Here is a 52,067-nt window from a genome sequence, read left to right on the forward strand (position 1 = left end):
GCCTTCGGGTCGGTACGGGTCATCGTCGACCCGACCAGCGCCAGCCTGCTCCAGGGCGCCACCTTGGACTTCAAGGATGGCCTACAGGAAGCCGGGTTCAGCATCAACAACCCCAACGCCAGCCGGACCTGCGGCTGCGGCAACTCCTTCAGCTGACCGGCTTCGGAGCCGTCGCCTCGCACGGCTCCGCCCAACACCCAGACCAGCCCGTCCCACGCAAGTGGGTGTGACCTGAGCGTCCACTTCACCCTGGACGGCCGTCCCGTCGAGGCTCCGCGCGACGACGTGTCGCTGCTCAGCGCTCTGCGGGAGGATCTCGGTGTTCGCGAGCCGGTCAAGGATGGTTGCAGCCCGCAGGGCCAGTGCGGTTGCTGCACCGTGCTCGTCGACGGGTCCCCCCGGGTTGCCTGCGTAACGCCGGTGCGGCGCGTGGCCGGCCGGTCGGTCGTGACCGCCGCCGGCCTGGAGCCCGAGGTCCAGCGCCGGCTGGTGGACGCGTTCGTCCGGCACGGCGCCAGCCAGTGCGGCTTCTGCACGCCCGGGATTCTCTGCCGGCTCGCCGCACTCGGGTCTTCACCGGACCGGGAGAAAGTCGAGACGGCCCTTCTCGCCCACCTCTGCCGGTGCACGGGGTGGCGGACGATCGTCGATGCCGCGTGCGACCAAGGGTCACTGGGTGCGGGTGGCGCCGGCGGGGCCGACCGGGTCGCCGCGTTGGCGTTTGGGCGTAAAAACGAGCAGTCCAGCGCGCTTTCTCACACCCAAACGCAAAACTCACGCCCAAACGCCGCGGAGGCTGACCCGGTGGCGACCCCTACTGCCCCCTTGCCCTCCTCGCCCCGCTCGACCCCTTCTGCCCCCTCGCCCCGCTCGACCCCTTCTCCCTCCTCGCCCCGCTCGACCCCTTCGCCCTCCTCGCCCCGCTCGACCCCTTCGCCCTCCTCCCCCCCTCCCTCCCCTTCGCCCGCCGAGCTGCGGGCCGCGCTCGAGGGAGGCGTACCCCAACACGCCGGCCGCCACGTGATCGTGGGCGCCGGCGGTTTCGCCGACGACAACGCGCCGCCCGGTTGCCTCGTCGCGGTCCCCGACATCGCGGGCGGGTGGGCTGTGGGCGAGACACTCGAGGAGGCCCGGGCCGCGTCGGGGAGGATCCAGGGGCGCCGGAGCGGCCTAGCGCTCACCTACCCTATCGACGTCCCACCAGGAGCAGGAGAGTGGGACATCACCTTGCAGACCACGTGGGTCGAACCGGCCTACCTCGAACTCGACTCCTCCTGGTGCGAGCCAGGAGGCGCACCGGCGAGCTCGGTAGCCAACGGCGGGGCTTTCGGAGGAAAGCTCGACTCGATCGCCCCGGCCGCGGCGCGGAAGCTGGCCGACATCCACGGCCGACCGGTTCGGGTGATCCTGTCCCGAGAGGACTCCGTGCGGCTCGGTCCCAAGCGCCCGCCGATCGCGGCCGGGTTGTTAGCCGATGGGAGCGGAGTGATGAGGATCGCGGCCACAACCCAGGCCGGCCTGCACGAAGCGCCGGCCGCGGCCACCGACTTCGCCCACATCTCCAGCGCCATCAGCACTTTCGCGCCCCACCTCAAACTCGAGGAAACCTCACTCCACGGCCCTCGAGTCTCGACCAAACTAAGGGCGTCCGGATGGGCCGAGGCGGCGATCCTGATCGCCGCCGCCGACGCACTCCGAGAGGGTCGGGTGCCGGCCGGCGCTCCCGCAGAGGCCTCCGCCGCGGTACTCGCCCCGAACGGCGCCGGCGCCAGCGCCGAAGTCTCGGTCGACGCCGGCGGGTGGCCCTCGGCCGTCACAGTCGCCGTCTCATGCGGCCCGCCCCTAGACGAGGTGACCCTGCGTTCGTTCGCGACGGGGGCGGCGCACATGGCACTCGGATGGGTCTGTTCCGAGGGCATTGCAGTGGGCGAGGACGGCGTGCCCACCGATCTGACGATCCGGTCTTTCGGCATCCTCAGAGCCCGGGACACGCCCTCCATCCGAGTCGAGATCGTCGCCCCAGAATCCACGGCGCCGCCCGCCGAACCGGTCAACGGGTCGGACGCGGTATTCGCAGCCGTCGCTGCGGCGACCTGGATCGCGCAGGGCCTACCGTCGCGCTGGCCCACACGCAGAGGGAGGACCAATTGACCCCGCCACCTTCCGACTCGCCCACCCCATTCTCCGACCCGGCTGCCACGCCACCTTCCGACCCGCCCATCCCATCGTCCGACCCGGCCAGCCCCAAGCCGCTCGGTCCTTACACTCCGATCGTTCAGGCGGGCGACTGGCTGATCTGCAGCGGTCAGATCGGCCAGAAGGACGGCGTCCTCGCCGACGGAATAACAGCGCAGGTCGCACAGGCAATCGAAAACATCTCCGCCCTCCTCGCCGGCGCCGGCTCCTCGCTCGAAAGAGTCGTCAAGACAACAGTGTTCCTTGCCGACATCGGTGATTACCCGGCAATGAATGATGCGTATGTCCGTGCCTTCCCCAGCCACCGCCCCGCCCGATCGGCCTTCGCGGTTGCCGCGCTTCCCATGGGTGCCTCAGTGGAGATCGAGGCGTGGGCGTATCAAAAATGAGCCCGGCAGGACAGGAGTAGCAAGGCGGTCGAACGAAAAGGTGCGGTATTAGAGACATGAGTGGCGCCGCGTCGGCCGACCCGGCGGTCCGCCAATCGGCGGGGGAGGCCGCCTTAACGGCCGGGGTGCAGATCCGCCTCTTCCGGGATCTGGGGGAGATGGCGGAGGCGGAGACGCTGTTCGAGCGGGTGTGGGGACCCGGCGGCGTCACCGTTCCCCTGCTTCGAAGCCTCGCCCTCACCGACAACTACGTCGCCGGCGCCTGGGCCCACGACCAGCTCATCGGAGCGTCGGTGGCGGTCATGTCGGCGGGGCTCGGGCGGCGGACCTGCCACCTGCACATCATGGGAGTCCTCAGCCCTGCGCAGGGCTCCGGTGTCGGCTTCGCTCTCATGTCGCATCAGCGCGTGTGGGCATCCGAACGTGCGATCGACGAGATCACCTGGATGTTCGACCCATTGGTTCGGCGCAACGGATGGTTCGCGACCGTCAAGGTGGGCGCCAAGGCCGTCGCCTACCACCCGGACTTCTTCGGTTATCTCAACGACCCTGTCAACCGTTGGGACTACACCGACCGGTGCCTCGCCCGCTGGGACGTGAACTCGGGTCCGTCGCCCACCAGCGAGCCGCCGGAACTGGAACCGGACAATGAAACGCTGTTGATACTGGCCGAGGACGAGTCCGGGCGGCCGGAACTGGCCGAGTCGTCCTGGCTCCAAAACCCACCGGAGACGTTGCTGTGCCAGGTCCCGCCCGATACCCACGGTCTTCGGCAGACGAACCCGAAACTCGCGCGTGAGTGGCTTTCCGCGCTCCGCGGCACCCTCGGGCGCGCGATCGATGCCGGCTACGAGGCGACGTCGATGACCCGAAGCGGCCGGTACGTCTTGACCCGCACCCGGGACTGAGAGCTCACGAACCCCAGCGGCTCTGACCGAAGCGGTACCCGACTGACCGGACCGTCGAGATCAGGTTCGCCTGCTCATCGCCGAGCTTGGCCCGCAGCCGACGGATGTGCACGTCCACGGTCCGTGCCCCGCCGTAGTACTCGTAGCCCCACACCCGCGACAGGAGCGTCTCGCGGGTGAACACCTTGCCGGGGTGGGTGGCGAGGAACTTCAGCAGCTCGTACTCCATGTAGGTCAGGTCGAGCGGTTTGCCGGATAGCGCCGCCTGATAGGTCTCGAGGTTCAATACCAGTGGGCCGTACTCCACCAGCTCCGGCCGTGTGCCTCTCCCAGTCCGCCAGAAAAGATGCCCCAACCGGGTGTCGAGCTCCTGTCCCTGCCAAGGCGCGACGCAGAAATCGTCGAAGAGGTCCTCGCGCAGGTTCAGCTCCTGAAGCTGCGACACCGACGCAATGAGCAGCAACGGCGCCAACGGAATGTCCCGCTTGCGCAGACTGCGGCACATGGCGAACGCTCCCTCGGGGTCGGCGTCGGCGCAGACGATCGCCCCCGACCACCCGTCATCCGGTTCGTTGCGCTCCGCCACCTGAGGAGAGGCGACCGACTTCCACGTATAACCGCCGAGATCGAGAGCCTGCGCGAGTAGCGGCGGAGCAGGATCGGGAAAAATGAGTAGCGGCTCCACGTTCCGGCCTCTTCCCCTTACAGCGAGGTGAGATACCGGCGAAGTTCGAACGCCGTGACCTCGGCCTTGTAATCAGCCCACTCGGCCCTCTTGTTGCGGACGAACCACTCGAACACGTGCTCTCCGAGGACCTCCGCCATGAGCTCCGACCGTTCGAGCGCGTCGACCGCTTCGGACAACGATCCCGGGAGCGCCTCTATATCCTCCGCCATCCGTTGCGCCGGCGACAGCTCGTAGAGGTTGGCCGCGGCCTCTGGTGGTAGTTCGTAGCTCTTCTCGATCCCAAGGAGACCGGCAGACAGCACGGCGGCAAACGCCAAGTAGGGGTTGGCCGCCGAGTCGGGTGCCCTGTACTCGATGCGAGTCGAGTCCCGTTTGCCCTTCTTGGTGGGGGGCACGCGCACCAGCGCAGAGCGGTTGTTCCGGGCCCAGGAGATGTACACGGGCGCCTCGTAGCCGACGATCAGCCGCTTGTAAGAGTTGACCCACTGGTTGGTCACCGCGGTCAGCTCCCTGGCGTGGGTGAGCACGCCGGCGATGAACCTTCGCGCGACCGAAGACAGGTTGTACTCGTCTGAGTCGTCGTAGAAGGCGTTGGAGTCCCCGTCGAAGAGAGACATGTGGGTGTGCATGCCAGAACCCTGCACCCCATGGAGAGGTTTGGGCATGAACGTCGCCATCACCCCGTGCCGGGCGGCGATCTCCTTGACGACCATCCGGACGGTCATCACCGTGTCTGCCATCGTCAACGCGTCGGTGTAGCGCAGGTCGATCTCGTGCTGGCTGGGAGCGTCCTCGTGCTGGCTGTATTCGACCGGTATCCCCATGTCCTCCAGCGTGAGAACCGTCTCGCGGCGCAGCTCCGCGGCGAGGTTGTTCGTCGTGAGGTCGAAATAGGAGCCTCTGTCGAGAGGCACCGGTACCGACCCGTCGCTGATCGAGCCAGCCGGAGGGGCGAAGTAGAAGTACTCCAGCTCCGGGGCGACGAAGAACGAAAACCCCAGGCTCCTTGCGCGCTCGAGAGACCTCCTCAGCACGTGACGCGGGTCGCCTTCGAACGGGGTCCCGTCCAGGTTGACGACGTCGCACACCACGCGAGCCACCGGGGCGCCGTCAGTGAGGTACGGCAGCAGCTGGAAGGTCTTCGCGTCCGGCATCGCCAGGACGTCGCTTTCCTGCACCCGGCTGAACCCGTCGATCGTCGAGCCGTCGAAGGTCATCCCCTCCTCGAGGGCATTCTCGAGCTCGGCAGGCGTGATCTGGAATGACTTCGGCGTCCCGAGCACGTCGGTAAACCACATCTGGATGAAGCGGACTCCCCGCTCTTCCACGGTGCGCAACACGTAGTCCTGCTGGCGTTCCACGACCACAAGGTTAGGTGGCGCCAGGGACCGTATTCGCTAGGGCTGCCCGTGGCTTCTCCGGTTGTCACACAGCGTTCACATTTCCGAAAACGTGCCTTGACCAGCCCGTGCAATGATGTCGCCCCCGAAGGCCCGGACTCCGGGCGACGAATCAGTCACAGCCATAGGAGCACCTACGTGAGCATCAAGGCCGAGTACATCTGGATCGACGGCACGGAGCCGACGGCGCTGCTGCGCTCGAAGACCAAGGTCCTGAGCGAGGGCGGCCCCGTCGACACTCTGCCGATCTGGGGGTTCGACGGTTCGAGTACCAACCAGGCCCCGGGCAAGGCTTCCGACTGCGTCCTGAAGCCGGTGTTCTCATGTCCCGACCCGATCCGGGGTGGCGACCACATCCTCGTGCTGGCCGAGGTTCTGCTTACCGACCTCACGCCCCACCCGACCAACACGCGAGCCTCGCTCGTTGATCTGGTCGCCAAGTACGCCGAGCAGGAACCGCTGTTCGGGATCGAGCAGGAGTACACCCTTTTCAAGGGGAGCAGGCCCCTCGGCTTCCCGGACCACGGTGGATACCCGGCGCCGCAGGGTCCCTATTACTGCGGTGTCGGAGCGGACGACATCTATGGCCGTCCACTGGTCGAGGCGCACCTCGACACGTGCCTCAAGGCCGGCCTGAGCATCTCCGGCATCAACGCCGAGGTCATGCCGGGACAGTGGGAGTTCCAGGTCGGCCCGCTCGGACCGATCGAGGTGTCGGACCAACTGTGGATCGCGAGATGGATCCTCCACCGTCTGGGTGAGGACTTCGACATATCGGTCACCCTGGATCCCAAGCCGGTTCGCGGCGACTGGAACGGAGCCGGATGCCACACCAACTTCTCGACCAACAAGATGCGCGACTCTTACCAGGCGGTCATCACCGCGGCCGAGGCTCTCGGCAGCAATCCCGACGAGCACATCGCCGGTTATGGGCACGGCATCGAGGACCGCCTTACGGGCCATCACGAAACCGCGCACTACACCGAGTTCACCTACGGGGTGTCAGACCGCGGCGCGTCGGTCCGGATCCCGTGGCAGGTGGAGAAGGACGGCAAGGGCTACATCGAGGACCGCCGCCCGAACGCCAACATGGACCCGTACCTGGTCACCAAGTTGATCGTCGGCACCTGCTGCGCCGCCTTGGCGTAGGGCGCGGACGCGATCGTCGTGATCGAATTATTTGGCACCTGAGCGTCGAGATCGGCCGTTTTGTGGAATGAACTGTACGAATTTCCTTCGGGCACCCTGCCACAAAAGCATCCGACTCGACCTTGACATTCCACAAAAGGCGCTGCTGAGTTCCGTGCAGGCCTGGGAGCCGATCTGACCTCAGGCCGGCGAGGGCCGCCACGCCGGAGTCGCGGGCCAGACGCTCCTTCTGCAAGACTGCGGTCCGGCGGTGGCGAGGGCCACCGCCCGTTCTCCTCAACGGGGGTTGTTATCGGATGGGTTTCGCCAAGCGCACGCCGGAAGAGGTCCTGAGCCTGGTTCAGTCCGAGGGCATCGAGATCGTCGACTATCGCTTCTCCGACCTGCCGGGTCTCATGCAGCACTACTCCTTGCCGGCGCACGAACTGACGCTGGACAGCTTCGAAGAGGGGTCTGGGTTCGACGGCTCGTCGATCCGTGGATTCCAGGAGATCCAGGAGTCCGACATGCTCCTGGTCCCGGATCCGAATACCGCGGTCATCGACCCCTTCCGCACTCACAGGACGCTGAACCTGAATTGTTTCGTCCGTGACCCCGTCACCGGGGAGTCCTACTCACGCGACCCCCGCTACGTGGCCAGGAAGGCCGAGGACTACCTCGTCTCTACCGGCATCGCCGATACCGCTTACTTCGGACCCGAGGCCGAGTTCTTCATCTTCAACGACATCCGATTCGATCAGAACTCCCACGAGGGCTATTACCACATCGATTCCGTCGAGGGCATCTGGAACTCCGGTAAGGACGAAGGACCGAACCTGGGCTTCAAGCCGCGATACAAGGAGGGTTACTTCCCGGTCCCCCCGATGGATCACTTCCAGGACCTTCGCTCCGAGATGATCCTGACCATGGAGAAGCTCGGCATCGAGATCGAGATCCAGCATCACGAGGTCGGCACCGCCGGCCAGGCCGAAATCGACATGCGGTTCGACACGCTTTCGGCGATGGCGGACAAGCTGATGCTCTACAAGTACGTGGTCAAGAGCGTCGCTCGCTCCCACGGCCTGTCCGCGACCTTCATGCCGAAGCCGATCTTCGCCGACAACGGCTCGGGCATGCACGTGCACTCGTCGCTGTGGAAGGGCGGGGAGCCGCTGTTCTACTCGGAGCTCGGGTACGCCGGACTTTCCGATCTGGGCCGTTGGTACATCGGCGGGTTGTTGGCCCACGCGCCGGCGATCCTTGCGTTCGCCGCCCCGACCACCAACAGCTACAAGCGGTTGGTTCCCGGATACGAGGCGCCGGTCAACCTGGTTTACAGCCAGCGGAACCGTTCGGCGGCCTGCCGCATACCTCTCTACTCGAAGAGCCCGAAGGCCAAGAGGGTCGAGTTCCGGTGCCCCGACCCCTCGTGCAATCCGTACCTCGCTTTCTCGGCGATCCTCATGGCCGGGGTGGACGGGGTTCTGAACAAGATCGAGCCGCCCGATCCGGTGGACAAGGACCTTTACGACCTTCCCCCCGAGGAGCTCGCCCAGGTCCCGACCGTTCCGGGATCGCTCGAGGACTCGCTACGCGCGTTAGAGACCGACAACGACTTCCTCCGCGCCGGCGGCGTCTTCACCGACGACCTGATCGAGACCTGGATCTCGTACAAGCGTGAGCACGAAATCGATCCCGTCCGGCTCCGCCCGCATCCTTGGGAGTTCATGCTCTACTACGACATCTAGGCAAAAAGCCTTGTAGTTGTTGGGCCCTAGGCGCTTCTCGGATGGGCGTCAGGATGGAGACTTCTGGCTAGGGTCGTCCAGGTAGATGGGCGTCCTGCCTTCGCGTCGCGCGCGGATCATCTCCTCGAAGTTTCCGGTGAGGTTGCGGACGTAGAGCTGGGAGATCCCTTCATGGCGCATGTGAGATTCAAGGCTTGCTGAGTCGAGGCCAGCCCAAAGCACCCGCTTCGTTAGCTCGACGCCCACCCGGCTCCAACCGGAGATCCGGGCTGCCATCTCGTAGCACACCTTTAGTAGCTGGTCGCCAGGGACCACCTGTGAAACGAGCCCGATCCGCTCGGCCTCGATGGCGTCCACGTCCCGTCCCGTGAGCATGATCTCGAATGCGCGCGAGGATCCGATTGCCCGAGGGAGCAGGTAGCTCAAACCGAGTTCCGACGACGACAGCCCGTTGTTGATCCCGGCCGCTCGGAAATAAGCACCGTGCGAGGCGACACGGATATCGAACGCGAGCGACAGGCAGAACCCACCACCGATGGCGGCTCCGTTGATGGCGCCGATCACGGGCTGGTGCATCTTGCGAATCGTGAGGATCACGTCGTCGAGCAACTCCATTGCCCGCAACGAGATCGATGGAACGGTCAACCCATCGATGTTCGGGATCCGACCAGAATCGACGAGATCCGCCCCTGAGCAGAAACCTCGACCGGCACCCGTTACGACCACGACCCTCGTGGAATTGTCAAGGTTGATGTCCTCGAGCGCCTCGCGAAACGGGATCATCACGTCGAAGGCCATCGCGTTCATGCGCTCGGGCCTGTTGAGGGTCACCAACGTCACGTCGGGACGCGGTCGTTCGATCAGGAGGAAGTCGGCCATGAGCAGGCCAAGTTAGCGCCAGAAGGCAACTGGTTACGCCGAGCGGAACCCTTCAGCGACGATCACGTAGAAGCGTCCACCGAACAGGATCTCTCCTCCTACTTCGTCAGCGAGGACCTGAGGATCGAAATGTCGGCGGAAGATGTGCCATTGGCTTCCATCCGGCAAAGTGCGGTGCTGCCAGTGTTCCGCGGGGACTCCCTCGGGCCGTCCGGCATCGAGAATGACGAGCTCTGAAGAGAGTCGTTTTGCCTCGTTCAGCAATGTGGCTCTGCTGTCCGGTTCCAAGAGGCCGTATATGTGGGTGGCGAACACCCGAGAGATCGATCGGTCGTGCACCGGCAGATGCATAGCATCGGCGCGAACGGCAGGGACCGTCGGGCATCTACGACGGATTGTCAGAAGCGCCGATTGGCTTTGGTCGAGTGCGACGCCCCATCCGGGTAATAGGTCGGTGAAGGTGCCGGGTCCCGCGCCGACCTCCAGGAACGAGACAGGTGGGAGTGAGGCGAGGACGCGTTCGACGTCGTGGGCCTCCGAAGCGATCTCTTGCTCCGACACCTCCACCCCGAGTCCCTGCCAGTAGCTGACCGCGTTCGCGAGTCCGGGAACCCCCTGGGCAACTCGACATTCGTAATAGTCCCATAGGTCCCGCTGAGTCATCGCGCTGGCTCAGTGGCTGGTGTGCGTCTGCTCAGGATGCCGGTGCGCGTGGTGATCATGGTGATCATGGCCGTGATCACCGTGGTGATGTTCGTGCTCGTCGTCGGGGCCGCCGCCCATCATGCGCAACATAGGGATCCCACCGGTGCGAACGAATCGAAAGACGAGGGCTGCGGCGAGCAATAGGAACACGATGTTCAGCACCGTGGTGTAGTTCCAGTGGATAGAAGCCTCGATGACCTTGGCGTGACGCGCAGTCGGCACAAGCCCCGCTGCGTCGAACAGGAACTCGATCGCGTAACCGGCCAAGGCCATCGTCGCGTAGAAGACGGCAAGTATGAACAGCATCATCCGGGTGCCGTAGTACTTCCGGTAGATGGCCAGGATCGGGATGATCAGCAGGTCCGCGAAGATGAAGGCAACCACACCACCGAAGCTGATCCCACCGTTCCATAAGACGGCAGCGAGTGGGACGTTCCCGATCGAGCACACGAAACTCAGCAGGCTCACGATCGGGCCGATCAGGGGCCCCCAGGCTTTCGCCACCGCTGAGTTCGACGTGAAGAAGAGGTGACGCCAGAAATCGTTTGGTACCCATGCGGCGACGGCTCCGGCGATGAGAAGCCCGATGACGATGTCTCGCAAGACGGCTGCCCATTCCATAACGAAGATGTGCGACACCGAAGTGGCACCGTTGGCTGAAAGCAGCCGCTTCCCGAAACTTGCGTCCCCCCGTATGGACATGTCCATGGCGGCGTGACCCTCCATAGACCCCGCCAGCGCCCGATCGGCCTGCGTGTGTGCTTCGTCGAGCAGGCGTTGGCGGAGGAACAAGCGAAACGCCAAGGCCACCAGGACGATCATGATGGGTCCGCCTACGAACTCGGCGAGGGTGAACTGCCAGCCGATCAGAAGTGCGAGGATGATGCCGAGTTCGATGACCAGATTGGTCGAGGCGATCTCGAACGCCATCGCCGACGTGAAACTCGCCCCCTTGCGGAACAGGGCTCGAGCGAGCGCGACGGCCGCGTAGGAGCACGAGGACGATGCAGCCCCAAAGGCCGTCGCAGTTGCGATGCTCTTCGGCTGGTCGCTGCCGAGCAACCGTACGACCGTGCCTCGCCGGATGACCGCTTGCACGACCGCGGACAGTCCGAAACCGAGGATGAGAGCCCAGAGGACCTCCCACGTCATCGAACCGGCTATCCCGAGCGCGTGGCCGATCGCGTGGATGGCGCTCATGGTTCGTCAGGAGGTTCGTCAGGAGCCGACGGCGCCGCAATGTTGAGCAAGTCACGCAGGCAATGCTCCAACAACCGATGCGGGAAGCCAGGCGCCAGCGAGTAGAAGACGAGTCGTCCCTCTTTGCGGAACGTCACGAGGCCGGCGGTGCGGAGCATCCGGAGGGCGTAGGAGGCTGCGTCCTCGCTTATGTCCAGCGCGAGCGCTATATCCCCGACGCAGAGTCGCTCGACGCCGGAGAGCGCGAAGAGGATCCGTGAGCGAACCGGATCGGCCAGCAGTCCGAGCAGGCCAGCTAGCCGGCCCGCGTCGTCGGGGGATATCAACGCGTCCCGGGTAACTTCTACAGCCTGGGCGTCGACGGGATGGTCGTGGTCTAGCGAGCTCACGTCGCCAGCATATCCGCATATTCTCACGGATGTGCGGAGAATATGCCACAGGCTCCTGCTAGACCCGCCGGCGGCGCCACCGGCGGAATTTCATGTCTACTGGGTAGACTTAAGGAACTATAGTTCCCTTTCTCTACCCAGGTCGCAAGATACAGCGTCAACCTGATGGTCAATCGGGGTGCCGAAACCCCTCTGGCCTCCCTCCGAAACGCGATCGGCGCGGAGGCGGGCACGCTAGGCGGGCCGAGAACTCCCCTAGAGCTGGTGGCAGTCGGCCGGCCCGTTGGGGGCGTACCCGACCTGGATGTGCAGCCCGCCGGGCCCGTTGACGACGACGCATGCTGGCGGCGCGGTCGTTGCCGCGTGAGGCTTCGCGCTCGCACCGGGCATCAGCAGGTACAACCCGCCGCCAACCGTCGCGGCTGTCACCGCTACCAGAACTCGACGCTTCATCGTCTTCCTCCCCTAGGGCCCCAGCGCGAACGCCCCAGAGGAGGATATATAGGCCGCATTGGGACTGTCGAGCGCCAACGGTCGCTAACGGCCCAAACCCGACGAATCCCTACCGAGCGCAGAGCCAGGACAACGGTCGCGAGTTCTCCTTATGAGAACGGCGACCAGCTGGAGGTGCGCAGGAGACGGCTGGTCCACTGGTCTCGGACCTCGAGCGCGTCGTGCATCCAAGTGCCGGGAGCCTTGAACTTGGCCGGGACTGCGGTGGTGAACAGGGCCAGCAGAGCCTGGTTGTCGACCACGCGCTGCCAGAGCACGATCTCGCGACGCCGGCCGGTACCGAACGACGGCTGAAACGCCCCGACCATCTCGAGGAGCGGGTTGGGCCGTCGAAGGCTCGGCGCGTACTGGTTGCCGGCCTTGGTGATGTAGTCGTGAACCATTCCCTCGTGGGGATATGCGGTGTCCTCCATGTAAAGGACGAGGTCATGGGAGACGGGCTCGACCGGAACCGATGTCAAGTCGATCTCCTGCAGGCCGGACCACGGAAGCGGCCTGAGGAGTTTGGACGTCGAGTCATGTCGAAGCCGGTCAACCTTGCCTGCCCAGTCCCTCAAGTCGCCGTCGTGGATTCGGTCGGCCAGCCGGCGCCATGCTTCGGCGTCGCGGAGGGCCGTGATGGTGATCACGTTGTACGCCGCGCCAGTGCCATGCACGTGGTCGAGGTACCAGAGAAGGCGGGCGTCATCGGTCGAGGCGAGCTTTTCGATGTAGCCCCCGGATCCTCGGTATGCCTCTTCGAAATCATCCTCGTGACGGCCGATGACGCTGTGAGTTTCGTGCAGCAGCAGGGTGCCCATGCGGGCAGAGTCTGATGGAAGCAATCTCCTTGCGACAAGTGACAGGGCTTAGACTCCCGGCGTGCCGAGGGGGGCTCTGTCAGAAGAATCAGAAGAAGTAGTCAGTCCACAATCTGACGCGCCGCCGAAAGTCCGATCGGACGAAGCCGACGAGTCAACATCGGCAGCGGTCGTGGCAGACAAGGCGCGCCCCGGTCGGACCGTGGCCCTGGTGATTTTCCTGACAGGCCTCGTGGTAGTGGGGCTCCTCACTTGGGCCTCGTGGCGCTCATTTCAAGACAACGAATCCCGGCTCCTTGCTTCCCACGCCAAGGAAGCCGCGCAAGTAATCAACGCCGCGGTGCCAAGCGTCCAGACGCCTCTGGCCGCGGCAGCGGAGCTGGCGGATGCGACGGGGGGCAACCGGAACGACTTCACCGAGTTCATCCAGTCGTTCGTCGGCAAGCAAGCGCCCTTCGTGTCAGCATCGCTTTGGCGCCTCGACGAACCGACAGCCGGGCCGCTGGCCGTCGTCGGTGCCAGCCCGATGCTGGCGGACAAGCCCGGTCGAGCGGAGGATTTCTTCAGTCGCGTCAGCCGCACCTCGACTCTCGGCGTGACCGACTTGCTGGAGGGACCGTCGCGACGGCTCGGGTATGAGTACCACTTCGCCAACCGAGGACCGTTCGCCGCTTACGCGGAGGCGGCGCTTCCGGCCGACCGCCGAGCGACGATAGCCCGCAACGCAGCCTTCTCGGAGTTGCACTACGCGATCTACCTGGGCAACGGCACTGAGGCCGCCAACCTGTTGACAACCGATTCGACACAGCCGCTCACCAAGTCCACGCACTCGAAGGTCGTGGTGCCGTTCGGCGACAGTGCGCTGACCCTCGTCTTTTCTCCGCGCGGTACTTTGGGTGGCGCCCTCGCGGCGGACCTGCCGTGGATCATCGCCGGCGCGGGAGTCGTGTTTGCTGCCGGAGCGGCTCTAGCCGCGGAGACCCTGCAGCGCCGTCGGCGTCGCGCTGAGGACCTCGCCGGCGCGCTCGACGTGGCCGCCGCCGAAGCGAGAGCGCTCTACGCGGAACAGCGCTCGATCGCGCTCACGCTGGAGCAAGCCCTTCTTCCTGAGTCGCTGCCTCAACTCGAAGGTCTCGAGGCGGGGTGTCGCTACGAGCCGGGAACCATGGGCGTCGAGATTGGCGGCGACTGGTACGACCTTGTTCCCCTCGGCGACGGCAGCGTCTTCTTCGCTATTGGTGACGTGTCCGGGCGGGGCGTCCGGGCCGCGGCTGTGATGGCGCGGCTTCGCTTCGCGATGTTGGCATACGCCGACCAGGGCGACCCGCCCGACGAGGTTCTTCGGAAGCTTTCCTCGCTGCTACACATCGAGGACAGCGGGCACTTCGCGACGGCCCTATGCGGCCTGATCCGAGCGGATCGCCACGAAGTGGTCGTTGCCAACGCTGGGCACCTTCCGTTCCTGGTTCTCGACGGGAGTTCCTCGAGGTTCATCGTCGAGGACGTCGGGCCGCCCATAGGTGTCACAGAGCACCCCGTTTACCGGGTTGCCACGATCCACGTTCCGCCGAGGGCGACTCTGCTCGGGTTCACCGACGGCCTGATCGAGCGCAAGGGCGAGTCCATCGACGTCGGCCTCGGTCGCCTCGGCGTAGTTGCCCGGAGCAACCAGCATCTGTCACTCGACGCGATGATCACGTCGGTTGTCGAGGAGCTCACCCGTGAGGGCACGGATGACGACGCAGCGATCCTTGGTGTGCGATGGACGACCTAAACGCGCCTCTGAGCGTCTCCACCACGGATACACCAGCGGGCCCGGTGATAACGGTCGGCGGCGAGTTGGACGCTTCGAACATTGACCGGTTGCGCTCGGAGGTCGATTCCCAGCTCGCCAGTCGCCCGGAGACGCTGAAGTTCGATCTCTCGGGAATCACCTTCATGGACACCAGTGCGATCGCGTTGCTGATCTCGACCACGAAGACCGGCGTTCCCGTACGTATCCTGGCCCCTTCGGTTCCGGTAAGGACTGTCATCGAGATGACCGGACTCGCCGATGTCCTGGTCATGGAGCCATGAGATCGGTTCGGCGCTACCGCCCGCGGGCGCAGGCCATTCCGGCCGCCCGGCATCACGTAGCTGACGTTCTGGACGGTTTCGATCCCGACGACGTATACGCAATTCAACTGATGGTTTCGGAGCTCGCCACGAACTGCGTGCGCCACGGCGGTACGCCTTTCGACCTCGTGATCGACGTCCGGCCGCAGGAGGTACGCGTGGAGGTCACCGACGTTGGACCCGGCACGCCGAGGGTGCGCTCTCCCGGCCCGACCGACCCAACCGGGAGAGGCCTGAAGATCGTCGATAGCCTTTCTCATCAGTGGGGCGTGGAAACCGGCCCAGCGCATCCCGGCAAGCGAGTTTGGTTCACCTACCGGATTTGATCCTCGCCCACGAGCCTTCGATCGACGGCTTCGGCTTCGATGTCCAGGCGGCGCAGCAGGCCCGGGACGATCTTTCGCTCCGCGGCCGGCCCGATGAGAGGAACGGCGACATTGAGCTCACCCGAGAGGGTGCGAACAGTCAAGCCGCCCTGACTCGAGAGGCGGAACTCAGCTACCCCGTGCAAACGCTTCGGGTCCGCCTGAGCTTTGAAGTTGAGCGATCCCGATCCAGCCGACTGATCTACAGAAATCTGCTGGATCCAAGCGAGTCGGTTGCTGCCGAGCAGGCGACGCGCCATCGGGTCGAGACTGCCGACGAACTCGTATCGCAGCGTCATCTCCGCTCGAGGCCCGTTCACCTGGTGGTCGAGGAGAACCGGCTGCCCCAAATCCGGTAGACGCAGGTTGATGTAGAACTCCGGATCGGAGAGTAAAGCGGCGACGGCATCCCGGGTTCCGTGAAACCGGTGCTCGGCCTCGAATCGCATACATCTAGTCTGGCCGGATTATGAACGCCGAGCCTTCCCGCACGCTGCCCAGCGTTTCGATCGGTCAGGGCAACCCGCTGGTGCTGCTGCACGGATTCGGAATGAAGCCCGAGACCTACCTGCCCCTCGCGCGAATCCTGTCGGATCGGGCACGCGTCATCATCCCGGCGATATTTGAACTCGAAGGTCCCTGGACCTCCCGTCGCGCCTTGACCCAGCTTCGAATGACGCTGGACTACCTGGAAGTTGACAAGTTCAGCCTTCTCGGCCACTCCTTCGGCGGTGGGCTAGAGCTCGAGCTTGCCTGCGACATGAAGGACCGGGTCATGGAATGCGTGTTCGCCGACACCCTTGGAGTCAAGGAGCGATTTGGCTTGGCGCAAGAGGCGCTGCGCCACCCGGCACGCATCCTGGCCATGGCGACCCCGCCGGCTGCTTCCGCCTTCATTCGGTCGATCGTCGGCCATCCCGCGCAGATGCTTGCGTCCGCGATGTGGGGATTCGCCAGCGACCGGGAGCCGTACATTCATATGTTGGCGGCCGAAAAAGTTCCCTGCCATGTGATGTGGGCCAGCAGGGACAGCCTGCTGACTCGTCAGGATGGACAGGAGTTCGCACGTCAGCTGAACGCAACCTTCACCGTCGCGTGCGGGCAGGTTGTGGACCACGACTGGATGTTCGACGATCCCGAACTGTTCGCCACCCACCTGTATCAACTGAATCTCAAGGTGTTCAGCTGATCCTTCGTGATCACGGCGGACCTGCCCAGTCCGAGTGAGGGTCCGAGGCGGGGAAGGACTCGACCTCAGCTTCATCAATTTGGTCTTCCTTGCGTGCGTTGCGAAGCCTGTCGGCCATTGCGATCGCCTCGGCTGTCAGCTCGTCCAGGCTGGACAAGACGAGGTCGGCTCTCGAGAGCGCCTGCCCGTCGGGTGGGTAATGCGGGTTCGGGACGGCGACCACGCATGTGGTCGCTGTAGACGCGGACCGGATGCCGTTCGCCGAGTCCTCCACGGCGGAGCATTTCGAGGGCGGGACCCCCAGCCGCCGTGCCGCCTCGACGTAGACGTCAGGGGCTGGCTTCCCCCTCGGCACCTCCTCGGAGGACACCGTTGCCGCGAAACGATCGACCAGACCCGACAGCTCGAGCACCGTGTCGATGACCTCCCGGTTGGAGGACGAGGCGAGACCGAGCGGCCACGTCTGCGAGATTCTCTGAACTGCCTCGACCGCACCGGGAATCAACGGAAGCCCACCTCGATAGGACGCCAGGAGCTTCTGGAGCACTCCCGCAACGATCTCGTCTGTCGAGAGGTCGACGCGGGCTCGATCCCTGAGGTAGGCGGCCCACTCTTTCGAGCTCATCCCCTGCATTGCTTGGGTCGCCCCTTCGGGCCAGATCCCTTGGTGCTCCTCAACCGTCTCGCGGCGTGCCTGATCCCAGAGTTGCTCGGAGTCCATGATGACCCCGTCGAGATCGAAGATCACCGCGTCGATCACTGCTGGATTATCGCGAACCTTGGGCGGGCCGCCCTACGCATAACCGGCCCTTCCAAAATAGGATCTGCGTCGGTGGACCAGTCTCCGATCGAACGGATCCTTTCGGCGGTCGACCGCCTCGACGTGGACGGGGCGGTTGCGACGCTTACGGATGACTGCCGCATGATGTTGGTGGACGGACAACGTGTTGCCGGCCGCGACCACGTAAGGACCGTACTGGCAGACTTCTTTGGCGGGCTCAGATCGACTTCGCACAAGGTGATCTCCGAGTGGCATGAGGGTGACACCTGGATCGCGGAGATGGAAGCCAGCTACGAGCTGAGGAACTGGCTCCTGGTGGAGAGAGTTCCGAGGGCCATGTTTCTCCGTCACACCAGCGACGGGGTCAGCGACATCCGCTTCTATGGAGCTCATGAGCGGTCGATAATCGATCGGGGCGGCGACCCCGACGCGATGCGCATAGGCGGACGCTGGATCCCGCCTCTCTAGGCCGGATTACACGCATCGAGAGGCCCTCGGATGTACAGGCTCACTGGCTGATGGCCACACCAGCCTCGCCTGGTATCGGCATCTCGACCGCCGTGGGCGAGCCGAGCCCGGAAGCCTCCATCATCTCTGCGAGCGCGGACGGGACCTCACCGGCCAGAACCCAGACGTCTGGAACCAGGTCGGGGTCGACGTGGATTCCGAAGTCAACGCGGTCGAGGTAGCTGAACACGGTCACGTTGAGTCCCATGCCTTCGAGGATCACCGAGCTTGGGAAGACCGCTACGACCTTGCCGCCGCACATGTAGAGCGGAATGTTCGGTCCTGGCACATTCGAAACCACGGTGTTGACGCGGAGTGGAATGCGCGACATCAGCGACGTGCGGTATATGGTGCGGATCGCCGTTCCGAGTATCAGAGGCGACGCGACCTCGCCGATCGACTGGATCTCCCGGGCGCCTATGGCGTTGCGCATGGCCTTCGCGCTTTGAGTTGACCTTCTGATCGCCTTCAGGCGTTCGATCGGATCGGCGACGTCTGTAGCGAGCGACACGAACATGTTGCTGATCTGGTTGTCGAGAGACGTGTCCCCCTGGGGCCGGGTCGAGACAGGCACGGCCGTGACGAGCGGGCTGTCGGGGAGCTTGTCGTGCTTTTCGAGGTAACGCCGCAACGCGCCGGCGGCTATAGCCAGAACGACGTCGTTCACCTTGGCTTCGTGCTGGACCTTCAGGGCATGGACGTCGGACATCGATACCGACGCGAAGGCAAGCTCGCGACGTGGGCCTATCGGCGCGTTGAACGGCGTGACAGGTGCGCGAAGGATGGCGCGATTCTCCTGATCGGACCGGATGCTGTTGATAGCTGCGACTCCCTTGCCCAGAAGTCCGGTGAAGTAGCGCGTCAAGTGCAACGGCCTGCTCGGCTGGGCCATCAACGTCCGGCCGATCAGCTCCGCATCCCCGGGTTCGGGACCGGCTTTGCTTTCCTCGGGCGACGGCAGCGGAGCCAGGGGTGCGGTCGCGTCCGGTTCGATGTCCAGCAGCACGGTCGCGAGGCTCGCTCCGGCGACCCCGTCCAGCAGGCAGTGGTGATATTTGAGGAAAACGGCGATCTTTCCGCCGGCGATTCCCTCGATGAACCACATCTCCCAAAGCGGCCACCGCCGATCGAGCTGCGAGCTCATCAAGGTGCCGACCACTTCGCCCAGCTCCTTCGCGCCCCCGGGTGACGGTAGCCCGATCCGCCTCAGGTGGCGCCGCACGTCGAATCGGTCGTCGTCAACCCACATAGGACGGTCGAGACCGAACGGTGTCTCCTTCAGCTTCCAGGTGAACTTAGGGGCGTACGGAATTCGGTCGGCCACCTTCATTACGAACTCGTCGAAGGTTATGGTCCGGTCCTGCGGGTCGATGATGCTCAGGCCGCCGACGTGCTGGTGCCAGCTGGGCGTCTCGAGAGAGAGAAACAGCGCATCAGTACCACCGAGTCGCTTCAATGGAAGAACTCCTTCTCTTTAAGTAGCTATTAAGTGGCGCTAGCCCCAGCGAGCGCCTGTCGATGAATCCTGTCGATGAATCCTGTCGATGAATGCGGTCTCCTCAGATGAGAAGACCCGGAATATCAGCCAGCCAGTGCCTCGGGCGCTGCTGAGGCATCGAGGAGCCCCACCACCAGTCCGAGGACTATTTCGAAGGTTCGATCGCCGTCGAGCGAACCGGTGAGAAAACCAGCATTTTCGAGCACTATCACGCCATGGAGAGCTGAAAACGCGCTCACCTGGAAGTCGAGTGATACGTCGTCAATGCCGTACGACTTGATGATCGCGGCGAAGGCAGCGATGGCATCGGCGCTGGCGTCGGTGAACCCTTCGGGGTCGTGCGGTTGGCTCATTGCCAAGCCGTAGCGTCCAGGGTGGGTGCGGGCGTACTCCCTAAGGATGTGGGCCAGCGCCCGGAGCCCCCGCTCACCTGTCTTGCCCATGGCCTCGTTCCGGAGGAGCGTTCCGAGTTCCCGCATCGTGCGGTTCTGGAGTTCGCCTCTGAGTGCGTCAAGGCTGGGGACGTGGTTGTACAGCGACGACACCTTGACGCCGACGGCCTTGGCCAGCGCGGTCATGGTCAGAGCCTCCGACCCCTGCCTGTCGACAAGCGTCTCTGCTGCCGACAACACAGCTGCCCGGTCGAGGCGGCGGCGGCTGCCCTCGGTGACCATGTCGTGATTATACGAAACCCTTTCGTAAAGAGTCAAGGGGCATTCGGTCAATTCGGAGCGTCAGTGGCTCCCCAGTTGCACCGCTTTGACAAGGAGAAGGACGGCGCTGAGCACCAGGTATGCCCGCAGCGAGAGGATGCCGATCCTGAGGCCGGGAGACCACCGAACGGGCTTGAGCAAAGTGAGCGGGGGCATCCGCCAGGACATCTTCTCGGATGGGCTCATGACCGGAGTTGGCGGGCGGCGCCGGCCAGAACGGCGCGCGGCCATTCTCAGCCACAGGAAGGCGCCAGCGCCGGCGACCCCAAGCGTGGCGGACAACACGACGAGAACGGCGGTGACATTGATGTGAGAGAACAACGTGGTCGCCATGAGCGTCCCGGACAGCACCAGCAGAGTCCCGACGATCAGTGACGCGACCGCGTTCAACCACCCCGGGTTGATCCACGGGCCCAGCACCTCCGGATCGTTGCAAAGCAGCAGGAGGAAGACGCTCGCCGACGGCAAGAGCAGGCCTGCGAGGGCCTGCACCGAGGTGGTGATCAACCCCAAAGGCGCACCGGGGATGAGCACTATCCCGGCGGCCACCCCGACCATCGCGGCGTAACTCAAATAGAACTGCTTGGCTTCCCCGAAGCGGCGGTGAAGAGAATGGCGGATGCCGAAGACGTCACCGAACGCGTAACTGGTCGACAGGGTGACCGCCGCTGCGCCGATGACGCTCGCGTCGAACAGGAGGACGGCGAACAGCCCACCGAGGACGCCGCTCCTGTGTGAGAGGAGATGGGCCACACCAAGTGCGTCGGTGAAGTTTCCGAACCCGGAGGTTCCGGTGGCCGCGTAATTGGCGGTCACCATGATTGCGGCGGCTCCGCCCACCACGACCAACGAGCCGATGACCGTGTCCGCCCGCTCGTACGAGATGAACCGAGGGGTGATTCGTTTGTCGACGATGTTCGATTGTTGGAAGAAGAGCTGCCACGGTGCGACGGTGGTCCCGACGATCGCAATGATCAACAGGACAGCAGCCGACGTGACACCGCCGTGTATGCCGGGGACCACGAAGTCATGGGCGATCGTGCCCCAGTGCGGTTTCGAAAGAAAGAACATGGGGACCTGGATGAGGCTGATCGCGATGAAAACGAACATCGAGCGTTCCCACCGGCTGAAGCTCCCGCTGGCCATGATCGCTACAAGCGCGACAGCCGCGAAGGGGACGGCTATGTAGTGCGAGATGCCCGCATAGCTTGCGGCGAGCGAGATGCCGATGAACTCGGTGACGATGGTCAAGAAGTTGAGGACAAAGAGGTCGCCGACGCTGAACCAGCCCCAGCCCCGCCCAAAACGCTCGTTGATGAGCCGGGCGTGACCGACGCCGGTCACCGCGCCGAGCCGGACGACCATCTCCTGATTCACCACAAGAACCGGAATGAGCAGGAGCAGAGTCCAAAGCAGGGTGGTGTTGTAGTTCTGGCCCGCTTGGGCGTAGGTAGAGACGCCTCCGGCGTCGTTGTCGCCCACCATGACGATGATCCCGGGCCCAACGATCGCCGCCAGGGTGAGGAGTCGCTGCCGCAAGGTGCGGCGCTCGCCTACATCGGTGACCGAAATTTTCCCGAAGGCGCCCTGGATGTCTCCCAGGTGCGCTTCGTCGAGCACGGCGGACGGCCTGGCTCGGAGGTACCGGCCGGTCTCCGGCGTCTCCTCCGGCGCTTCCTCGGGGCGTGACTCTCCCGCCGCCCCGGGGCCCTTGGCGCCGCTGGCGGCTAGACGGTCCGTCACGGCTTAACCCCGAGGCTCCAGGCTCTCCTGCTCCGTAGCGGCCAAATCCCGCTCCGTCAGCACCGGCTCTGGATGTGTCGGAGGTTCTCGACGTCTCCAGTCATCTGGGATCGTCGCCTCCAGGATGTCGTCGACTGTGATAACCCCCACCATGTGGCCTTCCATGTCGACCACCGGAACCGTCATGAGGTTGTAATCGGCCATCAGGATCGCCACGTCTACGACGTCTGCGTCAGCCATAACCCGCACCGGGTCCGCGTCGACGATGTCCGTCAAAGGAGTATCGGGTTCGACCTGCAAGAGCCCTATGACTGTCGCCGTTCCGGCAAGACAGTCGTGTTCGTCGACAGCGTGGACCGTGACGAGAGCCTCCGGCTGAAGTCCTTCCGATCGTCTGATCCTCCGGAGGGCCTCCTCGACGGTCGCGTTCAATGGCACCGCCAAGAAATCGACGCCCATGATTCCGCCGGCGCTGGTCGCGTTGAAGCTCAGAAGCGTCATCACCTTCGTACGCGTACCCGCAGGCAGCAGGTTGAGCACATTTACGCGCCTCTGTTGAGGAAGGTCGGCGATGGCGTCTGCCGCGTCGTCAGCCCGCATATGGGCGATGACGTCGGCCACCTCGGTATCGGTCTTGTCCTCGAACAGCCGGTTCGCCGTATCAGGATCAAGCTCCTCGAACACATCGGCCTCGAGCTCCGGATCCGTGTGCACGACGTCGAGGATCTCCTCGCCCTCCTTCTGTGACGCGTCCTCGAGGAGATCCGCGATCTGAGCAGGTTTCAGCTTGCGGACCCTCCCGAAGCTCGCCCGTACGCGCACGCTGTCTTCATGGCCGATCAGCGGTTCGAACGCCTTCCAGTCCTGGCAGGGATGACCTGCGGTGGCAGGGATGATGCCGAACAAGCGCGCCGGGCGGCGGGTGTCCAGACACGTGAGGACCCATCCCTCGGCTGTTTCGGTCAACTCGATGTCCCAGGCACGAACCAGCTCCGCCTCGGCGACGTCGATCAGCCGGTGACCGAGGATGTCGCGGCGCAGGAGGACCTCGCCCTCCCGTCGTTCGAAGCTGCGCAGGTCCACGTTGGGATCGGCCAGGGTAACGTTGCCAGGTGCCAACTCGCTGATCCTGGCGACCGGCAGGAAGACCCTGCGGCCGCCCACTTTCGCGACCAACCCGGTCACCAAAGGAAGCTCGCCGCCGCGCAGGCGAACTATCACGTCGTCTACCCGCCCCACGCTCTCGCCGGTGGGCGACAGGATGTGACCCTTCAGCAGTGCTGAGAGCTTCACGCACGTACCCTACCCGTCTCGCCGAGGGATGGGCAGGCTACCGTTTGAGAGTCAGAGGCGTTTGAGGATCAGAGGGAAGACGCGCCCAGGCGAGTAGAGGTGACGACCCCAACAGAATCGAGCGAGGCCGGCGTCAGGTTTGGTCAACCGTCTGGTGGGGCGCGCTCGTCTCCCGGATTCGGACTGAGTGGTTCAGTTGCCGGTATTGCCGTTGTTGGGGCGCTTCTGGGCGGGCTCTTGTGGGCCGGCGCCGCCCGAAGTGTCGCCTCGGCTGCTCATCCGAGGATCTTTGGGGGTTCGCTCGTCCTCGAGGATCAGCGGCCTCTGACCGTTATCGATGTGGCCTCCGGCAAGGTCACCGTCCGGCTCCAGGGGATCGACACCCAGGTCGGTGCGTCTTCCTACGGTGACGTACAGGCGGTTCCAGTGTCCGTTGGAACAATGCTTGTCGATCGCAGGAGCGGAACCTTCAACCTGTTAGGCCATGACAACTACGTCGTTGACGCGGCGGGCCCCGGTGTTGGCTTGGGTGCTCTCTCCGGGTTGAACGGAGCGCTCGCCATGCCGGTCGGGCCGGCTGCGTACATAGTGCGTTTCGCATCGAAGAGCACCGTCTCGTTGGTAGACGAATCCACCGTTCTTGCCGGCGCAAGACTCGAAAGGGGGACGCTCCGCCAGCCGAGTGACGTCACTCCGAAGGGCTTCGCCGATCTGGGCGGGCCAGTGCTCGATCAGCCGGGGTCAGCGGCGGTACAGCCCACGTCGGGAGACTTGTGGGTCCTGGTCGGACGAGGCACAGGCTGCGACCTGCTGCAGCTACACCAGGCCCCGAGCGCACGGCAGGGCCTTCTTGCGTCCACCCGTGCGTCTTTTTCCGTCTCGTGTGCCAGGGCCGCGGTCGAGGCGATCCCCGACGCCGTTGCAGTGGCAACTCCAGGTGGGATCAGGTTGTTTACCGCTGGAGCGCCGGCGTCGGGCCGGGCCGTGATCATTCCGCCCGACACGCGCGCGAACGACTTCCTGCCGGTGACTGGCGCGACAGGCGAGATCTGGTTCCTGTTTGACTCCACCACGGGTTGGTCGGTCGTCGGCATTCGTCCGTCTGGCAGGACGAGCGGTCCGGTCCCGCTGGAGCACTTCGGGCCCGCGTCGCGGCCGTCCACTCCGGCTGTCTCCGCCGGTGTGCTTTACACCATGGACCAAGCTGCGACAGGGCAGCCCGAACTCTGGCGAATCTTCCCGGACACGGGCGCCATGGTGCCGGTGCAGGGCCAATCCGACTATCCCGCCAGAGGACCGACGGAGAAAGCCAGCTTCGATGGTGCGCAGGTGGTAGTCGAGGGTCCCAGGGTGGTGTTCAACAATCCCGGAAGCCTCTTGGCGGTCGTCGTCTTCACCGACCGGACCCATTCGCCCGTGGTCGTCGACAAGAGCGCGGCGGTGACGGTGAGCGCTACCGGTCCCGCAGACCTGGGGATCGCCCCGCAACCGGGCGCTACGAACACCTCGCCGACAACGGTCGCAGCACCGGGTCAGGTACCGGTCGTGCAGCCGGTGAGCAAGCAGGTCACCTGCGCGACGACGACCCAAAAGCCATACGCGCCACAGGTAACTTCGGTCACTGTCTCGTCCGCCACGGCGTTGATCGCTTGGTCGTACGAGTTGCTCGACCAAACCGACTGTGAACCGACTTCGTGGTCGGCGAGAGTGACGGCTCTCGGCGGAGCGCACCAACCGGACCAACCTGTTCAGTTCGTCAACGGGCAGAACCAACTTCTGTTCACCGGGCTCCGACCCGCGACCACGTACGAGGTGGTCGTCACCGCATACATCAACGCCCAATCGACGCCGTCCAGCCCGACCTCGTTCACCACGGCGGCACGAGGACCGGACGCGCCAGTGTCGGTGTCCACAGCTTCTGACGGAAGCGGAGACTGGGTGGTCTCGTGGACGCCGTGTACCGCTTCCAACTGCTACGTCCCCGCGGACACCTGGAACATCATCGGCTCGGCATGCGGCGCTTCGTATGTCGGCCAGCCGCCGCCCACCGTGCAAGTGCCGGGGAACCAGACAAGTGTCGTGATCAATGCCGACAGCCTCGGACTGCTCGGCGATTCCCTGACTTTCAGCGTTCAGGGGAGCCTCGCATCAGGTCTTCTGGGTGGCGCGACTCCCGATCATGGGTGCACAGAAGCGTGGCGGCCACCCGACCGCAACTTCATCTCTGTGAGTGGGTCGGGTGTGCAGAACGGTCAGACCATTACGGCAACGTTGAGGGTGTCGACCTCGGAGCCCGCGGTCGAGGCTTTCGGGAGCACCAGCACGCAGTTCATCTACAAAGTCGGCGGAAACACTGTCGGTCCTACCGCCGCGACGTCGGTGACCGTCCCCGGGCTTGCCGCCGGACAGACCTATGTGCCGTCCGTGGCCGTCTACCCGACCGGTCAACCGCAGGCATCGGTGACGGTGACCGGCCAACCGTTCTCGAAGAACCTGTCCTGGCCGTCGAACTTATCTGTGAGCATCCAACCATCCGTCGACGAACCAAACCCCAACCAGGGAAACCTTCAGCTCGCCTTCGCGAACGTTCCGCCCGGACAGATGTCCGCGTCGGGCTTCTATGTCTGTGGGAGCACCCAAGGCCCGCAGTTCGGCGGACCGCTCAGCAACGGGGTGCTCAACGTGACCATGGACCTCGTCTCGATGGGCGGTTCGTGTCATCTCACTGCGACACTGTCGGACCAGGATTCGTCGGTATACGGCCGCCCGTCCGACCCGTTGACCGCACCGTTCACGATCGGGACCCAACCCCAGTACAGCTTCATCGCGGCGATTCCCCAACCGTGTCAGCAGAGCTTCTGTCTCCCGCAGCAGATAGAGATCCAGGCGCCGGGAACGAAGACCTTCGACCGGGGCGGTGATTGGAAGATAACGACCAAGACTCACGGTTCCGGGGGCGGGGGATTGGCGGATCTGTGCGCCTCCTCCACCGCCCTGCAGACGCCACCATCGTTCCCGTACACGCTCAGCCTGCCGTCCGCGTGCCTCGACGCGACGAACGTAGACGTCTCTGTCTCGTGGACGTACCTCGGGTCTACGTCGATCGACGATGCAGGCACGCCACAGGGAACTCCCAAACCGCCACCGACCACCACGACGACAACCCCATCGACGACCACCACATCGACAACCACGAAAGCGGCAACTGGGACCATCCCGCCACCGCCGACCTCCGCCGGGAAGACTGGTGCAGCGACTTCCACGGCAGCCGGGCTTCTCGTTGTGGCATGGTGCTTCCGGCGCAGAGCGAGGAGCCGCTCCACCGCCGACAAGGGAAAACGCAAGAGGACGATGTGACCACCAGCCCTGAGATGAACGACTTTGTCCAAGGCGTGGATCGGCTGGTGGCCAACGTGTCCCGGGTGATGCACGGCAAGGATCAGGTAGTGCGTTCGGCGATCGCTTGTGTGCTGGCCGAAGGGCACTTGCTCATCGAAGACGTCCCAGGCGTGGGCAAAACGTCGCTGGCGCGAGCCATCGCCGCATCGATGGCCTTGACCTGGAACAGGATCCAATTCACACCGGACCTGTTGCCCACCGACGTGACCGGAGTATCGGTGTTCGATCAGGCGACGTCTACGTTCAGCTTCAGACCTGGACCGGTTTTCGCCAACATCGTGCTCGGTGACGAGATCAACCGCGCTTCACCGAAGACCCAGTCCGCTCTCCTCGAGGTGATGCAGGAGCAGACCGTCACTACCGATGCGACCGTTTACCGGGTACCGAGGCCGTTCGTTGTCGTCGCGACCCAGAACCCCATCGACCTCGAAGGCACTTATGTCCTGCCCGAGGCTCAGCTGGACCGGTTCATGATGCGGCTCCATGTCGGCTACCCGGGGCCCGAGGCGGAGGCGCAGGTCCTGCGCACGGAAAGGGATGAAGCCACGGTCGCCCACCTGCCGTCGGTCATGACCGGGGACGAACTGCTGGAGATGATCGAGTTCGTCAAGCGGAACGTCGAGGTAGCTCCGGCCATCGAGAATTACATCGTGGCGGTCTGTGCGCATACGCGCGCTCTGCCCGAGGTCCGGCTCGGGGTTTCACCGCGAGGCAGCCTCGCCATGCTGCGTGCTGCGAGGGTTGCGGCCGCGTGCGCGGGTAGGTCGTACGTAACCCCCGACGACGTCAAAGCAGTGGCGACGCCGACCCTCGCCCATCGAGTGATTCTCCGCCCGGACGCCGAGATCCAGGGGCGAACTCCCGAAGACGTGGTAGCCAGGGCGCTGCAGGCCGTTCCGGTGCCGCGCACACTGGTTCGGTGACCTGTGACCCGGCTCGGGATAGGCGCGGCGCTCGTCGGTGCTGGACTCACGGCCACCGGATGGCTCGCGAAATGGCCATCGGTGGTCGTGCTCGGTGTCGGGATCCTCGTACTCGTAGGCGCCTCGCTCGGCCACGTCCTTAGGCGGCCCCGGCTCGCCATAGTCCGTGCAATCGAGCCTCCGAAAGTTCAGAAGGGGTCGCCTGCAATCGCTTTGATTCACGCCACGAACCTGTCGCGGAGAACGCTGGCTCCCGTTCCCTTCGACCAGCGGCTTGGCGACGTGACCATGCGCGCGTTCCTCCCGCGGCTGCGTCGCGGCGAGCAGGGGATGCGGACATACCGGCTGCCTACCTCCCGGCGAGGGATTTTCGACATCGGGCCGGTCGAGGTCCCCAGAGCGGATCCGTTCGGTCTCTGCCGGACGGTGCAGCAGATGGGAGTTCCGCAGCGCATCGAGGTCCATCCGCGGCTTCTCCCCCTCAAGGCTCTCAAGACCGGCGCTTCGCTGAATCTCGAAGGCCCGTCGAGCGACATATCCCCACAAGGGTCGATCACGTTCCATCGGATACGCGAGTACGTGGTGGGCGACGAACTGCGAAAGGTGCATTGGCCTTCCACGGCCAAGACCGGGAAGCTAATGGTCCGACACAACGTCGACACCGCCCAGCCGTACACCGTTGTGCTTCTCGACCTCGATCCGGACCGCTATTCGGAAGAGACCTTCGAGGAGGCGGTGGACGTGTCGGCGTCGGTGCTCACGTCGTTGTCAACGGGCAAGGCCCCGGTGCAGTTGCGGCTCACCACTGGCGACCGCCTTGGCGGCCCGTTCCAACCTGACCCCACCGCGCTGATCGATTACCTCACCGAGGTGAAGCCGTCGTCTGCTGGGTCGTTGGACAGTGAGCTGCTCCTTCTGCGGAGGGATCGGGGAGGAACGGCGATGGTCGTCGTGACGGGGATCCTCGATCCCGGGGTCCTGCCCTCCGTCGCTGCCCTTCGAAGGCGCTTTGACCGGGTGGTGGCGATAACCATGGACCCTCGCCAAATCCGGGTGCCGGTCCATCCAGGCTTGACGGTGATTGCCGCCTCGACCGCCGATGAGCTGGCTCGCACTTGGAACACCCGGATCGCACGATGACAGGCGCGGTCACGGGCGAGCAGCGCGAGAGACGTTTGAACGCCGCGTTGTCATCGATCCCGTGGTCGAACGTCGCAATTCCGTCCGGCCTGTCGCTGGCGACCTTCGCGGCCGCATTGCCCTGGGTACACGCCTTCCGGATTGGGGGAGCGGTCGCCTTGCCGCTGTTGGCGGCGGTGCTGTCCGTCGCCGTAACCGCGACCGTCGCCGGCAGGCTTCGCCGTCCAGTTGCTGTGTCCTACGGCGTATCTGCGGCTGGACTGGTCGTGCTGCTGGTGGCCGGTACCGGATTGCACGTCGGTTCCGTTTTGCACGCGCTGGCCGACGTTCCCGATCGTCTGATCACCGAAACACTTCCGCTCAATGGGCCCGTTTCCATGTTGGCCCCCGTAATCGTTCTGACCTGGCTTTGCGGAGCAACGTGTGCCGAGCTGGTTTACAGAGCGTCGCGGCGAAGTGCACTAGGTGATGTCGCACTCGTAGTGCCGGTGGTGCTCTTCGTCTTCGGGTATGCCGTCACGGCTTCCGCGCCTGGCCGTGATCGTGTGGCGGGCGGCCTGCTCCTCGTCGGGCTGGTGTTCGTTGCCCTCGCTCGCCACGACCTTCTTGGATCTTCGGTAGTCGCGTCGGCCGCTCCCCCGGATTTCGGGGGCTTTGACCCGGACGACGCTGCGGTGTCTCCACCGGCGCGCCGGCTCCTGATCGAGGGATCGATCGCCGCCACGGTAGCGCTGGCGGTGGTTCTGACGCTGATCGTGGCTGGCACTGATGTGCTGTCGGGCAAGCCGGCCACCCTGAACAAGGCCCCGCCGGTTGCAGCATCGGTGATCGATGACCCGGTCGGAGCGACGTCCTCGATGAGAGACGGCGATCCGAGCCTCCACCCGTTCCCCGTAATGCGGATCGTCACGGATCGCCCCGCACCCGGGTATCTCAGCGCCGCGTTGCTCGACAACTTCGACGGCTCCCAGTGGACGTTCAATGCCACCTTCAAGCCGACCGGCGAGCGGATCCCGGCACCCCCCGGCGGCGTGCCGCTGATCGGCGGCCAGACCGTCGAGGCGAGCGAAGCGGTGGAGTCGGCGTTGCCCTTCGCGTTGTTACCCGCTCTCGACCGTCCGGTTTCGGTACGGGGATCGCCGGCCGTTGTCGACGCCTCCACTGGCATGATCCTTCCGGTCCGCCCGGGTCGGGGATCGACCTTCCGTGTCGTTTCCGAAGTTCCAGCCACCACTCTGGCGGGGGTGCCGACCGCGGACGGGATCGCAGTCGCAGCAGGAACGCCCCCCGGCACGGCCTCGCCCGACCTGGCTATTCCCCCTGACAGCAGCACCGCACTGGAGACCGCAATTCGGTTCGTCGCGAACGTCACGGGGGCTCGCCCGGCTCCGACCGCGGCGTTCTTGCAGCGGATGCTCCTTGCCTTGCACACGCAGGAGCGCAGGCTGAGCCCGTACGCTCCCATCTCACCGACAGGAAGCCAACCGGGACAAAGTTCAACGTCGGTTCCTGTTTCATCCTCGACAGTTGCTGGGTCGAGCGCGGGGCACCTGGAAGGTACTTCGCTCTCAGAGGTGATCAACGCGGTGACGATCAACCGGAGCGCGACTCCGGAACAGTTCGCAACGTTCATGGCACTGGTAGCCCGCGACCTCGGTGTACCGGCGAGGATCGCCACGGGCTTCCGTGTCGCGTCCGGATCAGCGCGCGAGACGGTGCCCGCCGGCGCGTACCAGGTCGACAACCGGCAAGCCTGGACTTGGGTCGAGATCCCAGTGTCAGGTATCGGCTGGGTGGCCGCCGACCCAACTCCCGATGCCGTCACGGGAGTCGCGGCCCCTCCACCGGAGGAGGCGCAGGCAACGCCGACAACTGTCCCGAACAAGGCCATCGCTGTCCCTAAGAACGCAACGACGGGGGGCCACGCGATCGCCAAACCAGCCCGGATCCATATTCACTCCGGCTCGGGTTTCCCCGCCTGGTTGATCTCTCTGATCGCTGCGGGAGCCGCGGTTGTGGTCTTGCTCGTGGGAGGACCCGGCCAGTCCGGGATCCGTCGGCGGCTTCGCAGGCGCGCCCGCCACTCCACCGACCCGACCTTGCTTGCCGCAGGAGCCTGGCTCGAGCTGCTCGACGGGCTCGACCGAGCGGGGATGCAAGTGCCTCGATCGTCGACGAGCGCGGAGATAGCAACCGAAGCTGCCGCACACTTCGGCGCGGTAATACGTCAGCAGGTAGCGGAAGTAGCGGAGGTCGCCGACCGCAGTCTCTACTCCACGCAGAACCCGCCGACCTTCGACGATGCGGTGCGGGTTTGGAGCGCACAGCGCGACCTGACCCGTGAGATCCTCGACGGCTTGGACCGGCGCCAGAGGGCGAGAGCTCTCATGGCCGTCGGCTCGAGCCCGAGGCGGCCCGACCGATGAGACGCAGAAGGCGAGGTGCCGGCTTTCAGGACATCCTGTCCGACTACTCCGGTCTCAGCGACATCGGCAGCGGACCCTTCGCCAATGTTTACGGGGCAGTGGAGAACGAGACCGGCCAACCGGTGGCTCTGAAGATCTTCGAAACCGATGCCGGGGTCTTGGAAATCCTCTCGCGCGAGATCAAGGACCTGGGTCGGGTCGATCACCCGAACGTGCTGATTCCCCGCCGTGTCGGGTCGACTCCCGACGACCGGCCGGTGGTGGTGATGGATCTGTGCGGGCAGTCGCTGGCCCAGGTGATCGGCGAGAGCGGACCGCTGAGCGCTCAGGAAACGGCAGGCGTCGGAATCAAGATCGCGAGCGGATTGGCGGCGATGCATGAGTGGGGTTTTGCCCACCAGAACGTCAAGCCTCAGAACATTTTGTCGACCCTCATGGGCGAGCCGGCGCTTTCGGATCCGGGCGAGTCGTCGCTTCACCTCTCGGTAAGGACGATGGCGGGCGGAGGGGTGTTTACCGCCTTTCACTCGCCGCCAGAGAAGTTTGAAGGTCACGCCGTGACGCCGGCAACAGATGTATACGGCCTGGCGTCGACCATGTACCAACTGCTGAGCGGCAGAGCCCCGTTCCAACCGTTCGACGAAGAGCCGCCGATCTCGGTCGTGCTTCGGATACTTCGGGATCCGGTCGCGCCGCTGCCTGCCGACGTGCCCTTTAGGCTCGCTGAAATCCTGGCAGCGGGGTTGGAGAAGTCCCCGGCCGCCAGACCGCCGAGCGCCGCCGCCTTTGCGGACCTGTTGCGCGAAGCGGCGGCTCAAGAAGGATGGACCGTCGCCGTCGCGCCGGCACGCCAACCGAGCCCCTCGCAGCCTGCGGCGCCGTCGGCCGACGCGGATGATCTATCGGCGGCGCGATCCCCCCAGCGATCATGGCGACGCAACCGCCGTGGGGTGACTCAACCCCAGGAAGGTGACCGCAACGTCGTCCTCCCCGAGGGCTCCCGGCGAGGAAGCATGGACCGGCCGCCGCGCAGCTCGTAGCAATCGCTGCCGCGGTCGTGGCAGTTTCTTAGGGTCATCGAAGCGGTGATGTTCGCCGCAAGGCGTCGAAGCTGACGCCATACCGCCCAAGAGGAGGCATGAATGGCCGAAAAGAAGAGCGCGTTGGCCGAGTTCGAAGATTTCGTCATGCAGGGCAACGTGATCGACCTTGCCGTGGCAGTGATCATCGCCCAGTTCTTCGGCGCGATCGTCAAGGACGTGGTCAACCTGATCTTGTCGCTCCTTGCGATACCGGGCACTAAGAAAGTCGACTTCTCGAACCTGACCGTCAGCGCGGGAGGTGCCGTCTTCAGGTACGGCGCGCTGATCACCGACCTGATCACCTTCGTTGTCGTCGCGGCCGTTGTCTTCTTTGCCGTGGTACGTCCGATGCGAACGCTTTTGAATCGCCGGCGATCGCACGCCGATCCGGAAAGCTCCGACCGGGCGTGCCCTCAGTGCCTCAGCGAGATACCCAAGGCCGCGATTCGGTGTGCCTTCTGCACTGCCGAAGTCGGAGCCGTCACTTAGTCATCTAGTAGTCAACGATTTAGTCACGAACCCGATTCATCCGCGCGGGCTGATGGTGGCACGGCGGCTTCGGTGCCGCGCCCGTAGAACAGCTTCTCTACGACACGTCTCGCCCGCCTCGTCCTGCGTCGGTAGTCGTCGCGCAGCCCGGTCGCGGTGGTTCCGAAGCTGCGCGCCAGTGTGGTGAGCTGATGTCCTGCGCTCGGCAGCGACTCGCCCGGAATGTCGCGGATCAGGCCGAGCCGGTTGCGGGTCTGCTCGCAAAAGCGATACGCGTCCATCAGCACGTTGCCGTCGTCGCGGCTGACTGCGCCTTTGTCGACAAGCAGACTTAGCGCTTCCATCGTTCCCGGCGAGCTCACCCGGTGCTGCAACTGCAGAAGCTGCACGGTCCATTCGATGTCAGCCAATGCCCCTGGCCCAAGCTTCAGATGGAACTCCGGGTCTTCGGAGGGCGGGATCCGTTCCCTTTCGACGCGGGCTTTGGTGCGACGAATCTGCCTGACGTCTTCGACCCCAAACGGGCGTCCCCATACGAAAGTCTTGGCGAGGGACTCGAACTCGGCCGCGACGGTTCGATCACCAGCCACGAACCTTCCCCGTAGCAGCGCTTGACGTTCCCAGGCCTGCGCCCACCGCTCGTAGTACGCCGCGTACGCTTCGACGCTTCTGGCTTGAGGACCCTGCCGTCCTTCGGGGCGAAGCGCGGTGTCGACCCGGTAAATCTCGCTTGGAGGCGTAGAGCCCTCGATCATGCGGGCAATGGCCGTTGCCGCGCCTTCCGCTGTCGCCGCGGTGGCCGCCCCATCCGAGCTGCCGGGAGTCGCCCCTGTAAGGCCTTCTGATGGCTTGTTGCCGTATACGAACAACAGATCCAAGTCGCTCGAGTAGGCCAGCTCGCGGCCGCCCAGACGTCCCATGCCGATCACGGCAAAGGGAATCTGAGGTGCCGCCTCTTCCACGGCGACCTGGATCACCGCTTCCGCCAGATCCGACAGCGACCTGCCTGTCACCACCACGTCGGCTAGTCCAAGTACGTCGCGTACAGCGATCCGAAGCATCTCGACGCGACCGAATTCGCGCAGTCCTTGCTGAACTGCGATCTCGCCAGATCTCCAAGCGAGCATCCCTCGTGCACGGGTGTGTAACTCGTCCCGTGAACGGTCGCTCAAGAGCTCTCCGCTCCCCAGGTCGCCGAGCAGCTCGGGATGACGCTGAAAGTCCCTCGTGAACCGAGGTCCGGTTCCGAGCAGCTGGCAGAGCTGACGTGCTGCTTCCGGTGACTCTCTGCAAAGTGTGGTCAACTGGTCTCGACAGTGGGGTGACGAAGCCAGCGTTCTCAGGCCGAGTAGACCCTGATCCGGGTCGGGTGCCCCGGACAGCCAGTCGAGCAGGACTGGGAGCATCTGGTTCATGAGCCGGGAAGTTCGCGAGAAGCCGCGAGTCAACTCTTTGATCGCCTGGTGCGTGCGTGCTGCGTCGGCAAACCCGAAGGCTTTTAGGCGCGTCTCGATAGCTTCGGCCGGCAGTGTTCCCGCGGCGCGGGTCGGCACGGACGCGAACGCCTCGAGCAATGGCCGGAAGAAAAGCCTCTCGTGAATCGCACGGACGATCAATTGGTGCCGGCGTAGGTCCTCCTCGAACTCAGCGAGGGCGGTCCTGCTGGGAGCGTCCCGGTATCCGAGCACCCGGGCGAGACGGGAACGGGACTGCTTTGCAGGCGGCAGCGCGTGAACCTGCTGGTCTTCCTCGAGTTGAAGCCGGTGCTCGACTGTTCTGAGGAAGATATACGCATTTTCCAGAGAGGCCGCATCGCCCGCATCGACGTAACCGCCGGCGGCGAGTGCACGCAAAGCCGGAAGCGTCGATGGAGAGCGAATGTCGGCGTCCGCCCGGCCATGCACCAGCTGCACGAGCTGAACCGAGAATTCGATGTCGCGGATACCGCCCCGGCCGCTCTTGAGTTCCCGCGCAGCCAGTCCCCGCCGGTCGATCGCCTCTTCCGCTCGGCTCTTCAGATGCCTGACCTGCCGGAGATCATCCGAGCCGAGCAGCCGCTCCCAGATCCTGGCAGCTGCTTCCGACTCGAACCTCGCACCCAACTTGCGATTCCCTGCGACGGCTCTGCTCTTGAGCAGCGCCTGGAACTCCCACGATTCGGCCCATCGATCCCAGTACGCGGCGTAGGACTCGAGGGTTCGTACGAGGGAACCTGCGCGGCCCTCCGGACGCAGGTCGAGGTCGACCCGCCATGCCCTTCTCGCCAGATCCAGGAACCGCCTGACGTCCCCGAGGTCGGGTTGCCTCGAGCTGCCGACGAGCAGGACATCGACGTCGCTCGAGTAGTTGAGCTCGCTTCCGCCGAGCTTTCCCATCCCTATGACGGCGAGGTCCTCGTCAACGCCGGCGACATGACAGGAGATGTCCAGGACCTCGGCGGCAAGCGACGCAAGATTGGATCCGACCGCCTCGAGACCGTCCAGGCCGATCAGGTCCCGAGCCGCAATCCGAAGGGTCTCCAGCCGTTTCGCCCGGTCGATGCGGTAGCCGTCGTCGCCGGCCACCGATTCGAGATCCACAGGCTGATCGAGGTTGGCGAGAACCTCGATCGCCAACTCGTCGGTGACGCACAGCCGCCCCAACCAGGGGCTGGCCGCGGCGATAGCGACCAAACCTGCACGCAGGTCCCCGTCAGAGGCGATCCGGTCGACGGCGCCTTCATGGGCTGTGGCCACCCGGTCGAGCAGCAGCGCAGCCGCGGACGGGTCGGCGCTCCTCTCGACCTCGTCCAGTTCCGTGGGCGTCCACGTGGCCACGCAACCAGTGTGGAGCAACTCGAGCAGAGACATCGGCCGAGCCTCTAGCAATGGATTACCATAGAACACTATGAAACGGTGTCATATCGGATTGCTGGTGATATTGGTCACACCGGATCCCGACGTACTCTCATCTGGTGACCCGCCTGCGTCTCGCGTTGGCGCAAATCGACCCCGTGGTCGGTGATCTCGGCGGCAACGCCGAGCGGATCATCGCCGCCCTTGGTGTAGCTGAGGACGCCGGCGCCGACCTTGCCGTGTTCCCCGAGCTGGCAATAACCGGCTACCCGCCGGAGGATTTGTTGCTCAAACCGGGGTTCGTCGCGGACAACTGCGCGGCTCTTGCCAAGGTCGCTGCAGCCACCGAGCGATGCGTTGCCGTCGTCGGTTTCGTGGACGAGCAGATGGACCTGTACAACGCGGCTGCGGTGTGTGCCCGCGGAGAGGTGCGGGGCGTGTACCACAAGCAGCTCCTGCCGAACTACGCGGTGTTTGACGAACAGCGCTACTTCGCGCCGGGAACCGGGGCAGCGCAGCTTTTCGGCATCGGGGGAGTGAGGGTTGGGGTCTCCGTTTGCGAGGACGCATGGAGCCCGACAGGGCCGATCGCCAAGCAGGCTGCGGCGGGCGCGGAGCTGATCGTCAATATCAACGCGTCCCCCTACTACATGGACCGGGTTCAGGAGCGAAAGCAAATGCTCGCGACGCGCGCCGCAGACAGCAGCTGTGCACTCGTATACCTCAACTGTGTCGGCGGGCAGGACGAGCTCGTGTTCGACGGGGGGTCTCTCATCTTCGACGCCGACGGCCGTCTCATCGCTTCGCTCCCTCAGTTCGTCGAGGACATCGCGGTCGTCGACATCGACGTCCGGCCCGTATACCGGAAGCGCCTGCTCGATCCGAGAGGAAGGGTGACCTCGTCGCCGTTACCGGTCCTCGAGGTCACCGCGGAGCCTCGCCATGGGCGCGAGTCCGAGCGGTTGCCTCTTCCCCTTGCGCAAACGTTGGATCACGAGGCGGAGGTGTACACGGCCTTGGTGACCGGCACCCGTGACTACGTCCTGAAGAACGGATTCTCGGATGTGGTCATCGGCCTTTCCGGCGGGATCGATTCTTCGCTGGTTGCAACCATCGCCGCCGACGCCCTTAGTTCCAGCCATGTTCACGGCGTAACGATGCCATCTCGCTTCTCATCCGCGTCCTCGTCGGACGATGCAGCCCAGCTCGCGTCGAACCTCGGGATCGACTTTCGGTCGATCGCCATCGAATCGGTTCACTCGGCGTTCCTTGATTTGCTGCATCCGAGCTTTGCCGAGCGCGCAGAGGACCTCACCGAAGAGAACCTCCAGAGCCGGATCCGCGGTGTGCTCCTGATGGCACTCTCCAACAAGATGGGGTGGCTCGTCCTCACCACCGGCAACAAGAGCGAGACGGCCGTGGGCTATTCGACTCTCTACGGTGACACCGCCGGCGGGTTCGCCGTGATCAAGGACGTTCCGAAGACTCTCGTTTACCGGCTTTGTGAGTGGCGTAACGCCAACGGATCGCGGCCGGTCATCCCGGAGAACGTCCTCACCAAAGCACCGTCCGCCGAGTTGCGCGACGACCAGCGCGACGACCAGAGCCTTCCCCCCTACGAAGTGCTCGACCCGGTGTTGATGGACTACGTGGAGGGTGATCTCACAGCCGGGGAGCTCGTGGACGCCGGATACGACCCGGAGATAGTCAGGCAGGTGGTTCGCCTCGTCGACCTCGCGGAGTACAAACGGCGCCAGAACCCTCCTGGTGTCAGGGTCACGCCGAAGGCATTCGGACGCGATCGGCGCATGCCGATTACCAACCGGTACCGGTAGGCCGCCGGCTTCCTGCCAAGTACACTTACTGGGGTGAACGTCTCGGCTGTCAGCGTGAGCGTGCCCCGGCGGGCAAGATCCCCGAGGGGACAAGGAGAGCAGCTGCGGGACGAGATCCTCGCTGCGGCTGAGCGAATCCTGATCGAGACGAACGATCAGTCGGCGTTATCGATCCGGGCGATAGCTACCGCCGTTGGGGTGACTCCGCCCTCGATCTATCTGCATTTTGCCGACCGCAACGACCTGGTCTTCGCGGTTTGCGAACGGCACGCCGAGCAGCTTGAACAGGCGATGGCCGACGCGGCGGAGGGCGTGGACGATCCGTGGGAACGCATCCGCCGGCGTGGCTACGCGTACATGCGTTGGGGTCTCGCCAACCCGGAGCACTACCGGATCCTGATGATGAGCAGGCCCGATCACACTCCCGACCGATTCGTCGACGAGCGGCTCGCTGACACTGCCGGTCTCGTCCCGGTCGCCGAAGATGTGGATGCGGCGATCGCGACCGAGCAGGTCGCGTCCCACGACGATCCGCTCGAGATCACCAAGATGCTCTGGATGATGATCCACGGGTTGGTTTCACTGGTCATCTCCAAGCCCGAGTTCCCCTTCGGGTCCGTCGACGTGGTGTACGACAGGCTCTTCGAGGTAGCTCATCGCGGTCTGGTTCCGCATCCGCCGGCCGCCGAAACCTAACGACCGAACCGTGTCGCTCACACTCGAGGACTCCGCGCGCCTCGCCGGCGGTCACTGTTGGGTCGAGCGGCGCCTGTTCGAGATAACCGGCGGCTGGGTGGCTTCAACTCCTGAGCCGGAGGTGAAGCTGATGCTCGACCGGCACAGCCAGCATCACGCGTGGCGGGCGGAGCAGTGGTGGGATCGCCTACCCGTGCTCGACGATGTCGACCGAGACGCGCTTGTAGCGCCGCCTGGGCCCTCCGTCGCCGCCGTGGTGTCCGCCCTGGCTGACGTGCCACCAACCGTCCCGCGCCTCGCCGGCCTTTTCCGCGTCGCCCTGGCCCGCGTCCACGTGTCGTACCGCAACCACCGCGCTCTCGCAGGGCCCGTCGCCGACGCCTCTGTCCTTCGCACCCTCGACATCGTCGGTCCCGATGTGATCGGGGACTGGACCGAGGGCGAAGCAGTCCTGCAATCGCTTCTTACCAACCGCCAAGCGGTTCAGGATGCATCCGCGACGGTCCTGAAGCTCGAGGGTTTGCTGGCGGAATAACTTCCTTTCCGTCGGCCCTCTATCTGCCAGCCGGCTACGGAAAATCGACCATGATCGATTTTCTCGACCCACTTGGGCCGGGGAGCGACCGATGTCCAAGCCGTTATCCCAGCCGTCAGGCTTCGCCGAGCTGTGAACGATACGACCGCCACGCGATGGCCGTCGCGCCCCCGCCGGCGGCGGCCACGGCAGCCGCAACCGAGCCCCACGTCAATACGCGCCGGCGACCATGGCGCCGGCGGGCCATGTCGGCCGCTTCCACGACCGCATCCTCCTCCGGCACCGCAATATCGTCGGCACCTGCCGGCTTCGGTAGCTGAGAAAAGTTGAGCACCTCCCACTCCCGCTCGGCTGCGACGTGGCGAAGGTGGCGATCCGGGTTCACTGCGATCGGGTGCCCGACGGTCTCGAGCATCGGCAGGTCAGTAGCGGAGTCGCTGTACGCGTACGAGGCGGCGAGATCGATTCCGTCTCGTTCGGCGATCTCCAACAGTGCGTCAGCCTTCGCCGGGCCGTAAACGTAGGTGTGAAGTTCGCCGGTGTAGCGGCCGTCATCGTCGACGACCGCGACGCTTGCCACGGCCTCGTGCACCCCTAGCCGTTCGGCGATCGGCTCCACGATCTCAGCCGGAGCCGCCGAGACCAGATAGACCCGCCGGCCCCGGGCAATGTGATCCCTGATCAGCTCGCGCGCCTCCACGTAAGTGATCGGATCGACCGCTTCGGCGAGGGCCGCGACAACGATCCCCCTCACCTGGCCGCTATCCCACCCCTGAGTTACCGCCAGCACGGAGCGGCGAACCTTCTCGAGCCGGCGGGCGCCCGCTCCCCGGTGGCGGTAGACGAGCTGCCTGCAGGCGCCTCTGGCCAGGGCACGCCTGCTGACCAGGCCTTCCCTGCGGAAGTGACCGGCAAACGCCATGATCGAGGCCCGGTCGATGACGGTCTTGTCGAGGTCGAAGAACGCCGCCTCCATACCGCGCACTTTATGGTCACCGTCCACCACTGCGGTGTCGGTATCGCCGAAATTTGGCTTTAGCCGGGGGGCGAGGTAATCGCACGGAAATGTCGAATTAACTTGTTGAGGGGCGGCGACGTGGCCGGACAGAAGGGACATAGGGGTACGACGTGGACAGGTTGATGGACTGGCTGGTCCAGCGGCAGGGCGCGCGCAAAGGCCTTTCCGCGGCCGGAGCGGCCCTCGTCCTGGTAGCCGTCGTCTTCCTCGCTTTCCCCGTTTACACCGATTTCGTACACAACGGGCTGCAAGGGAAGCTGAGCAAGGAGCTCGGCACCTCGTCCACCAAGCAGGCCTACCTGGCAGGAGCTTTGAAGTCGGGCCAGAGCCTCACGCGAATCGAAATACCCAAGCTCGGCGTCAACGTCGTGGTCGTGCAGGGGATCGACGAAACCTCTCTGAAGGCGGGTGCGGGGCACTACCCCGAGACTCCGCTGCCGTGCAACGTGGGCGACGTGGCGATCGCCGGTCACCGGACCACCTACGGGAAGCCCTTCGCCAATATCGACCGGCTCGCACCGGGCGACGAGATCATCCTCAAGACGCCGATCGGGGCTTGCGTCTACCGTGTGAGCCAGGCTCCGTTCGCGGTGCTTCCGACCGATTGGTCGGTAGTGGCGAACACCCCGGGACAGTTCACGCTCACCCTCTCCGCGTGCCACCCGAAAGGCTCCGCGTCTCACCGGCTCATCATCAAGGCCGCAATGGTCAGCTCGGATCTGGCGACGTGAGCGCGGACAATTCGGGCGGTCTCCGCGTCCGGGTGGCTCGCCGGCGCCGAATCCTCGGCCGCGTCGCACTGGTCGCTTGGGCTGCGGGCGCACCGATGACCGCAATCGGCTTGGCCGTCGTTGCCGCTGCCGGACCGGCGTACGCGTCGGGCACGAGCACCACCACCCCGCAATCGCCTCCGCCTCCCCTCAACGTAGCTCTATCACCGTGTGATCCTCCGAGACAGGGAGCTGCGTGCGGCGTCGACCCATCGCAACTTCAGGTCAACATCCCCGGCGGCACGGACGTCACGGCGGTTGAGGTTTCGTGGGTATCCGAGCCCGGCCGCTCCTCGCCGGTGCCAAGCGCAAACCCCCCCACCCTCCTTCAGGTATCCAACTCGGCTTCGTGCGGTGGGGGCCTGTGCTGGGGCTGGCCACAGTCGATCGACTACAGAGCGGACGGCAATCCGTGGGTTCTCAACGGCACCTACCAGGTGAGCCCGTGCGCCGGCCAAAGCACCAACTCGTGCACTCCATCGGCGAATTACACGCCGTCGCAGGTCGAGATCGCCGCCGCTCCGGCCGTTCCGGCGAACTTGAGCGCGTCCACACAAGGCGGGACGATAACGCTGCGTTGGCAGGCCGGCCCGGAACCCGACCTGGTCGGTTATCTCGTCACTCGCAACTCCGAGGACATCTATACCTGCAGCATCAATGGCTTCGGTCCCGGAGCGGGGCACCCGTGCGCGTCGCCGCCGTCTTTTTCCGATAACCCCGGGCCCGGCACCTGGAGGTACCAGGTCGAAGCCCTTCGTTTCGGGCAGGACGGTTCCGCCGCGCACGTCATCCGGTCGCTCCCCGCAACTGCAGTGGCGAGCGTGGCGGGCGCCGCCGTGGGTGGAAATGCCGGAAGCGCAGGAAGCGCAGGCGGGAACCAGCCAGCCGTACACATTTTCATCCCGCCCATCCCGGCGGCTGGCGTAATGCCGTCGTTCATCAGCCCGACGGGCGTTGCAGGTCGCGCGCCGACCACTGCAAACGCCCCGGAGGGCGAGCCTGGTGTGACCCAGGGCAGTCCCAACCTTCCTTACGCCGACAATCCAGCGCTCGCCGGTGCTCAGGCAGAGGCGACCGGGACTTCCGAGCGGCCCCCGCCGAAGCCCGTCCGCAACGTCAACTCGGTCGCCGAGATCGCGCTTGCGGTCATCGCGCTGTCACTGGCAATCCACGCGTGGTACGTCCGCGACGAGCTCCGACGAGCGGCCGCCCGCGTCGCCGCCCGGCAGGCGATCGATCAGCGGGGACTCCAATCCACGTGAGTCGCCGCCGGCTGCGCTCCACGGACCGGTCCACCGTCGCTAAGGTTTTTGTCAACGTTCAAACCCGGAAGGAACCTGCATGGAGCTCGGGCTCGAAGTAGACGAAAGTCGAGCGCCCTACACGGTCTTGTCCGTGAAGGGTGAGATCGATGTTTACAGCGCACCGCGTCTGCGGGAGCGCTTGGTGGAGCTGGTCAGCCAGGGTCACCGCCAGATCGTGGTGGACCTTGAAAGCGTGGACTTTCTCGACTCCACCGGGCTGGGGGTTCTAGTCGGCGGCCTGAAGCGGCTGCGCAGCCATGACGGCGAGCTCTCCATCGTGTGCAGCCAGAGCCGGATCCTGAAGGTGTTCGAAATCACCGGGCTCACTTCGGTGTTCAGGATGGCGTCCACCGTGGACGAGGCGACCGCCAGCTAGGCGGCTCTCGACCGGTTAGGCACGCCAAATGGAGCTGTCGCTAGAGCTGTCGATCCCGTCCAGGCCGGAATACATCGCAATAGTCCGGCTGGTCGTGGCGTCGCTGGCGGCGGCCAGGCGGAATTTGGCGGACGAGCGGATCGACGACTTGAAGCTGGCGGTCTCCGAGGCATGCACGAACGCGATCGAGGCCAACCTCTCGAGTGGGCACGACGCACCTGTGGTGGTGAGCCTGTGGGAAGCGCCGGAACGATTCGAGGTCTGTATCGCCGACTCTGGCCCCGGGTTCGACCCTGAGCAGTTGCCGGACCATCCGCCTGTCACCGATCCGGACCGTTTGAACTTCGAGCGGGGGCTGGGAATCCCGCTGATTCGCAACCTGGTCGACGACGTGCGGTTCGAGCCCGGCGAGACCGGGACTGCGGTGTGGATGACCCTTTTCGGTGGCCCGGCAGCCGAAACGGGTGACCAGACCTCTGAGATCCTCAGGGTGGTCACGTCGGAGGACGGCTGAGCCCACCGCCCCGTTAATCCCGACCAGCCCGGTAGGGTTTAGGCTTGTCATGGCCGGTTTCTTCTCGTTTCCGAATCCCGTCAACGAGACATCCGCCCGGGTAGTCGCCGGCGGCGTTGTCGGGATGGCGGGGACGGCCCTGGCATTCGACCAGCCGTGGCTGCTCTTCCCGTTGGCCTACGGCTTCGCCGCGCGGGTGGCCTCCGGTCCGAAGTTCAGCCCGCTGGGTCTGCTCGCGACCAAGTTGGTCACCCCGAAGATTCCGATCGTGCACCGGTTCTCGCCCGGACCCCCGAAGCGACTTGCCCAGGCCATCGGTTTCACCCTTTCCGCCACCGCACTGCTGCTGCACTACGGGTTCGGACGACCGCGAGCCGCCAAGCAGGTGCTCTCCGTGTTGCTCGCCGCCGCTGCCCTCGAGGCCGGCCTCGGCATCTGCTTGGCCTGCAAGATGTTCGCGGTGGGCATGAAAGTCGGCGTCGTGCCAGAAGCCATTTGCGAGGAATGCAACGACATCTGGCGGCGCTACGGCACCACCGCCGCTTGACTTTCGGGGCCCCAAAAAACTACCGTCGCCGCCCACGAAACCATGGATGCGGCCCTCACGAAGTCCGAACGCGAGACACTGAAGGCAATTTGGCGCCTCACGTCTGATCCTCGTTCCGACGGCGGGGCGCGGACGGGGGACCTCGCAACCTCGCTGAGGGTCTCCCCCGGGACCATGACCGCAACCGTGAAGAAGCTCGCCGACCGGGGCCTGGCGGTGCATACCCCCTACCGTGGGGTCGAGCTGACCGAGGTAGGCCGGCGAAGGGCCATGAGCGTCGTTCGCCGTCACCGGATAGTCGAGCGCTTTCTCGCCGACATGCTCGGCTACAGCTGGTCGGAGGCCGACCGGCTGGCGCCCACCTTCGAGCACCAGCTGCCACAGGAGGTCGAGGACAGGCTTTTCGTAGCGCTCGACCGCCCGGCGACGTGCCCGCACGGGTTCCCGATCCCGGGGACGGGTACGGAGACCTTGCCGGCTATGCCGGCCCTCTACGACCTCGAACCGGGAACGCGAGCGACCGTCGCCCTCCCCGGTTCGACCGACCCCGACGTGGCGATGTTTCTCGACAGCCTCGGCGTGCGGCCCGGCGTCGAGGTCGAGGTCAAAGAGAAGCACCCTTTCGACGGCCCACTGGTCGTTGCGGTCGATGGGCACGACCGGACCCTCGGCGAGCGAGTAGCCCGCCAGATCCTGGTCCGGCTGCCCGACACCAGCAACAACACAAACGTGAAGCAGAAGAGGAGAAAGGAAACCGTCTGAGTCATGCGACTCATCGCTGAGGGCGGCTATCAGCCGTTCCACCTCCACAACGCCGAGTGGGCCTGGCTGATCTTTGCCGCCGCGTGCGCGGTGATATCGATCACCACCGGGTTCCTGCTCCTACGATCGATGCTGGCCACCGATCAGGGGACGCCTTCGATGATCAACATCGCCAAGGCGGTGCAGGAAGGTGCGCAGGCGTACCTGACTCGCCAGTTCCGGGTGATCGGGATCATCGTCGTCCCTTTGGCGATCCTGGTGTTCGTCACCGCAAGCAGGGTCACCCGGACGGTGACCGTCAACGGGGTCACGACCAAGCACACCGTCCTGTCGTACGGGCTCTCCGGGCTCTTCAGGGCGATCGCCTTCCTGGTCGGGGCCACGCTGTCCGGCCTCGCCGGGTACATCGGCATGAGTTCGGCGGTCCGCGGCAACGTCCGGACTGCCGCGGCTGCCCGTGACGGCTCGCTCCCGGCGGCGCTCAAGGTCGCGTTCAGGACTGGGGCGATCACCGGCCTCTTCGTCGTCGGGTTCGGCCTGCTGGGGGCGACGATCATCGTGATGCTCGCCCAGAACACCGCGACCGCTACCCTCATCGGATTCGGATTCGGCGGCTCGCTGCTCGCGCTGTTCATGCGCGTCGGCGGCGGCATCTTCACCAAGGCAGCTGACGTCGGAGCCGACCTGGTGGGCAAGGTCGAGGCGGGTATCCCCGAAGACGACCCCCGCAACGCGGCGACCATCGCCGACAACGTCGGCGACAACGTGGGGGACTGCGCAGGCATGGGCGCCGACCTGTTCGAGTCCTACATCGTCATCCTCGTCGCGACCCTCATCCTCGCCAACACCGCCTTCCCGACCAAGGGTCAAGTCGGCCTGGTGTTCTCGCTCATCGTTCCGGCCATAGGCATCCTGGCTTCGATCATCGGCGTTTTTGTCGTCCGCGCCTCGGGCAAGGACCGCACCGCCATGGCGCCGATCAACCGAGGGCTGCTCACCTCCGCCGTCCTGACGGTCGGAGGCACGGCGCTCGTAGCCGGGCTGTACGTCCACAACTGGCGCGTATTCTGGGCCGTGACAACGGGGGTCATCCTCGGCCAGGTGGTCAGCCGGATCACCGAGTACTACACGTCGACCGAAACCTCGCCGGTAAGGGAGATCGCTCAGTCGGCTCGTACCGGACCCGCCACAACCGTCCTTTCGGGCGTGAGCGCCGGCCTGGAATCGGCTGTCCCGGCGATCATCGCGATCGTCATCGCGATCGTGGTCGGGATCGCGCTCGGTCAAGGCCGAATTCAGTACGAGCTGTACCTCGTGTCGCTCATCGGGCTCGGGCTGTTGTCCAACGCCGGCATCGTGGTCTCCGAGGACACCTTCGGCCCGGTCTCCGATAACGCCGCTGGCATCGCGGAGATGAGCGGCGAGTTCCAGGGAGAGCCCGAGCGGATCATGGTCAGCCTCGACGCCGTCGGCAACACCACCAAGGCGATCACGAAGGGATTCGCGATCGGTTCGGCTGTCATCGCCGCGGTGGCCCTATTCGCCAGCTACATCCAGACCATCTCGGAGAACGCGAAGGGCATAACCGGGTCCGGCAACGCACTCTTCACGTCCGTGTCGCAGACCATCATCAACGTCGCCAACCCCAAGACGTTCATCGGCCTGCTCATCGGCGGATCGATCGCGTTCCTCTTCTCGGCGCTGGCGATCCGGGCGGTCGGACGGTCCGCTGGAACGGTCGTTCAGGAGGTCCGCCGGCAGTTCCGCGAGCATCCCGGGATCATGGACTACACCGAGCGCCCCGAGTACGGCCGGGTGATCGACATCTGCACCGCCGCCGCGCAACGCGAGCTGGCGACGCCGGCCCTGCTGGCGGTCCTGTCGCCGGTTGTGGTCGGCTTCGGGATCGGTGACCTTGCCCTCGGCGCGTTCCTCGCCGGGACCATCCTGACCGGTCAGCTGATGGCGAACTTCCTCAACAACTCCGGCGGCGCGTGGGACAACGCGAAGAAGTACATCGAGGATGGACACGAGGGGGGCAAGGGCTCCGAGGCTCACAAGGCGGCGGTCATCGGCGACACCGTCGGCGACCCGTTCAAGGACACCGCCGGGCCGGCCCTCAACCCGCTGATCAAGGTGATGAACCTGGTGAGCCTTCTCATCCTGCCGGCCATCATCAGCCTCCAGAACCACACCGCCGTGCGCTCCGTGATCGCAGCCGGCGCCGCCGTCGTCATCCTCGCCGGCGTGGCCTTCTCGAAGCGGAAGACGGGTGGCATCGACGACGCGCCGATCGAGCCATCCGCCGCGGAAACCGTCGCGGCCGCCGACTGAACCGGTTCGCTCATCGGGCGAAGCTGTGCCAGCCGAGCCACATCCAAGCAACGAGTAACCCGGCTCGCCCGAGCCGGGTACTCGTGATCCCGCGGAACAGAGCGTCGGCGGTAGGCAGGCGGCCGCGAGACGCGATCGCGGTCACCTGGGTGCCGAGCACGGCGAGCCCGACTGCAGCCCAGACGATGAACGATGTCGATCGCCAGCTCATCGTGTGACCAGGTACCAGCCGAGGAGCGCCCACCCTGCGAACGCGCTTGCTCTTCCGGCGGGGCTCCCGTCAACGCCGTCGAGCACGGAGCTCAACGTCGGATGAGCCAACCGCGGCGAAGCGGTGTAGCAGAACAACTCCCATCCAGCGGTGGCCCCGAGCGGCGCCACCCAGAGCAGCCACCGCCGCCGGCGGCCGTCGGTCGATGCCTCATGTCCTCTGGACCGACGGGCGACGATCGCGGGAGTGGAGTGCGACAAGCGTTGGATCGCGACGGTCGCGATCAACGCGCACAGGGCGAGGGCCACAACCAGGTCGGCTGACCAGGTAAAGGGCTTGGAACGGTAAACCTCCACCAGCTCCGCCGCTGTGCAGATGAGGAGAGCGGTTCTTAGGGCGTTCGCCCGGGCCCCCTTGAAGGACGCGCCACGGGATTCGCTCCGCGTTGTGTGTCGCCGACTTCCCTGCGCTTCACTGAGATAGGACATTCGCCTCTCCGGGCGACCGGACCGCAGCCATAGTTTTCTATATGTATGTGGTGTATGTGCCCGAAATGCATGTGCCCAGAACCTGACCGAGGAGGAACCTGACAGCTATGGCGGCCGTCGTCTCCGCTGGGCCGTACTGGTCCTCCGTGGTGCTGGTGGCCGCCGGGTGCGTGCTGTTGTGCAGAGGCGCCAAGCGAAGACCAGGTCCCTGGAGAGTGGTCGCCGCCCGGATCATCGGGTCGTTGCTTCTTGCCGACGCGGTGGTGTACTCGATCGGGTTGGTCGTGGCCGGAACCTGGTCGGCTTCCACCTCACTGCCCTTGGCGCTGTGCAACGTGGGAGTGCCGGTCGCGTCCTCCGCATGCTGGTGGCGGGTCCCTCTGCTGGTAGAGCTCACCTATTTCTGGGGATTGGCGGGAACGCTGCAAGGAGTCTTGACGCCCGATCTGAGCTCCGGGTTCCCCCACCTCGTCTTCTTCGAGTACGTGGCGGGTCACCTGGGCATCGTGGTTGCCGCTTTGTTCCTGGTGATTGGAATGGGTTTGGTGCCTCGGGCCGGCGCAATAGGACGGATATTCGCGGTGACGGCGGCGTACACGGCATTTGTCGGCGCGGTCGATTGGCTGACCGGGTCGAACTACATGTTCCTCAGCAGCCCGCCGACCGAATGGACGGTGCTGAGGTTGCTGGGCGCTTGGCCCTGGTATGTGGTGGGCGCTGCGGGAGTCGCCCTGCCGCTTCTGGTGATCTTGGACTTGCCGTTCTGGCGCGTTCGCCACGAGGGCCGAGAGCTATCGCCCCGATACTTCGGAAGCCGTCATAGACCGGTGGCGACGGGCTGAGGTTCATGTGACCACCGCGCTCCGACTTCACCGATGGAACGATCGGGTCACCGTCGGGGTCGCGCTGGCCGCGCTGGCGGGGGGTTTCGGACAATTTGGTGCGGTTGCTGCTTTGGGCGACGTTGCCAAGGGGTTCGGCCAGGTCACCCACGGAGCGACGGTCGCAGAGCAGGCCGGCCTCTCGGCAACGGTGCTTGGCGCGGGCCTCGCCATCATCCGCCTGGCGTCGTTAGGTGGTCTGCCGGTGGCGGCCTTGGCTGATCGATTCGGCCGGCGGCGACTGCTGCTGGCGACGTTGGCGGGTGGCTTGGGGCTGACCGCGCTCGCAGCGGCGAGCCCTAGCTACTGGTGGTTCGTTGCGATCTTCGCGTTGGGTCGTCCTCTTCTCAGCGGTGCGGACGCGGTGGCACAGGTCTGCGCAGCGGAGCAGACCGACACCGAGAATCGATCCAGGGCGGTTGCTTTGGTGGCGGCGGGTTACGGAGTCGGAGCGGGGCTGACGGCGATCACGCACAGTGTGGGCCTCGGTTGGCTCGGCTTCAGAGGCTTGTTCGCCCTCGCGTTGGTGCCGCTGGCCGGTCTCGGCTTGTTGAGGCGATGGATAGCAGAGCCCGACCGGTTCCTGGCCGCTGCAAATCGAGAGCGACGGTTCCCCGTATTCGGCGGAGTGGGCCGTAACTTTCGCCGCCGGCTTGCTGTCGTCGCGGCTCTTGCGTTCACCTTGTCGGTGATCACCGGCCCTGCGAACGGATTCGCGTTTCTCTATGCCGAGAACATCGTTCGCCAACCCGGCTACGTCACCGCACTGATGGTGGTGGGGGCTGGAGCCGCCGGGCTCATCGGGTTGTTCGTTGGCCAGTGGTTGGCGGACAACATTGGCAGGCGGGCGACCGCGTCATTCGGCATGGTCGGCATCGCTTTGTTTGCGGTCGTCGCCTACTCCGGATCGGGAGCGGCACTGATCGTCGGCTACTCGTTTGGCGTACTGACCGGTTCGATCCTCGCCCCGGCTGTCGGCGCGCTCGTCAACGAACTCTTTCCGACCTCGGTGCGAGGGTCTGTAGCGGGCTGGTGGATAGCAGCGGGTGTCGTCGGCGCCGCGGTCGGGCTGGTGACCTTCGGGGCGGTCGCAGACGTGCGAAACCAGTTTGCCCTGGCGGCAACCGTCACGTTCCTTCCGGCCGCGGTGGCCGCCGGCTTGTTCTGGCTGCTTCCTGAAACGCGCGGCCGCGAACTCGAGCAGCTCAACCCACCCTTATGACGGCGGCACCGGTGATCCTGTCATGCGCCACGTCGGAGAGCGCTTGGTCGACACCTTCGAGCTCGTACGACGTCGTGGTGACGTGGAGATGCAGCCGGTCCGCCGCGAGGAGCAGCTCCTCGCCGTCAGCCCGCGTGTTGGCCGTCACGCTCGTGAGGATCCGCTCCTCGAAGAGATGTCTTCGGTAATCGAGAGACGGAATGTCGCTGAGATGGATTCCGGCTATCGCCAACGTGCCCCCTCGGTCGAGAGCTCCCAAGGCCACGGGAACGAGAGTCCCAACCGGGGCGAAGAGGATGGCCGCATCGAGAGGTTCAGGCGGCGGGTCGGTCGAATCTCTCGCCGATGCGGCGCCGAGATCGAGGGCCAGCCGGCGAGCCTCCGCCGACCTGGTCAGAACGTGGACGGTGGCTCCCTCTTTGATCGCGATCTGGGCCGCTAGATGAGCCGATGCCCCAAAGCCGTAGATGCCAAGCCGGCCGAACCGTGGGAGGTTCGCCCTGCGGAGTGCGCGGTAACCGATGATCCCTGAGCACAGCAAGGGTGCGGCTTCGACATCCGAAAAGCCCGGCGGAAGGAAGTAGGCGTACCCCTCGTCTACGACCGCGTACTCCGCGAAACCTCCATCCTCGTCCCAGCCGGTGAAGAGAGGGGACACGCAGAGATTCTCCCGGCCTGAACGGCAGAACCGGCACGTACCGCACGTATGCCTCAGCCAGGCGATGCCGATCCGGTCGCCTATCTTGAAGCGATTCGCTCCCGCGCCGAGCGCGTCGACCACTCCTACCACCTCGTGACCGGGCGTAACTCCGTGACGCCGCGGAACCAGATCGCCTTCGGCCAGGTGGAGGTCCGTACGGCAGACTCCGCAGGCGAGGACCCGAACGCGGACCTGGCCGGGGCCCGGTAAGGGTTCGTCTCGTTTGACGACCTTGAGTGGCTTGTCGTCGATTGGCGCAGGACGGTCGACAACCCAGGCGAGCACGCTTCCTCCTCCGTCCGAGAGGTTCAGTCGAGACGCTAGGTCATCCTGCCGCCCCGGGGAGCCCGGGCGCGAAGTCACTGACTGCCTGGTCGACGACGGGGTACCAATGATCCTCGCCTATGCGTGCCATCAGCCCGCTTCGAACGAGGCTCTCTCGGACGTTCTGGCTCCCCCGGCCGATGTAGAGCGCGATGTTCGACTTCTGCAGGTGATCAAGGACTTCAGCGAGAGCCCGAGCACCGGTGTAATCGATGTCAGCCATCCCGATGGCGTCGAGCACGACGAGCTTGATCGGACGTCCCGTCTCGGACAAGGTGCTAAGGAACTGTGCCCGGAAGAGATCTGCGTTCGCGTACCACAGCGGAGTGGCGAACAAGACCACAAGTACTCCGTCGACTTGCTCCGTCCTTTCGTCGCTGTGGACCAGAGTCCAACTGGTCGTTCCCACGACTCGGCCGAGGACGTGGAGATTGTGTCGGGCAGTGCGGCGTGTGCGTTCGAGTATCGCGAGCCCCACGGCCACCCCGATTCCCTGCTCGACGCCGACGAGCGTCACGGTCAGGAGGGTGACGAGTGCCAAACCGAGTTCAACAAGGCTGAAGCGGCCTATCGAGATCAGATCGCGCACCCGGAACAGGCGAACAGCGACGTACAGCAACGTTCCGGCCAGCGCCGCAAGCGGAACGTCTTTCAAGAGCCCCGAAGCCGGAATCAGAACGACGACGGCAGTTGCCGCGCCAAGTCCGGCCAATTGTGTTCGGCCTGACGCACTCTCCACCACCGCTGTTCGTGGGGGGCTGGCGTTGACCGGGAATGATCCCGACAAACCGGCCAGCAGGCTGCCCGCTCCCACGCCGACGAAGTCCCGGTTGACGTCGACGTCGTAGCTGCCGCTCTCCGAGAAGGCTCGCGTGGTCGCTGCCGACTGGGAAACCACGATAAGGGCCACCAGTCCCGCGATCGGGGCGAGTTTTCCCAGAGCCGTCCAGCTGACGCCTTCCAGCCCAAAATGGGGAGCCTTGTGTGCGACGGTGCCGAGCACCGCGACTCCATGGCTCTTCAGGTCGAGCGCAGCCACGACGACAGTCGATCCGACCATGCCTATAAGTGCGCCCGGCAACCGTCGGTCAATTCTCTCCAAGCCGATGATCGTCGCGAATACAACCAATCCGATTCCGACTGCCCACCCGTTCGCACTGCCAAGGTGACCGAAGCTGTACCTGATCCTGTGAAGGTTGGATCCAGTGGCCGACGAGATACCGAACAAGTCGGGAAGCTGGTGTATGACGATCACGACAGCGATGCCGGCCAGGAACCCGGTGATGATGGGTACGGAGAGGAACTCGGCGATCCAGCCGAGGCGGGCTATCCCCACGAGCACGACGAAGAGTCCGACCATCACCGCGAGGATCCCGACCAGATCCACATACCTCGAGGAACCCGCAGTTGCGATCCCGCCGACTGCCGCTGCGAATAGGGGCGCAGTGGTTGAGTCGGCGCCGACTGACAGGTGTGGGTTCGATCCGAGAAGCGCGAACATGACTGTTCCGGCGATGAACGCGTAGAGGCCGGTGATCGGTGGCATTGCTGCCAGCCGCGACGTCGCCAGCTGCTCAGGGATCGCGATGGCGAGGAGGGTCAACCCCGCTATCGCGTCCGGCCGTATCCAGGACGTCTCGTAACCATGCAGCGACGTCAGTACCCAGGGATGCGACGCGCGCAGCTTGGCTATCGCTGCCATCAACCGGCTTCAGGTCCGGAACGCCGACCTGGCGGCGGTAGATCCCTCCGCGGCAAGCGACCAGAACGCGTACGTGCCCCTTTTCTTTAGCTCGCAAGCGGCCTGGACCACGGCGCCGAGCGCCACGTTCGCCAAGGCCGATCCGACAGAGACCCGAGCCACCCCCGCCGCGGCCAGGTCCTCGACGGGCGGAACTGAAGGCATTGCGAGAACGTTGACCGGACGGTCGACGCTGGCGACCAACGACCGGATGTCGCCCGGATCGGTGATCCCTGGGGCGTACAGAACATCGGCACCGGCCTCCTGGAACGACTGCAACCTGGCGATCGTCGCAGCGAGGTCCGGGCGGTTGCGGAGATAGTTCTCGCACCGGGCGGTGACGACGAAATGGAGGTCGCCGGCGTGAGC

At 65.0% G+C, this 52,067-nt stretch carries 50 protein-coding genes; 29 read left to right on the top strand and 21 right to left on the bottom strand.

All coding sequences use genetic code 11. The features are described 5' to 3' along the window. The 4 genes from VFZ97_16315 to VFZ97_16330 form a co-directional block, all read left to right on the top strand. On the top strand, window positions 1–156 hold a 156-nt coding region (locus tag VFZ97_16315; protein ID HEX6394998.1), incomplete at its 5' end, for an iron-sulfur cluster assembly accessory protein. Between the two features lie 75 nt (window positions 157–231). Further along, the gene (locus tag VFZ97_16320; protein HEX6394999.1) at window positions 232–2,151 is read left to right on the top strand and encodes a 2Fe-2S iron-sulfur cluster-binding protein; all 1,920 of its coding nucleotides are present in this window, start codon (window positions 232–234) and stop codon (window positions 2,149–2,151) included. Beyond that, window positions 2,148–2,585 (top strand): RidA family protein, encoded by a 438-nt coding sequence (locus VFZ97_16325; protein ID HEX6395000.1) that lies wholly within the window; start codon window positions 2,148–2,150, stop codon window positions 2,583–2,585. Before VFZ97_16320 ends, VFZ97_16325 begins: the two co-directional genes overlap by 4 nt. Window positions 2,586–2,641: 56 nt before the next feature. Beyond that, complete coding sequence (locus VFZ97_16330; GenBank protein HEX6395001.1) at window positions 2,642–3,493, top strand: hypothetical protein; 852 nt, start codon at window positions 2,642–2,644, stop codon at window positions 3,491–3,493. Between the two features lie 4 nt (window positions 3,494–3,497). Here the strand turns inward: VFZ97_16330 and VFZ97_16335 are convergent, their stop codons facing one another. Both VFZ97_16335 and glnA (VFZ97_16340) read right to left on the bottom strand, forming a co-directional pair. Beyond that, the gene (locus tag VFZ97_16335; protein HEX6395002.1) at window positions 3,498–4,178 is read right to left on the bottom strand and encodes a response regulator transcription factor; all 681 of its coding nucleotides are present in this window, start codon (window positions 4,176–4,178) and stop codon (window positions 3,498–3,500) included. 17 nt (window positions 4,179–4,195) lie between these two features. Beyond that, complete coding sequence (glnA, locus tag VFZ97_16340; protein ID HEX6395003.1) at window positions 4,196–5,542, bottom strand: type I glutamate--ammonia ligase; 1,347 nt, start codon at window positions 5,540–5,542, stop codon at window positions 4,196–4,198. Window positions 5,543–5,719: 177 nt separating this feature from the next. Between glnA (VFZ97_16340) and glnII the strand changes: the two genes are divergently transcribed. Then, a complete protein-coding gene (glnII, locus tag VFZ97_16345; protein HEX6395004.1) occupies window positions 5,720–6,730 on the top strand; it encodes a glutamine synthetase GlnII in 1,011 nt (336 codons plus the stop codon). Between the two features lie 296 nt (window positions 6,731–7,026). Next, a complete protein-coding gene (gene glnA, locus VFZ97_16350; protein HEX6395005.1) occupies window positions 7,027–8,457 on the top strand; it encodes a type I glutamate--ammonia ligase in 1,431 nt (476 codons plus the stop codon). A gap of 48 nt (window positions 8,458–8,505) precedes the next feature. On the opposite strand, the gene VFZ97_16355 is transcribed toward glnA (VFZ97_16350), so the two are convergent. The 6 genes from VFZ97_16355 to VFZ97_16380 all read right to left on the bottom strand — a co-directional run bounded on the left by VFZ97_16355 (window position 8,506) and on the right by VFZ97_16380 (window position 12,943). Then, window positions 8,506–9,336, bottom strand: a complete 831-nt coding sequence (locus VFZ97_16355) for an enoyl-CoA hydratase (protein ID HEX6395006.1) — start codon at window positions 9,334–9,336, stop codon at window positions 8,506–8,508. Between the two features lie 33 nt (window positions 9,337–9,369). Then, window positions 9,370–9,999, bottom strand: a complete 630-nt coding sequence (locus VFZ97_16360; protein HEX6395007.1) for a class I SAM-dependent methyltransferase — start codon at window positions 9,997–9,999, stop codon at window positions 9,370–9,372. A 9-nt stretch (window positions 10,000–10,008) separates the two neighbouring features. Further along, window positions 10,009–11,241 (bottom strand): permease, encoded by a 1,233-nt coding sequence (locus tag VFZ97_16365; protein HEX6395008.1) that lies wholly within the window; start codon window positions 11,239–11,241, stop codon window positions 10,009–10,011. Next, entirely contained in the window at window positions 11,238–11,630 is a 393-nt protein-coding gene (locus tag VFZ97_16370) for a metalloregulator ArsR/SmtB family transcription factor (protein HEX6395009.1), read from the bottom strand. The genes VFZ97_16365 and VFZ97_16370 overlap by 4 nt, the downstream gene beginning before the upstream one ends. A 255-nt stretch (window positions 11,631–11,885) precedes the next feature. After that, complete coding sequence (locus VFZ97_16375) at window positions 11,886–12,083, bottom strand: hypothetical protein (GenBank protein HEX6395010.1); 198 nt, start codon at window positions 12,081–12,083, stop codon at window positions 11,886–11,888. Window positions 12,084–12,232: 149 nt separating this feature from the next. Further along, the gene (locus VFZ97_16380) at window positions 12,233–12,943 is read right to left on the bottom strand and encodes a hypothetical protein (GenBank protein HEX6395011.1); all 711 of its coding nucleotides are present in this window, start codon (window positions 12,941–12,943) and stop codon (window positions 12,233–12,235) included. 211 nt (window positions 12,944–13,154) lie between these two features. Here VFZ97_16380 and VFZ97_16385 point away from each other — a divergent pair, with 211 nt between their 5' ends. Genes VFZ97_16385 through VFZ97_16395 form a run of 3 tightly spaced genes read left to right on the top strand, consistent with a single transcriptional unit; the run spans window position 13,155 to window position 15,384 of the window. Then, window positions 13,155–14,717: a PP2C family protein-serine/threonine phosphatase gene (locus VFZ97_16385; GenBank protein ID HEX6395012.1), complete on the top strand. Its 1,563-nt coding sequence runs from the start codon at window positions 13,155–13,157 to the stop codon at window positions 14,715–14,717. Next, the gene (locus VFZ97_16390; protein HEX6395013.1) at window positions 14,705–15,019 is read left to right on the top strand and encodes an STAS domain-containing protein; all 315 of its coding nucleotides are present in this window, start codon (window positions 14,705–14,707) and stop codon (window positions 15,017–15,019) included. The genes VFZ97_16385 and VFZ97_16390 overlap by 13 nt, the downstream gene beginning before the upstream one ends. Then, entirely contained in the window at window positions 15,016–15,384 is a 369-nt protein-coding gene (locus VFZ97_16395) for an ATP-binding protein (GenBank protein ID HEX6395014.1), read from the top strand. The genes VFZ97_16390 and VFZ97_16395 overlap by 4 nt, the downstream gene beginning before the upstream one ends. Here the strand turns inward: VFZ97_16395 and VFZ97_16400 are convergent. Then, window positions 15,372–15,872 carry a DUF2505 family protein gene (locus VFZ97_16400; GenBank protein ID HEX6395015.1) on the bottom strand — a complete coding sequence of 167 codons (501 nt, stop codon included), beginning with the start codon at window positions 15,870–15,872 and terminating at the stop codon, window positions 15,372–15,374. The genes VFZ97_16395 and VFZ97_16400 overlap by 13 nt on opposite strands. Before the next feature lie 20 nt (window positions 15,873–15,892). On the opposite strand from VFZ97_16400, the gene VFZ97_16405 reads away from it, so the two are divergent. Then, window positions 15,893–16,612, top strand: a complete 720-nt coding sequence (locus VFZ97_16405; GenBank protein HEX6395016.1) for an alpha/beta hydrolase — start codon at window positions 15,893–15,895, stop codon at window positions 16,610–16,612. A gap of 10 nt (window positions 16,613–16,622) precedes the next feature. Here VFZ97_16405 and VFZ97_16410 read toward each other — a convergent pair whose 3' ends face one another. Next, a complete protein-coding gene (locus VFZ97_16410) occupies window positions 16,623–17,372 on the bottom strand; it encodes an HAD family phosphatase (protein HEX6395017.1) in 750 nt (249 codons plus the stop codon). Between the two features lie 72 nt (window positions 17,373–17,444). On the opposite strand from VFZ97_16410, the gene VFZ97_16415 reads away from it, so the two are divergent. Next, complete coding sequence (locus tag VFZ97_16415; protein ID HEX6395018.1) at window positions 17,445–17,861, top strand: nuclear transport factor 2 family protein; 417 nt, start codon at window positions 17,445–17,447, stop codon at window positions 17,859–17,861. A 40-nt stretch (window positions 17,862–17,901) separates the two neighbouring features. On the opposite strand, the gene VFZ97_16420 is transcribed toward VFZ97_16415, so the two are convergent. The 4 genes from VFZ97_16420 to VFZ97_16435 all read right to left on the bottom strand — a co-directional run bounded on the left by VFZ97_16420 (window position 17,902) and on the right by VFZ97_16435 (window position 23,147). Beyond that, the gene (locus VFZ97_16420; protein ID HEX6395019.1) at window positions 17,902–19,356 is read right to left on the bottom strand and encodes a wax ester/triacylglycerol synthase family O-acyltransferase; all 1,455 of its coding nucleotides are present in this window, start codon (window positions 19,354–19,356) and stop codon (window positions 17,902–17,904) included. 125 nt (window positions 19,357–19,481) lie between these two features. Continuing rightward, complete coding sequence (locus tag VFZ97_16425; GenBank protein ID HEX6395020.1) at window positions 19,482–20,072, bottom strand: TetR/AcrR family transcriptional regulator; 591 nt, start codon at window positions 20,070–20,072, stop codon at window positions 19,482–19,484. Between the two features lie 60 nt (window positions 20,073–20,132). After that, window positions 20,133–21,854, bottom strand: a complete 1,722-nt coding sequence (locus tag VFZ97_16430) for an NRAMP family divalent metal transporter (GenBank protein HEX6395021.1) — start codon at window positions 21,852–21,854, stop codon at window positions 20,133–20,135. Between the two features lie 3 nt (window positions 21,855–21,857). Beyond that, complete coding sequence (locus VFZ97_16435; GenBank protein ID HEX6395022.1) at window positions 21,858–23,147, bottom strand: CBS domain-containing protein; 1,290 nt, start codon at window positions 23,145–23,147, stop codon at window positions 21,858–21,860. A gap of 99 nt (window positions 23,148–23,246) precedes the next feature. Between VFZ97_16435 and VFZ97_16440 the strand changes: the two genes are divergently transcribed. The 6 genes from VFZ97_16440 to mscL all read left to right on the top strand — a co-directional run bounded on the left by VFZ97_16440 (window position 23,247) and on the right by mscL (window position 32,606). Further along, window positions 23,247–26,504: a fibronectin type III domain-containing protein gene (locus VFZ97_16440; protein HEX6395023.1), complete on the top strand. Its 3,258-nt coding sequence runs from the start codon at window positions 23,247–23,249 to the stop codon at window positions 26,502–26,504. After that, the gene (locus VFZ97_16445) at window positions 26,501–27,469 is read left to right on the top strand and encodes a MoxR family ATPase (protein ID HEX6395024.1); all 969 of its coding nucleotides are present in this window, start codon (window positions 26,501–26,503) and stop codon (window positions 27,467–27,469) included. The genes VFZ97_16440 and VFZ97_16445 overlap by 4 nt, the downstream gene beginning before the upstream one ends. A 3-nt stretch (window positions 27,470–27,472) precedes the next feature. Then, a complete protein-coding gene (locus tag VFZ97_16450) occupies window positions 27,473–28,609 on the top strand; it encodes a DUF58 domain-containing protein (GenBank protein HEX6395025.1) in 1,137 nt (378 codons plus the stop codon). Beyond that, the gene (locus tag VFZ97_16455) at window positions 28,606–31,035 is read left to right on the top strand and encodes a transglutaminaseTgpA domain-containing protein (GenBank protein ID HEX6395026.1); all 2,430 of its coding nucleotides are present in this window, start codon (window positions 28,606–28,608) and stop codon (window positions 31,033–31,035) included. Before VFZ97_16450 ends, VFZ97_16455 begins: the two co-directional genes overlap by 4 nt. Then, window positions 31,032–32,075, top strand: a complete 1,044-nt coding sequence (locus VFZ97_16460; protein HEX6395027.1) for a serine/threonine-protein kinase — start codon at window positions 31,032–31,034, stop codon at window positions 32,073–32,075. Before VFZ97_16455 ends, VFZ97_16460 begins: the two co-directional genes overlap by 4 nt. A gap of 102 nt (window positions 32,076–32,177) precedes the next feature. After that, window positions 32,178–32,606 carry a large conductance mechanosensitive channel protein MscL gene (mscL, locus tag VFZ97_16465; protein HEX6395028.1) on the top strand — a complete coding sequence of 143 codons (429 nt, stop codon included), beginning with the start codon at window positions 32,178–32,180 and terminating at the stop codon, window positions 32,604–32,606. 23 nt (window positions 32,607–32,629) lie between these two features. Here mscL and VFZ97_16470 read toward each other — a convergent pair whose 3' ends face one another. Continuing rightward, complete coding sequence (locus VFZ97_16470) at window positions 32,630–35,455, bottom strand: bifunctional [glutamine synthetase] adenylyltransferase/[glutamine synthetase]-adenylyl-L-tyrosine phosphorylase (protein HEX6395029.1); 2,826 nt, start codon at window positions 35,453–35,455, stop codon at window positions 32,630–32,632. A gap of 104 nt (window positions 35,456–35,559) precedes the next feature. On the opposite strand from VFZ97_16470, the gene VFZ97_16475 reads away from it, so the two are divergent. Genes VFZ97_16475 through VFZ97_16485 form a run of 3 tightly spaced genes read left to right on the top strand, consistent with a single transcriptional unit; the run spans window position 35,560 to window position 38,506 of the window. Beyond that, the gene (locus VFZ97_16475) at window positions 35,560–37,275 is read left to right on the top strand and encodes an NAD+ synthase (protein ID HEX6395030.1); all 1,716 of its coding nucleotides are present in this window, start codon (window positions 35,560–35,562) and stop codon (window positions 37,273–37,275) included. Window positions 37,276–37,308: 33 nt separating this feature from the next. Then, window positions 37,309–37,971: a TetR/AcrR family transcriptional regulator gene (locus VFZ97_16480; GenBank protein ID HEX6395031.1), complete on the top strand. Its 663-nt coding sequence runs from the start codon at window positions 37,309–37,311 to the stop codon at window positions 37,969–37,971. A gap of 10 nt (window positions 37,972–37,981) precedes the next feature. Next, a complete protein-coding gene (locus VFZ97_16485; protein HEX6395032.1) occupies window positions 37,982–38,506 on the top strand; it encodes a hypothetical protein in 525 nt (174 codons plus the stop codon). A 115-nt stretch (window positions 38,507–38,621) separates the two neighbouring features. On the opposite strand, the gene VFZ97_16490 is transcribed toward VFZ97_16485, so the two are convergent. Continuing rightward, a complete protein-coding gene (locus VFZ97_16490; GenBank protein HEX6395033.1) occupies window positions 38,622–39,482 on the bottom strand; it encodes an HAD-IB family hydrolase in 861 nt (286 codons plus the stop codon). 152 nt (window positions 39,483–39,634) lie between these two features. On the opposite strand from VFZ97_16490, the gene VFZ97_16495 reads away from it, so the two are divergent. The 7 genes from VFZ97_16495 to VFZ97_16525 all read left to right on the top strand — a co-directional run bounded on the left by VFZ97_16495 (window position 39,635) and on the right by VFZ97_16525 (window position 46,131). Continuing rightward, window positions 39,635–40,255 carry a class E sortase gene (locus VFZ97_16495; GenBank protein HEX6395034.1) on the top strand — a complete coding sequence of 207 codons (621 nt, stop codon included), beginning with the start codon at window positions 39,635–39,637 and terminating at the stop codon, window positions 40,253–40,255. Beyond that, a complete protein-coding gene (locus VFZ97_16500; protein ID HEX6395035.1) occupies window positions 40,252–41,556 on the top strand; it encodes a hypothetical protein in 1,305 nt (434 codons plus the stop codon). The genes VFZ97_16495 and VFZ97_16500 overlap by 4 nt, the downstream gene beginning before the upstream one ends. Window positions 41,557–41,635: 79 nt before the next feature. Beyond that, entirely contained in the window at window positions 41,636–41,974 is a 339-nt protein-coding gene (locus VFZ97_16505; protein ID HEX6395036.1) for an STAS domain-containing protein, read from the top strand. Between the two features lie 28 nt (window positions 41,975–42,002). Next, the gene (locus VFZ97_16510; GenBank protein HEX6395037.1) at window positions 42,003–42,488 is read left to right on the top strand and encodes an ATP-binding protein; all 486 of its coding nucleotides are present in this window, start codon (window positions 42,003–42,005) and stop codon (window positions 42,486–42,488) included. A gap of 49 nt (window positions 42,489–42,537) precedes the next feature. Beyond that, complete coding sequence (locus VFZ97_16515) at window positions 42,538–43,035, top strand: DUF4395 domain-containing protein (GenBank protein ID HEX6395038.1); 498 nt, start codon at window positions 42,538–42,540, stop codon at window positions 43,033–43,035. Window positions 43,036–43,077: 42 nt separating this feature from the next. Continuing rightward, window positions 43,078–43,797 carry a metal-dependent transcriptional regulator gene (locus VFZ97_16520; GenBank protein HEX6395039.1) on the top strand — a complete coding sequence of 240 codons (720 nt, stop codon included), beginning with the start codon at window positions 43,078–43,080 and terminating at the stop codon, window positions 43,795–43,797. Between the two features lie 3 nt (window positions 43,798–43,800). After that, the gene (locus VFZ97_16525; GenBank protein ID HEX6395040.1) at window positions 43,801–46,131 is read left to right on the top strand and encodes a sodium-translocating pyrophosphatase; all 2,331 of its coding nucleotides are present in this window, start codon (window positions 43,801–43,803) and stop codon (window positions 46,129–46,131) included. Between the two features lie 10 nt (window positions 46,132–46,141). Here the strand turns inward: VFZ97_16525 and VFZ97_16530 are convergent, their stop codons facing one another. Both VFZ97_16530 and VFZ97_16535 read right to left on the bottom strand, forming a co-directional pair. Then, the gene (locus VFZ97_16530) at window positions 46,142–46,342 is read right to left on the bottom strand and encodes a DUF6186 family protein (protein ID HEX6395041.1); all 201 of its coding nucleotides are present in this window, start codon (window positions 46,340–46,342) and stop codon (window positions 46,142–46,144) included. Further along, on the bottom strand, window positions 46,339–46,698 hold the full coding sequence (locus VFZ97_16535) for a hypothetical protein (GenBank protein ID HEX6395042.1): 360 nt from the start codon (window positions 46,696–46,698) through the stop codon (window positions 46,339–46,341). Before VFZ97_16535 ends, VFZ97_16530 begins: the two co-directional genes overlap by 4 nt. A 239-nt stretch (window positions 46,699–46,937) precedes the next feature. On the opposite strand from VFZ97_16535, the gene VFZ97_16540 reads away from it, so the two are divergent. Further along, complete coding sequence (locus VFZ97_16540) at window positions 46,938–47,672, top strand: TIGR02206 family membrane protein (protein ID HEX6395043.1); 735 nt, start codon at window positions 46,938–46,940, stop codon at window positions 47,670–47,672. 7 nt (window positions 47,673–47,679) lie between these two features. Then, window positions 47,680–48,933 carry an MFS transporter gene (locus tag VFZ97_16545; GenBank protein ID HEX6395044.1) on the top strand — a complete coding sequence of 418 codons (1,254 nt, stop codon included), beginning with the start codon at window positions 47,680–47,682 and terminating at the stop codon, window positions 48,931–48,933. Here VFZ97_16545 and VFZ97_16550 read toward each other — a convergent pair. The 3 genes from VFZ97_16550 to VFZ97_16560 all read right to left on the bottom strand — a co-directional run. Next, on the bottom strand, window positions 48,917–49,918 hold the full coding sequence (locus tag VFZ97_16550) for a zinc-dependent alcohol dehydrogenase family protein (GenBank protein ID HEX6395045.1): 1,002 nt from the start codon (window positions 49,916–49,918) through the stop codon (window positions 48,917–48,919). The two genes, VFZ97_16545 and VFZ97_16550, sit on opposite strands and share 17 nt — an antisense overlap. Before the next feature lie 40 nt (window positions 49,919–49,958). Further along, window positions 49,959–51,659, bottom strand: coding sequence for a SulP family inorganic anion transporter (locus VFZ97_16555; protein ID HEX6395046.1), 1,701 nt, complete (start codon window positions 51,657–51,659; stop codon window positions 49,959–49,961). A gap of 9 nt (window positions 51,660–51,668) precedes the next feature. After that, window positions 51,669–52,067 (bottom strand): isocitrate lyase/phosphoenolpyruvate mutase family protein (locus tag VFZ97_16560; protein ID HEX6395047.1); only part of this gene is annotated, 399 nt, incomplete at its 5' end.

The sequence above is a fragment of the Acidimicrobiales bacterium genome (assembly GCA_036378675.1).
Taxonomy (GTDB): domain Bacteria; phylum Actinomycetota; class Acidimicrobiia; order Acidimicrobiales; family Palsa-688; genus DASUWA01.

What these genes read in the sequence shown, in the direction of transcription:
- VFZ97_16530 (HEX6395041.1), bottom strand. Translation starts at nt 46,342, where the DNA reads ATGAGCTGGCGATCGACATCGTTCATCGTCTGGGCTGCAGTCGGGCTC.
- VFZ97_16395 (HEX6395014.1), top strand. Translation starts at nt 15,016, where the DNA reads ATGAGATCGGTTCGGCGCTACCGCCCGCGGGCGCAGGCCATTCCGGCC.
- VFZ97_16380 (HEX6395011.1), bottom strand. Translation starts at nt 12,943, where the DNA reads ATGGGCACCCTGCTGCTGCACGAAACTCACAGCGTCATCGGCCGTCAC.
- VFZ97_16470 (HEX6395029.1), bottom strand. Translation starts at nt 35,455, where the DNA reads ATGTCTCTGCTCGAGTTGCTCCACACTGGTTGCGTGGCCACGTGGACG.
- VFZ97_16355 (HEX6395006.1), bottom strand. Translation starts at nt 9,336, where the DNA reads ATGGCCGACTTCCTCCTGATCGAACGACCGCGTCCCGACGTGACGTTG.
- VFZ97_16455 (HEX6395026.1), top strand. Translation starts at nt 28,606, where the DNA reads ATGACAGGCGCGGTCACGGGCGAGCAGCGCGAGAGACGTTTGAACGCC.
- mscL (HEX6395028.1), top strand. Translation starts at nt 32,178, where the DNA reads ATGGCCGAAAAGAAGAGCGCGTTGGCCGAGTTCGAAGATTTCGTCATG.
- VFZ97_16525 (HEX6395040.1), top strand. Translation starts at nt 43,801, where the DNA reads ATGCGACTCATCGCTGAGGGCGGCTATCAGCCGTTCCACCTCCACAAC.
- VFZ97_16400 (HEX6395015.1), bottom strand. Translation starts at nt 15,872, where the DNA reads ATGCGATTCGAGGCCGAGCACCGGTTTCACGGAACCCGGGATGCCGTC.
- VFZ97_16365 (HEX6395008.1), bottom strand. Translation starts at nt 11,241, where the DNA reads ATGAGCGCCATCCACGCGATCGGCCACGCGCTCGGGATAGCCGGTTCG.
- VFZ97_16330 (HEX6395001.1), top strand. Translation starts at nt 2,642, where the DNA reads ATGAGTGGCGCCGCGTCGGCCGACCCGGCGGTCCGCCAATCGGCGGGG.
- VFZ97_16540 (HEX6395043.1), top strand. Translation starts at nt 46,938, where the DNA reads ATGGCGGCCGTCGTCTCCGCTGGGCCGTACTGGTCCTCCGTGGTGCTG.
- glnA (HEX6395005.1), top strand. Translation starts at nt 7,027, where the DNA reads ATGGGTTTCGCCAAGCGCACGCCGGAAGAGGTCCTGAGCCTGGTTCAG.
- VFZ97_16490 (HEX6395033.1), bottom strand. Translation starts at nt 39,482, where the DNA reads ATGGAGGCGGCGTTCTTCGACCTCGACAAGACCGTCATCGACCGGGCC.
- VFZ97_16510 (HEX6395037.1), top strand. Translation starts at nt 42,003, where the DNA reads ATGGAGCTGTCGCTAGAGCTGTCGATCCCGTCCAGGCCGGAATACATC.
- VFZ97_16425 (HEX6395020.1), bottom strand. Translation starts at nt 20,072, where the DNA reads ATGGTCACCGAGGGCAGCCGCCGCCGCCTCGACCGGGCAGCTGTGTTG.
- VFZ97_16405 (HEX6395016.1), top strand. Translation starts at nt 15,893, where the DNA reads ATGAACGCCGAGCCTTCCCGCACGCTGCCCAGCGTTTCGATCGGTCAG.
- VFZ97_16375 (HEX6395010.1), bottom strand. Translation starts at nt 12,083, where the DNA reads ATGAAGCGTCGAGTTCTGGTAGCGGTGACAGCCGCGACGGTTGGCGGC.
- VFZ97_16360 (HEX6395007.1), bottom strand. Translation starts at nt 9,999, where the DNA reads ATGACTCAGCGGGACCTATGGGACTATTACGAATGTCGAGTTGCCCAG.
- VFZ97_16505 (HEX6395036.1), top strand. Translation starts at nt 41,636, where the DNA reads ATGGAGCTCGGGCTCGAAGTAGACGAAAGTCGAGCGCCCTACACGGTC.
- VFZ97_16390 (HEX6395013.1), top strand. Translation starts at nt 14,705, where the DNA reads ATGGACGACCTAAACGCGCCTCTGAGCGTCTCCACCACGGATACACCA.
- VFZ97_16460 (HEX6395027.1), top strand. Translation starts at nt 31,032, where the DNA reads ATGAGACGCAGAAGGCGAGGTGCCGGCTTTCAGGACATCCTGTCCGAC.
- VFZ97_16515 (HEX6395038.1), top strand. Translation starts at nt 42,538, where the DNA reads ATGGCCGGTTTCTTCTCGTTTCCGAATCCCGTCAACGAGACATCCGCC.
- VFZ97_16555 (HEX6395046.1), bottom strand. Translation starts at nt 51,659, where the DNA reads ATGGCAGCGATAGCCAAGCTGCGCGCGTCGCATCCCTGGGTACTGACG.
- VFZ97_16520 (HEX6395039.1), top strand. Translation starts at nt 43,078, where the DNA reads ATGGATGCGGCCCTCACGAAGTCCGAACGCGAGACACTGAAGGCAATT.